The organism is Gluconobacter cerinus, from assembly GCF_025961355.1.
GTDB lineage: Bacteria > Pseudomonadota > Alphaproteobacteria > Acetobacterales > Acetobacteraceae > Gluconobacter > Gluconobacter cerinus.
The window spans coordinates 230,001-287,671 of the sequence record NZ_JAOQNM010000001.1; the positions used below are offsets into that span (position 1 = coordinate 230,001).

Sequence of the window (57,671 nt, forward strand, 5' to 3'; positions counted from 1 at the left end):
AACGGCATGGCGAACATCACCACCAGAAAGATCAGCCACCCAGTATGCCGTCTCATCAGGTGTGATAGTCGACCCCAGTCGAGTGGCTTCATCACGAGCACGACTGAAGTCGATAGAATAATGAGGCCCAACAACCAAATTGGCCTGCCGGTCCAGCACGCCTTCATCCCATAGGGCATGGAGATTCATATGCCCATTTGCGGTATCGCCAAAATATGAAAGGCGGATAGCATTCCCGCCTTTGTCATTATTCCGCTCCGCAGCATGCAACGGCTGATGCAAGTCACCAACCAGATGCACAACCCACTTCAACGCATAAAGCCGCCGCTCCGGAGAGGCCGTGTGATCAGCGAGGGTTTTTTCCAGCTCGGGCAATTTCTCAACAACGCAGTTTCCATCCGCACAGTCGCGGGCCTGGTCATATGCTGGCTGAGAAACATCTGTATCAACGTAATGCCAAAGCAGCGTCTCGGGCTCTCCCCCCTTCTTTTTGGGAACATGTCCGATCGTATCTGGCCATGATGCGACCTGATCCAGCGTTTGATGACCTTCCATTGCCAAAAGTGCAGTTGTTGCTTTCGCAGCCGCTGGCGTCAGGCGATCTTGAGCAATATCCGCGACAATCGCATGGCCATACGGTCCCCAGGCGAACGCCTGAGAAGTCGTTCCTATCGTAGCAGCACAGAGCAAAGGGACAGAAAGAAGCCAGGAGCGCATAAAAAAACCATCTCGGACGTTATGAAGTCTTATTGCTTTTCTCACCCTTCCCAAACACTCACAAGTGACTCTCTTGGTACACTGAACCGATTAAAATGACCGAACGGTTCGGCCTACCCCTTCCCTCATGGCTTCTGACCTCGTAGAGAGGATTAAGGACTAAAATGACTGAAATGGCGTGACGCAATTGCAAAAGCCACCTGCCCCGCTAGACCCATCCCAATCTCCGCAGTGGAGCCTTACGTCAGAAGGGAACAGCCCTCTTCTGACACTTCGGGGTGTGTGGCTGGCAAGAACAGGAAACATTCCTCAGTTTCCGAAAGACGGGCTGCGTGCAGCGCCTGCTGGAAGCACCATCACTTTTGATATGTCCCCCATCACCGACTGGGACACAGGGCTGATCGCGTTCCTTTGGGACATTAAACGCAGCGGGCACGACAGACATATTACTCTGGATGCTCAAAGCTTGCCGGCCCCTGTAAGACAGCTTCTCGAGCTCCTACCCGACGCCTCTGATGGCCCTCCCCCCGCGCCTGCCAAGCGTCTGCCCGTTCTCGAACGGATTGGGGGCCACACGATCAGTAGCCTCACTGAAATTGGTACGGTTACGAGTTTAGGTGGGATGACCCTTCGCGGAGGGCTCCAGGCCCTTACAGGGCGAAGCCGGATGCGTCTTTTAGATCTTCTAAGTGACACTGCAAATGCCGGCCCTCAGGCATTGCTAATTGTAGGCATCGTCAATTTTCTGATTGGTGCCATTCTTGCATTTGTTGGGGCGGTTGAGCTTCAGAAATTTGCTGCCGGTATTTACGTTGCAAGCCTTGTTGGCATCGCCATGGTTCGTGAAATGGCCGCCGTCATGACCGCCATAATCATGGCAGGACGAACCGGAGGCGCCTACGCAGCGCGCATTTCCACCATGCAGGGCAATGAAGAAATTGATGCCCTCAACGTCTTCGGCATCCCAACATCCACGTATCTGATACTTCCGGCAGTTCTATCGCTCGTTATCACGATGCCATTTCTCTACCTCTACGGCTGCCTGATCGGCATGCTGGGAGGGTTCGTGGTCGCGATTTCCATGCTGGATATTACGGCTGCTGGCTATTTCCATCAGACAATCACGTCCTTCGGTATCGGCCAGTTTATTTTCGCATTTGTTAAAAGCATTGTCTTCGGTGCGTTCATCGGGCTGACCAGTTGCCGGATTGGCCTGAAGGCTGGACGATCAGCCGCTGATGTTGGCATCGCTGCCACACGGGCTGTTGTGGTGGGAATTGTCGGCGTCATTGCGATTGACGCCATTTTCGCCGTTATCGCCGACGTGCTGGGAATCTGACGAATGACCGATACCCGAAAAACCGTTCTTTCAATGCAGGATGTCACTCTCGCATTTGGACCGAAGGTCATTCAGAAGAACATCTCTTTAGAAGTTAAGAAGGGCAGCATTTTTGCCGTCATGGGCGGTTCTGGCTGCGGCAAGAGTACACTTCTGAAAAGTATGATTGGCCTGCTTCGCCCCACGGCTGGCGAATATCAGGTCGATGGCGAAGATTACTGGTCTGGCACCGAAGCAGAACGAACAGAGCTCAACCACAGGTTCGGCGTTCTATTCCAGAGCGGCGCTTTATGGAGTTCCATGACTCTCGGGGAGAATGTCGCTCTTCCCCTTCAGATGTTCACGGACCTCAAGCCAGATGTCATTCGTCGGCTCGTAGAACTCAAACTGGGGTTTGTAGGTCTTCTGCCAGCCATCGACATGTCTCCGTCAGAAATCAGTGGTGGTATGCGCAAGCGTGCTGGTCTTGCGCGGGCCATCGCACTGGATCCGGATATCCTATTCTTTGACGAACCCTCTGCAGGTCTGGACCCAATCACTTCGGCCCGCCTGGATGACCTGATTCTCAATCTCCGAGATGGTCTCGGCGCGACCGTCGTTATCGTCAGCCATGAACTCTCCAGTCTGTTCCACATCGCCGATGACGGAATATTCCTGGACGCAAAAAGCAAAATCCCCATCGCACACGGCTCTCCAAGGGACCTGCGCGACCACTGCGACGAACCTCAGGTCCATGCTTTCATGCATCGGGAACGCAACGAAGAAGGACGCAATTGATGAACAAGCAGGCTCTCGTAGGCGCCTTTGTTGTAGGTGGGATCGGTCTTGGCGTGGCAGCTTTTGTGCTGTTCGGCAATTTCCATCCCTTCACCCGCATGGAAAAAGCTGTCCTTATTTTCCATGGCGCATCGTCCGGGCTGTCGGTGGGTGCACCCGTTACCTTCCGTGGGGTTCAGGTTGGCGCGGTCGATAAGGTCGTTATCGAATATAACCCGCAGACGCGAGACGCCTATATTCCGGTCTATGTCACGATGCGGCCAGACAATATTACCCTGACAAACAGTAGTGCCCACCATTTTCCAACAATCCGGGACCTCGTCTCTCAAGGCCTCCGTGGAGAAATGAATCTTAAGAGTTTTGTCACCGGCTCTTCAGAGATCGACCTCGATTTTGCGCCTGATACACCAGCTGTCATGCATCCTGACATCGCCACCCTCACGGAAATTCCAACAAAACAGTCTTCCATCCAGGCGATGACCCAAACTCTGCAGAACCTGCCGTTCAAGGAACTTGGCGACAACGCCAACGCGACCCTTGCCGCTGTAAGGGAGCTTTCTGACAAGCTGGACAGGGATATGCCGACCCTGATCGAAAGCATTCGTGCGACATCAGACCATAGTCGCGACATGATCGATGCGAGCAGAGACCTGGTTACGCACCTTCAACCGGAGCTTGAACATACCCTCAACAGCCTGAACCGACTGGCTGATGCCGGATCCGATCAGTTGACTGCACGTGGCAAAGAGCTCCAAGCCCTGCTGTTAAGCAGCAATCAGACGATCCAGAAGGCTGGTGAAAGTCTGAACAACATTCAGAGCATTACATCTCCGCGCTCAGCGGACAGGGCTAACCTCGAAGCCAGCCTGCGCGATATCGCAGCAGCAGCCTCTGCCCTACGCGGCTTTGCAAACGATGTTGAACGTAATCCGCAACTTCTTCTGACGGGACGCCACTGATGAGACTGCACCTCGCCTCGCTCACTCTTGCCGGCCTACTTCTCAGCGGCTGCTCCTCTCCACCCGTGCGGTTTTATACGCTCGGCGCGCCTGCCATCGGAAATGATCTGACGGCCAGCACCGCATCAGCAACCGTATTAGCTGTCGATCCTGTCATTGTTCCTGACTACCTCGATAGTCAGGATATCCTTGTCAGAAATGGCGATCTTCTAGATCGCAGCGCAAATGGCCGATGGGCAAGTCGTCTGTCCAGAGGCATTACAGATCTCGTGACAGCACAGCTCTCTCGCAGCTGGCCTTCTGTGTTCGTCACGACACATCCGACAGCAGGCTCTCCACAAACCCGGCTGGTGATCACTATCAACCGGCTGGATATCACGAAGTCTGGTCAAGGTACGCTAGAAGCAGACTGGTCCTTTGTCCCTGCTGACGAGCATCACCCGGTTGTACACCAGCGCGCCAGCTTCAGCACTCAGGGATCAACAGCCACAGATGACGGGATCACTGCAGTGACACGCGCGCTCGTGGATCAGCTTGCCGCTAAAATTGGAAATTCGTCCCCCGCAATGTGAGGGATTTTCAAATTTATAGAGGCCTTAAAAAAGGCCTCTTCTTTAATGTGTCTAGGCTTCTGGCTGCGCATTCATCAACGCAGCCACAGCATCCCATGCGGGAGCAGCATCAGCAGCGCCATGATGTGTCGTTGCGAGCGCCCCGCACGCTGACGCAACCCGGACAGCCTCGGAAAGTGGCTTTCCCTGCGCCAGAGCGAAGGCCAGCCCGGCATTGAAACAATCCCCGGCCGCCACAGTATCAATGGGCTCTATGTGAAACGGCGCACTGTGACCGCTGCGTGTTCCATCATGCCAGAAAACACCCCGGCTTCCCATTTTTACAAGGACCGATTTCACGCCCTTTGCCAGAAGCAAGTCCGCAGCCCTCGCCGCGTCTTCTACAGTTTCTGGCCGAATGCCTGTTAGCTGAAAAGTTTCACTTTCGTTCGGGGTTAGAATATCGATTTCCTGCCAGAGCGCATCCAGAAGCCCCTTTTTCGGCGCAGGTGCCGGATCGAGCACAACTATAGCGCCCTTGATCCGCGCTTTACGGGCGGCTGCCAGAACTGCCTGCTGAGGCACTTCAAGTTGCAATAGAAGCACTGCCGCGCGCTCAATCCAGTCCGAGGCTGCGTCAACATCGGTTTCATCGACGGCCATGTTCGCACCACCAACAACGGTGATGCAGTTTTCTCCGCTCCCATCTATCCCGATCAGCGCAATTCCCGTGGCATGAGAGGCGTCTTCTCGCAGCGGAGAGAGATCCACCCCAAAACGCTCCAGCTCCTGGCGCGCCTGCGCACCAAAACCGTCCTGCCCTATACGCCCTGCCAACGCGACCTGAACCTCGGAACCGGACGCCAGACGCCCAGCAGCGGCAGCCTGATTGCTGCCTTTACCACCGAGCATGACAGCATAGCTTTCACCATGCACGGTCTCGCCGGGAAGAGGCAGGCGAACGGCCCGAGCAGTTACATCAATATTGATGCTTCCGAAGGACAGAATCAGAGGCTTTGAGTTCGGCATCAGTTTGATCTCAGAGAATTCGAGGAATATTTCTTTAGCATTGGGGGGCCAGAGGCGTCAGCAGCAAAGGAACATCTTGTTTCCACGGGCTTTTTTTTTGCATTTTTGCCTCGACAGCTTCGACGTTGTTTTTTACTAAAAAGTCGTGAATTTTCGATATTAATGGTTTCATTACTAGGATAGGGTTTCGCAGGCCTTGGGGAAACAAGGGGGCCTTTTACCGGCGTTTCCACAGCAGAACCAAAAACATTTTAACTGACAGGGTAAGTCTAATTATGTCCTCTGCCAATCGACAGACATCCTCTCGAACTGCCACGAAAAAGGTAGCGTCCGCCTCTCGTAGCAAAAAAGCCACCCCTGTCGTTCTGGAGGCCGTTATCGAAGAGTCTCCTGTCGTGGTAGAGCCAGTTGAAATCACGGAAGAGCCTGCAAGCGGCCCATTTCTTCCTGACCTTGTCTGTGCTTTCGACAAGGCGTGGTACATGCGCGAATATCCGGATGTGGCAGCATCTGGCCTGGATCCGGCAACGCATTATCGGGAAGCCGGATATCGGGAAGGTAGAAAACCCAATCGCTTTTTTGACCCGGAAAAGTATCGTGCAGCCAATCCGGATTTAACGGAATATGAAGATGATCTTCTGATGCACTTCATCTTCTACGGTCTGAACGAAGGTCGCAGCATCAGCTAATCCCTCTTTAAGCTTATTACACAGCGGGGCGCAGACATCTGTCATTTCATTAACCCATGCGCCCTGCGGCTTGCCCTTCCCTCCTGAACAGAAGAGAGTTGTATCTCCGAACTCTGTCAGGAGTCCCTGTCTCGTGAAAAAATCTCGCCCCCGTCTCGCTATCGATATGGATGAAGTGATTGCTGACGCCTTCACCGCTCAGCGCCTGTGGTACAAAGACACGCACGGATATCACTGGACAGAAGACGAGTTGAAAGGCCACCATTTAGGGGATCTGGCAACTCCGGAACACGCTGCGGGAATGCAGGCACTTCTGCACGAGGGACACTTCTTTGCTGACCTTGAGGTCATGCCCGGCGCCAAGGATGCGCTAAAATTTCTAAGCCAGCATTTCGACATTTTTATTACGACAGCCGCGATGGAATACCCGGCGTCTTGCGCCCCAAAATTTCAATGGCTTCAGAAACACTTCCCCTTCATTCCCGCTCTGAACATCGTATTCTGCGGTCATAAAAGTATTCTTGCTGCCGATTTCCTTATTGATGACAACGTACGACATTTTCAGCATTTTCAGGGACAGGGCATTCTGTTCTCTGCCCCACACAACCTGAATGTGGAATGGTCTCCGCGGGTCGCCAACTGGAAGGATGCCGTTGCATATCTGATGCAGCCTCATCCACAAACAGAAGCTCCATAAAACGCGTCTTTGCAGCCTCAATCCCAGAAATTACAGCATTGTAAGCTAATAGGCTTTTTTGCTTTTGGATTTGTGGTTCTGTTTAAGATAGAGGTTTTCACCCTAATTTTTTCAGCTTCTGGTCAGTGAGCACATTCCGTTTATGTCCACCCCTTATCGCGCTGGTGCGTTTCGCCTCTCCCCTGAAGATTATCGCGCGCTAACGGATGCCGCCCAAGCAAATCCAGAAGCATACTGGCAGGATCAGGGAAAAAGGCTGGACTGGATTCAAGCGCCATCCAGCGCGCAGGACACCGGGACAGGATGGTTTTCAGATGGAACGCTGAACGCCAGTTTCAATTGCCTGGATCGGCACCTCAAGACCCGTGCAGATCAGACAGCTCTGATCTGGCAGGCAGAAGAAGCGGAGCACATCATCCGCCTCACATATCGTGACCTGCATGAACGCGTATGCCGTCTGGCGAATGTCCTGCGTGATCACGGTATTCGTCGGGGGGATCGCGTTGCAGTTCACCTGCCAACAGTGATCGAAGGCGTGGTGAGTATGCTGGCCTGTGCACGGCTGGGCGCAATCCATGTCGTGCTGTTCGGCGGCTTCTCGCCTGAGGCTATTGCAGACCGGTTGGCCGACAGTGGCGCCAGTTTGGTGATAACGGCCAATGTCGGGCGGCGTGGCGCGAAACGCATTCCTTTCAAGACGACAATGGACTCTGCTCTGAGCCTGCGTCCCGACAGCTTGTCGGTGAAGCACGTTCTGGTTGTTAGTGTCACAGACGAACCCGTCCCCGTGCAGGCAGGCCGTGATGACATGCTCAATCCACTGCTGGCATCGGCTTCGGCGTCATGCCCAGTTGAAACGATGGCCTCTACGGACCCGCTGTTTCTACTTTACACGTCTGGAAGCACAGGCAAACCAAAAGGCATTGTCCACGGAACAGGCGGATACCTGACCTGGGCCTCCTACACACACGAACTCGTCTTTGATCATCAGGCTGGGGATGTGTTCTGGTGCACGGCCGATATCGGCTGGATTACCGGTCATACCTACGTGGTTTATGGCCCGCTCTCGAACGGCGGCACCGTTCTCCTGTTCGAGGGCATGCCGTCTCATCCGAAGCCCGGTCGCTGGTGGGATGTTATTCAGGCCCATAAGGTCACCACATTCTATACCTCTCCCACTGCCATTCGTGCCCTGATGCGCGAAGGAAACGATGTTCCCCGCGAATACGACCTGACCTCTTTGCGCGTTCTGGGAACTGTCGGTGAGCCGATCAGTCAGGAGGCATGGTCCTGGTTCGATGATGTCATTGGTGGTGGACGTTGTGCCTTCGTAGATACCTGGTGGCAGACTGAAAGCGGTGGCATCCTGATTTCGCCCGTTCCAGGCGCTGTCAAAGAAAAGCCAGCGTCTGCAACACTCCCACTTCCGGGCGTAAATCCCATCCTGGTTGACGACAAGGGACATCCGCTGGAGGGGGCAACAGAAGGTGTGCTCTGCATTGACGGATCATGGCCAGGTCGCGCACTCACGATCTGGAACGACGATGCGCTCTTTGAAACAACCTATCTTCGCCCCTACCCCGGCCATTACTTTACGGGCGATGGGGCACGACGCGACGAAGACGGCTATTACTGGATCACCGGCCGGGTTGATGACGTCATCAATGTTTCTGGGCATCGCATCGGCTCTGCCGAGATTGAAGACGCTCTGGCTGCAGAACATGCGATTGTTGAAAGTGCCGCAATTGGTATTCCGCATGACCTGAAAGGTCAGGGCATCGTCGTGTATGCTGTGGCCCGTGATCCGTCCCATCCCGATTTGGAAATGCTTGCCGTTCGCGCCATAGCTACAAAAGTCGGGCGTTATGCGGTGCCAGAAAAAGTATATATCGTCCCTGATCTTCCAAAAACGCGATCTGGCAAAAATGTCAGACGCCTGATGCGCAAAATTGCCTGCGGCGAGACTGACGGCCTTGGAGACCTCTCGACTTTGGCTGATCCAGAAATTGTGGCAGTTCTGATCGCTATTGTTCAGGGCTAACCAACCGGCACGACCAGCTTTTTCAACAAAAGCTGGTCGTTGTCCTGCGAGGTTAATGTGATGAAGCTTCCCTGGCGCCGAAAGCTTCCCCCATCATGGCGAACCGATGTCCTGGCAGGGCTTTCGCTCGCTTTTACAAACATTCCGCAGGTTCTTGGTTATGCCCGCATTGCGGCCATGCCATCCGTCACCGGGCTTTATACAGTTCTTCTGCCTCTGGTGGGCTTTGCCGCCTTCGGCTCTTCCAGACATCTTCTTGTCGCGGCAGATTCCGCCACTGCGGCCATCCTCTCTGGCGCCATTACAGCCATGGCTGCACCAGGAAGCGCACACTACATGGCTTTGGTCAGCGCTACCGCGCTCCTTGCCGGGATGCTGCTTCTGGCCGCCAGATTATTTCGCCTCGGTTTTTTGGCAGACTTTCTTTCTCGAACAGTCCTTGTTGGCTTCATGACAGGGGTCGGCGTCCAGATCGCCATTTCCATGTTTCACGACATGCTCGGCATCCAGACGACATCGCATAACCCCGCGATGCAGGCAGTCGAAACTCTCACTCAGGCCGATCATCTCAACCTGACATCCACCTTTACCGCGGGCGCCACCGTAGGCGGCTTGCTCCTTCTAAACCGGTTTTTCCCACGATGCCCTGCCTCATTACTGGCCGTCGTTGGCGCTATTCTGGCAGACAGAACAGTCCCATTCCTGACGCGGAATCTCTTGACGCTTGGCCCTATCCAAAGCGGACTGCCGACCTTCCAAATACCCATTGTTAGCTGGAATGAACTGCTTGCGCTTTTTCCTGTGGCAGCCTCATGCGTCTTTGTCATCATCACCCAAAGCGCTGCGACATCCCGCGTGTACGCAACACAGTTCGACGAAGAACTGAACGAGAACAGAGATCTGACGGGATTGGCAGCTGCCAACATACTTGCAGCAGTCAGTGGTACCTTCACGGTTAACGGCAGCCCAACCCAGACAGCTATGGCGGTACGAGCAGGTGCCCGGAGTCAGGTGGCACAAGTTGTCTTTTCTCTTTCCACCCTGGTCGTGCTCCTCTTCCTCACCACGCCTTTGAAATACCTTCCACAATGCGTACTCGCCGCGATTGTCTTCACTGTCGCGCTAGGAATGATCGAAGTCCGCGCACTGCTCTCAATTCGTCAGGAAAGCCCGGGGGAGTTCTGGCTTGCACTTGTGACGGCTGCAGTCGTTGTGGGCACCGGAGTAGAACAGGGCGTACTCACCGCCATCGCCCTGTCGCTGTTTCGTCATGTGCGCCACAGTTACGATCCTCACACGGCTGTTCTCCAGCCCTTTACTCCTCAGGGAACTCTGGAAGCCGTTCCAGCCCGCGGGGGCCTGGAGAGCGAGCCTGGACTCATTATCTTCCGCTTTTGTGCGGACCTGTTCTACGCCAACTCTACTCGCTTCAACCGAGACATCCTGACGTTGCTTAGCGATGCCCCGCACTCCGTCCACTGCATTCTCATTGAATGCAGCCCCATCACGGATATTGATTATTCGGCAGCCAACGACCTGCGCCTGTTACTCGCGACACTTAAACAGAGGCAGGTGACGATGATTTTTGGACGTGTAAGCCAGGATCTCAGGGCAGATATGAACCGGCATCATTTGATAGCCGCAATCGGTCCAGAAAATATTTTTGAAGAACTTCACACTGCCCTTGCCGCCGCCAGGCGTTATACAGACGCGACAAACCATACCCCGGGCAGCATCGCTCCCACACACACGCCATCATGATGACCTTCTGGACGACACCAAGATGATATCCCCCGCTTACTGGAAGACCGTCGGACCATGATGGATGGCGAACAGGACAAGAAAAAAGATCTCGGCAGGCGGCAAAGCAAAAAGGATCGCACCGCGACGGCCCTAGCGTGGGAGGCACTGCGGCTGTTTTCTACTCAGGGATATGAAGAAACGTCTGTCGAGCAAATCGCCGAAGCTGCCAATGTCTCCCGCAGGACACTGTTCCGATACTTTTCTGGCAAAGGGGACATCATCCTGGCCTGGACCAGCGACATGACACAGGCATTTAATGATGCGATTGCGTCTGCCAGTCCGGATGCTTCATTGCAGGATATGGTCCTTCTGGCCCTTCTTCCGGTTGTTCGACGGATCACCGCCAACCGGGAATACGCCTACGCGCTCGTACAACTCCTTGAGCACGAGCCCGCACTTAGGAGTGTCAGTCTGCAAAAATATGAGGAATGGGAAGAGGCGCTTGCCAAAGCCCTCATGGACCGCCTCCCCCCCACAGATATGCCATCACTGGCGGCGCGCCTTATTGCAAGGACCGCGATTGCAACTTATCGCACAGCTGTGGACGAATGGATGAAGACCGAAGGCTGTACAGATCTGGAACATATCCTGCGCCGTGCCTTCACGTTCCATCCTCTTCTCTGGATGGAAGACAGCCCTCTCAGCCTCGGCTGAAAGGGCTTTATTGCCTCAAAGATCCAGTTCAATCGTGAAGTGATACGTCCGTGGCAGCCCAGCAACCGCAGAGTTTGTAGCGCTTCCACCACCGTTGATGCTCGACGGGTAAACAGAAGCCCAGTAGCTCTGGTTCGTAACGTTATCGACGCCGAAGCGGAACACGAGAGGCTGATGATAAACGTGCGTTGCATAGCGCGCGCCCAGATCCAGCGTCACATAAGACGGAGCAAACGTGGTGTTATATACATTGGCCGCCCGGCGCCCCATGTAATGCACGTTCGCATTGACAGCGCCGCCTTTAAGAAATGGCAGTCGATAATCAATCAACATGTTCGCCATCAGAGGCGGCACGCCAACAACCTGCTTGTAGGACGTCTTGGCCACACCCGTGTTCAGTAGTTGAGCATCCAGCCAGGTCATACCGCCCAGAATGCTCAGATCCTGCGTCAGATTTCCTGAGGCCTGGAATTCAACGCCGTAATTCCGCTGCACACCGTAATTGGAATAAACATACGTAACAGGGTCTGTATAAGCGAATGAGCGAGACATTCTAAAGCCGGCAATATTCAGCTGCAGCCTCTTGGCCACCAAAATCTTGTAACCAACTTCATACTCTTCTGAACGCAGAGGAGCTGTCACTTCGTTTTCATTCACAGCACCTGCTGGCGCCGAAGTACCAGCCTGCAAGGACCGCCCCCAAGTGAAATAAGCCGTCTGATTGGCTGCCGGCTTATAAAGCAGACTTGTCATCGGGCTAAAGGCAGCGGCACGGCTGTAGGACGACGTTTTCGTGCCACTCGTCGCATAGTTATTGGTGCTCAGCCAACTCCAGGCCAGCGTCCCCATGATGGACCAGTGCTTGCCCAGAGAAATCGTATCCCCGGCCAGCAGGGACTGCGTCATGGTATCGGCAGATTTATAACGTCCGGAATAATAAGGCTGTGCACTCGGAAATCTCTGTGGGTTACCAATTGTCGCCTGTCCCAGAGTCAAAGTGCCGGTCGATGACGTCGGGTTGTAGTTCCCCATGACGTAGCCGTTGGTTCCAATCTCGATCTGGTGCTTCAGTGGGCCCGTATGGAACGATCCATTCAAATAAGCCGTATTGCTGCCCGCCACGAAATCATTCGCCGTCGTCGCAGCTGAGATTGTCTGACGGTAAAGTCCCGCAGAGTTCAGCAGCTGATTACCCGTACTGAAAACATTTCTGGCAGCATTCTGCCACATCCCACCCAGCTTCAGGCTCCAGTCATCATTGAAGTGATGAATGATCTTCATCAGGGCAGTATCGGTTTCCATGTTGTAACCAGCTTGCTTCTGACCATATCCCTTCTGACTAAGATCAGGAGCATCAGGTAGCTGAATAGTCGTTGCATACGAAAAGCCACCCGGATAGCCGCGTTGGGCATATGTGTACTGGCTGGCATCAATCTGAATGACTGTCCTCGGTGAAAGATGAATGTCGAAATCACCGCTCACCAGGTTACGCCGCAGGTGAGAGTCTGCGACGTACCCCTCTCCGTTCTGGTTCAACAGGTTCAGGCGGTAGCCGAACCACTTGTTGTGGCCGACCCGACCTGAGACATCGAGACTTTCCATGGGCGCGCCAATGGAATCAACACCCACAACAAAACGCTCTGTCTGTCGGTCCGTCGGGCGCTTCAATGTGAAGTCAAATGTGCCCGCCGGATTTTGCGGACCATACACCGCACCAGCCAACCCATTCAGAACCTGAACACTATCAAACTGCTCCGCAGCATAAGGTGTGGTGATGACCATGTTGAGGCCATCCATACGCGTGTTAGCGATAACGTCGCCCTCAAACCCACGGGACTGAGGCCGACTGGTATTCGGATCACCGCGCATTTCAAGCTGGGCAGATGGCACGAATGCAATCAGATCATTGATGTTTCTGGTCTGCTGGTTAACCAGAACGTCGTGGGGCACCACCATGACAGACATCGGCGTGTCCAGAATGGATCGCGTACCAAGGGGGCCAAGAGAGGCTTCCTTCGTGCGATATTCTGCTGCCGTGCCACTTCCGTTACGACGATGAACAGTGATATTCTCAGGCTCAGACGCGCGTACAGACTTCTTCGCGGCTGCTTCCGGAGTAGCTTTTTCTTTGGTTTCTGCCGCATAAGAGGGAACATTGCCCATGACAGATCCAGCCAGAAGGTACAAAGCCAGCCGCGAGAGTTTCATGCCTGAATCCTGTTCGTTGTTCTAAATTCTCCGCACCTTCTACATTTTGGCACTCAGTGCCACAATTTGAGTTTACTCAAACTGCCTGATGTGGCGATCTTTTGAGGCGCACTGTCTCTTCAGAAACACAGTTCGTCATGGTCCGCATTCCAGAACGCCGTTCTCTTAACTGGGATGTGCTGCTGGAAACCGCCAGAAAGCGGCTTTCTTTAATGCCCGATGTATCGTCCAGGCCTATGGAACACCATGAGCACACTACTCATGGCAAAAGCGCTTACGGCTGACAGAACGGCCTTCTCCCACGGCAAAAAGAAAGTAGACAGCGTCAGAATGGCTGCATCAATCATGATCTGAACGCGGCCGGCGTTCAGGCCACGGCTTTTCTGAAGCCAGAGCGTGATAACGCCTGTCCCGCCTACACCCGCCTGATGACGAGCCAATGAGAGAATACCCATCCCAATCACTGTCCCGCCGAATATCGCCGCGAACAGAGGCTGGACATACGCAAGCTCCATAACGCTCGGAATCACACTCGCGAGGGCAGTAATACCAAAACTGGCAATCGTGGTCTTAAGCGCGAAACGGGCCCCCATGGCGCGAACGGCAAAAAGAAGAAACGGTATGTTGATGACCGTAAACAGATTTCCAGGCGTCATGGGCACGATGTAGGATAGCAGCAAGGCAATACCTGCCACGCCACCGGTCACAAGCCCGGCCTTGTGCAGACACATCAGCCCCATCACAATCAGAGAACAACCAATCAGGAACGCATAAACATCTTCTGCGTGGGAGTGACGCAGCCCTGGGCCATAAGGCGAAGTCATATCCGGAAATCCAGTCGCTCGACGGCTAAAAGCTTCGAAAATAGCCGCGTCATATCCATGAGAATTTTCGCCAGATAGTGTAGTCTTTGCCCCCTGCACAGCCCCTTTCATTCTAAGGGAATATTGTTTCAATCGGGCTTCCCTATTCTTGTTTGAAACTGCTGATAGCAACCCGTTTGCGTATGTTTGGAAACACGCTTTCCACAGCTGGCGATTCTTGGACCCGCGTCATTATGAACGCACTGAGATCACAGATTTCCTGCGATACCGGGTTCGATAGCCGGACATTCGCGATATGCTCGTGAGCAACCTCCCCTTGGCGAAGGCAAACCGAGAGAAATTTTCCGGAAATCTCGCAACAAAGTCCGAGGTTTTGTCTCTCTGTTACAATGGTGACCAATTTTCGCCACATCGGGAGACCTTTGATGGCGCATTACGAACGGAGTTTTTTATGTCCACCAAGACTAAACGATCTGTAGCTCTGCTGATGGGCTTGGCACTCGCTATCGCCCCTACAATAGCGAGTGCTCAGGGAGGTCCAGGAGGCGGCCGTGATGGCGGTGGCCCAGGTGGCGGCGGGGGACATCGCGACGGTGGTGGCCCGAATGGCGGTGGGGGACATCGTGACGGTGGCGGCCCAGGCGGTGGTGGAGGCGGCCAAGGGGGAAATGGTTATCGTGGAGGCCCCGGCGGGGGCGGCGGTGGTTTCCGTGGCGCAGGCCCTCATCGCGGCATGTGGCGCTCTGGTGATCGTTACAATGGCGGGGGCGTGTTTGTTGATAGCTGGCACAGATACCCAGGCCTTTATGCCCCACCCCCGGGATATCGCTGGATTGATTACGGTGGAAGCTTTCTCCTCGCCGCAATCACAACGGGCATCATTAGTAACGTCATTATGGGCAATGTGAACGGCCCAGCGGTGGTCGCTCCGACGCCGTATCCGAGCTACGGGCCGACCCCCGCTCCATACCCCGCACCTGGATACTAATTTCCAAGTTTGACAAAAGGCGCGTTGAAGACGACGCGCCTTTACGAGCATTTTCCATAATAAACATCACAGACGGCCATCAGATATCGGCGGCCATACACCGTCCTAGACGGACTGCCCTTGCCCAGCGGTGAGAACCAAAAGTCAATTGTTTGAACTAATTCAACGGCTGCGGAGGCTCTTCCAATGGAGGAGGCTCTGTTGGCAAAGGTGACGGTGGCATTTGGGGCGGAGGCGGTCGCGGGGTTGGTAGATCAACCACCCCTGCACTGACCGTCTTCAGACCAAACGGCGGATACGGTGAAGGCCCCGGCTCTTCTGGCAACTCCACATCTGGCCATTCGTCTGGCTCTGGCGTTTCTTCTTCCTCAGATGGGTCATCAACCATCGGATCACCATCTGGAAATAATGGATCCTTCGTACCCGGATAATCCATTCGTAAGACAGATTTGGAAAGTGCTGTGCTGATCAGGATCGACATGTTCGCCTCCTACAGGGTGAACACTAAATTCTTCACCACAGCAAAGGTTCAAATTATCTCAAAAGAAACCTGATAGGCGCCTGATATATGAGCGCGCCGGGAGAACGGAGAAGCAAAGCGACGGAGGTCACTTTCTTCTAATATACTGCATGCCTCCCCAGTGACGGACACGGCGGTATTGGAAACGGCATCCGCACACGTCAGTTTTCTTTGCGGCCCGGATTGTCCCGTAGTACACTTGTCCTTATGCGCTACCTTCCTCTTTTTGCCCTCATTTCTCTTTCCGCATGCTCGTCAGCCCCGTGGTTGACTGGCCAGACAGACAGCCATTGTGTGCGTGAGCAGATGCTTACCGGGACACAGGGCAATCCTCTTCCCTTTAGCCATGCCATGCAGGTGTGTGCGGTCGCAGCGCAGAAGAACAACGACGGCCATCCAAGACCTCTCGATCTCAGAGACGATGCGACACTGCAGGCGATGGCAGAAAACCCGGATTACAACACGACCTCTGCCTCATTTGTTCACCGAGAGGCAAAAACGAAGGTTCCAGGCGGTGTTCGAAGAGTGAATATCAACTAAAAACTCCCTACTCAGGGGAAGAGGTATGGACACGAAATTTTTCAGGATGCGAGAAATAAAGCAGCTTTAATAAGATTTTTATGCATAAAATTCATATAAGTAGCGGGCATTATCTTTTATAATCGCAACAAATAAATATACGCTTTGGATAGTATTTTACATTCTGAGTAACATTTTATTTTACTCCATTCAGATGTTTTCCCTTGCATCTCAAACGCAATACCCCCATTGTCTTTTTAGCGGGTGCTTTTACTGGGGTAACCGGCGCATGTTGCGCCATTCTTTCTCCGTAAAAGTTATGATTTCGTGTGTGTTTTGTGCACGACCGCTATTGTTAAAAAAGGAGCCTCGTTATGGCAACAGGCACCGTAAAATGGTTTAACTCCACCAAAGGCTTCGGCTTCATTCAGCCGGACAATGGTGGTCAGGACGCGTTCGTTCACATCTCTGAACTTGAGCGTGCCGGCATCCACACCCTCAACGAAGGTCAGCAGGTCTCTTACGAGCTCGAAGCTGGCCGTAACGGCAAGACGTCTGCAGTAAGCATTAAGGCTCTTTGAAGCTTTAATCAGCAGCTCGTCTGTGCGAAAAGCCGCTCTTCGGAGCGGCTTTTTTTATGCCTGAACGCCAAATCTTAATTTAGGCGTATATGCTCCTTAGCCACGTTAACGCCGCACTCCCTACAACTCGCCAGATTCAGATTTTTGGCGCCTCAAACAAATACAGAAAAAATATTTTACGTGTCATCAATGGTAGAAACAGATATGTGCAAATATAATTTTATTGCCGTGTATCTCTACTGATTTGAAGAAGGTTCTGTATGGCGCTATCCGCTCAAAAGAAAGAATGGATGGGTTTGTTCTTTGCAATCTTTCTTGTCACGACCTTAGCAATATTTGGGTGGATCGGATGGCAGAAAGTATCTGGGGATGATTCCATCACACATGTCACCATCGCAAAAATCGTCTCTGTAGACAAAATCAATGCGGATTTGGGTGCACCAACCTCATACAAAATAACGTATGACCTGCACGGAACAATGATCAGTAATTATTTTACGGATGATTGGTACCAGACACACAAAACAAGAAAGCATTTTCTTGTCACATACAGAATGTCGAACGGCTACCATATCGACAGCATTCGTTAATATCGAAATTTACAATCCACAGAGAGGGCTATTCATCGCCCCCTCCGCACAGTGCAGGATCAGGCCAAGCCTTCTTCCTGCAGCGCCCGCTTTGCAGACGGACGAGACATCACCCTCTCCCGCAATGTCCATGCTTTACGGTGATGAGAAATATCCAGTTTCTTGAAAACAGCCCACGTCATGATAACAGCTGCGTAAGCGTCGGCTTGCGTGAAGTCGTCTCCAAGCCAGTAAGCTTTGTCGTCAGACAGCATATCCTCGAACTGCGTCATCCGCCGATGGATTTGTGCATGAACAGACTTCTCAGCCTCATCCGTCAGGTTCGGGGCAAACAGGCCACCGAATGCGCTGTGCAGATCACCACAGAACCCGAGAGCTTCCTGCAGCCTCGCTCGTTCCAGGGAGCCGTAGGCTGGACGAAAAGCCAGAACGTCCGAATGATCTCCAATATACTGAAGAACTGCCGAATTCTGGGTTAAAACAACGCCCGGCTCAATCTCGATTGCCGGTACGGCTCCTCGTGGATTGATGGCAAGATAATCTGCGCCGGTCTCTGTTGTCTTCGTGGTCGTATCTACTTTTTCAAGCGTATACGGCTGACCGATTTCATTCAGAATAATATGCGCGGCAAGCGAACACGCACCAGGCTTATAGTAAAGCTTCATAATCACTTCTCCATTGCGCGAATACGCAGGGAATAGAATGATCTTATTCCTCATCCGAGAAAAGGCGGGAAATATCCCGCCTTCTTTATGCGAAAAAAACTCAGGGCTGCTTTTCAAAAGCTCCAGCAATGGTCAGGCTAACGTCATCGCCAACATAGGGAACATACTTTTTGACGCCGAAGTCACTGCGATGGATTGTTCCAGTAGCCTGGAAGCCAACCGTATAAGCCTTGTCCATCGGGTTCACACCAGCGCCAACGAAGTGCACATGCAGAACAACGGGCTTCGTCGTGCCATGAAGTGTCAGATTACCACTGACAACTGCATCTTCAGCACCTGCCGGGGAAACTTCCGTCGAGACGAAAGTCGCATCCGGATATTTCGCAGCATCAAACCACTCATTGTTTTTCAGCTCATCCGTCAACACCGAGCTGGATGTCGCCACGCTGGAAACTGGAATTGTCACGGAAAGCTTCGATTTCTCCGGATGGCTGGCATCCAGCTTCAGGCTGCCACTCACGTTGGAGAACTGTCCCGAATAGTAGGAAAAACCAAAGTGCAGGACTGAAAAATTGACCTGGGTATGGCCAGCTTCAACCTTGTATGAGCCACTCTTCACATCGGCCGGCGCAGCGGCAATGGCACTAGTGGATACAGCAGCGCAAGCAAGAGCTGCAAAAGCACCAGAGAGTATTTTCTTCATGGGAGGATCTTTCTTTTTTGAATTGAAACAGAAGCAAGTTCAACCGAAGCGGAAGCCGGACAACGCCTTCCCCATGACGGTATCACTATAATCTCGGACACCCGGGTCCGTTCCTGCCGCACCCGCTACAAACATCAATGGTAACAGATGCTCGGCCTTCGGATGGCAGTCTTGAGCAAACGGAGCTTCTACCCATCGCGCCAGCCGGGACGAACGCTGGTCAGGCTTTTCACTTACAGCCCCATAAAGCCAGTCATCGAAATGCCGAGACTGCTCGTCCGCCTCTGCGTCTGGACGCAGAAAACGTCGCAGATTGTGATACGTCATCCCAGCCCCCACCAGCAGCACGTTTTCATCTCGTAGCGGGGCCAAAGCTCTGCCGATTTCCATCACGTCCTCAGCCGTCGCATTCAACGGCAAGGAGATCTCGACGACAGGAATATCGGCTTTTTCGAACGCCAGCATGAGCGGAATGAACACTCCGTGGTCAAACCCACGATAGACATCTCCACCACTCGCAATTCCAGCCTTTGCAAGAAGCTTCTGGATGTATTCAGCAAGCTTCGGAGAGCCTGAGGCCGGATACTGGAGCTGATAAGTGTGGGCAGGAAAGCCGTAATAATCATAGATCAGTTGGGGATGGGTACCGGTTGTCACAGTAACCCGGTCAGTCTCCCAATGCCCTGACATGACGACCAAAGCAGCGGGACGCTGAGGCAACGTAGCAGCGACCCCACGCAAATGCTCCGCCATTCGATCCCAGACATCCGGCCAGTCCATGAAAAAGCAGGGACCACCCCCATGAGGAATAAAAATAGCAGGCTGGCGTTCTATCGGCCCTGTCTGCCTCGAATTATCCGTCATGAGAAACTCCGTCGCCAGTCGATCCGCCGCGAAGGTTGTCATCAAACTGCGACAACGATAATCCTGACTACAGGAAAGTCATCTGGCACCAGGAGTGTGAAGTGCTCGACCGGATTACCAGTATGCAAGCCTTCGTTCGGGTGGTGGGACAAGGAAGCTTTGCTGCTGCCGCACGGTCTCTGGGCCTATCCCAGACGATGGTGACAAAACACGTGTCAGCGCTCGAAGCCCATCTGGGCGTGGCACTTTTCCATCGCAGCACGCGCCGTCTCTCACTGACTGAATCTGGGCAACTCTATCTCGATCGGTGCCAGAAACTCCTGAGCAGCCTTGAAGACATGGAGCAGGAAGTCACCGCAGGCGCAGCCGAGCCCCGCGGGCTGCTGCGCATGAATACGCCCGTATCTTTCGCCATTCGCCATGTCGCACCTCTCCTGCCAGAGTTCAGCCAGAAATACCCTTTGGTGACAGTCGAACTGGGCGTGGATGATCGCCGCGTCGATCCTATTGCTGAAGGGTGGGATTTAACTCTCAGGATCGGCCATCTGTTGCCCAGCAGCCTCAAAGCCCGGCGTCTGGCCCATATCAATTTCACGCTTTGTGCCGCCCCCTCCTATCTGGCCAAACATGGCACTCCAGCCACGGTCAGTGACCTCGAACATCACACCTGCCTCGGCTACACCCTCAGCGACCCCGTGGGCACCACACGCTGGAGTTTCGGACGCCGGGGAGAACGGACCATTCCGGTCAAAAGCAGTTTGCGCTCCAATAATGGAGACGTTCTGCGCACGGCAGCATTGGCTGGCCAGGGCATTCTTTATCAGCCGACATTTATTGTCGCCGATGAGCTTCAGTCAGGCCTTCTCAAACCTCTCACGCTCGATACTCCCTTGCTTGAAGGGCCAGATCTGCATGCAGTGTATGTGCCCACAACGCACGTACCGCTCAAAGTCCGAGTGATGATCGATTTTCTGGCGGCACGATATGCGCCCGTTCCTCCATGGGAGCGAGCAGGTCATCAGTCCTGAAGGCGATATCTGGCTCTCACCAGCACATCCTGTTCAAACATTTGCAGCACGTCCCGCTGCTCCTGAACACTCACAAGAACGACCACTCCGCGAATTGTCGATCTCGCCCCCGTCACATGATCCTGAAAAACTTGCGCCAAGACCATCGACAGCCCCTCTCGCGAGCAGCAGGAACACCCGATGCCGTGTCTCTTGCGAAATGGAGAGGGTGCCGGCAAGGACACTACGTCTGACCAGCCCTCTTCCGGTACATCTGCTACAAGAACGACGTCTGCCCTGCGCGATGACGGCCAGTTAGAAAGATCCGTGACAACCGAGAGAAAGAGCTGAGACATCAGTTATTCAACCGACCGCTTGGCGCCGCAACAGGGTGGCGCCCCCATGTGTTGGTGACAATAACGCCAGCCATAACAATGGCACCGCCAACGAGGGTGCGGAACGTCGGAATCTCGTGGGTCAGAATATAGGCCAGAACCATCGTGACAGGCGGGAGCAGATACAGCAGCGCAGCGCCCCGCGTAGCTCCCAGATGCCCGATCACAAAAGCCCAGGCAGCATATCCGATTGCGGCGGGGAAAATGCCCAGTTCCAGCACGGATGCCCGTCCTGCCCATGATGCATGAGAAAAGCTGGTCAATCCTTCTGGAAGCCATGGCAGCAGGAACAGAGCACCACTGATCAAAATATAAGCGATCGTTGTGAGAGCACCGTACCGGCGGATCAGCCCTTTCTGAAGATTCGTGTAGAGCGCTCCGCAAACAGCAGCTCCGAACACGAATGTCGCACCTGAACCGAAGGACAATCCGCCAGACTGCCCTTGGGCGATCAGGACAACTCCGGCAAAACTCAGAATGGATCCCGCCCATCCCAGAAGAGACATGCGCTCACCAAGAAACGCCATGGCGATAAGCCCGGCCATAAGGGGCGCTGCACTAATCAGAAGGCTCGCGGCCCCCGCAGAGACTGTCACTTCGCCGCAGTTAAAAAAGATATTGTACAGCGTGATGCCCACCGCACCGCATCCCAGAACCTGCGGAATATCCGCTTTCTGCAGACGAGCTGGGCGTTTCCAGAGCAGCCAGCCACCCGCAGCAATGGCGGCGATGGCATATCGTACGGCCGCGAGCGGGATAGGTGCGAAGTCATGCAGGGCAATACGCACAACCGGATACGCACTGGCCCAGGACAGAATGGCGACTGCTATAAAGAGTGGAAGGAAACGACCAACTGAATTTGTCATTGCTGTTCCGCGAGAAGGGATTCCCAATTCAGGGAGATGCACCACATATGACAGGCCTGTTAAAAGAAGGACAGGACAGATCCGGTTTGCCAGCAGCTTCCCTCAACCGTTATACAGGCAGGCCTCCATGCTGGGCCCGACTGCCTAGCATAATATCCTGTCCTGATTTTATTCCTGAAGAGCGCCTCAATGTCCTCACGTCCCCATCTGCTTGATGCCCTGTCAGACCAGGTTCTGCTGTGTGACGGTGGTATGGGATCGCGCGTGCAGATGCTCGATCTGGAAGTTGAGAAAGACTACTGGGGGCAGGAAAACTGCACAGAAATCCTGAATCTTTCCCGCCCTGAGCTGGTTCGTGAAATTCATCGCGGCTATTTCGAAGCTGGCGCGGATATGGTCGAGACCAACACGTTTGGTGGCTCGATCGTCACGCTTGCTGAGTTCGACCTCCAGGACCGCAGCCGCGAAATCAACCGTGTTGCTGCCACGCTGGCCCGAGAGGCGGCAGAGACCTTCTGTGACGGCCGCCATCGTTACGTCATGGGCTCCATCGGCCCAGGCACAAAACTGCCAACGCTTGGCAACATCGATTATGACACGCTTGAAGCTGGGCTGATTGAACAATGCCGTGGCCTGATTGACGGCGGTGTCGATGGGTTCCTGATTGAGACGTGTCAGGACACGCTCCAGATCAAAGCTGCCGTCAACGCAGCCAAAGCCGCAAGGATCGAACTCGGGTCGGACGCTCCCATTTTCGTACAGGTAACGGTTGAAACCACCGGCACCCTCCTCGTTGGACCCGACATCGCTGCGGCAGCCACAACCGTCAACGCGCTGGACGTCCCGTCTTTGGGCCTGAACTGTGCGACCGGCCCTCAGGAAATGGCAGAGCACGTCCGCTGGTTGTCTGAAAACTGGCCGGGCCTGATTTCCATGCAGCCCAATGCCGGTCTCCCGGAACTGGTAGACGGTAAAACGGTCTATCCTCTCAGCCCGGACGAAATGGCTATGTGGATGGAGCGTTTCATCCGTGAAGACGGACTCAACCTGATTGGCGGGTGCTGTGGAACGTCCACTCCTCATATTCAGGCTCTGGACGGCATGCTGCGTCGCGTGGGTGGCGAAAAATACCGTCCGGCTCCGGTCAAGCGCAGCACGATCTGGATGCCGTCTGTATCCAGCCTCTACTCGCAGGTGCCGCTGAGGCAAGAAAACAGCTACTTCTCGATCGGCGAGCGCTGCAACGCCAACGGCTCCAAGAAATGGCGTGAACTTCAGGAAGCGGGCGACTGGGATGGCTGCGTCGCCGTCGGCCGGGAACAGGCTGCCGAAGGCTCCAACGCTCTGGACGTCTGCACGGCATTCGTTGGCCGAGACGAAGTTGCCGAGATGAACGAAGTCGTCACGCGCTTCACGTCATCCGTGAATGCGCCTCTGGTCATCGATTCAACCGAAACGCCAGTCATTGAGGCAGCTCTGAAGCTGCATGGTGGCAAGCCAATCATCAACTCAATCAACTTTGAGGATGGTGAAGATCAGGCGCATGCCCGCATGAAGCTGGCAAAGAAGTTCGGCGCCGCGATGATTGCCCTGACCATTGACGAAGTGGGCATGGCCAAGACGCCAGAAGACAAGCTGCGCATTGCAGAACGTCTGGTTGATTTCGCCTGCAATCAGTATGGGCTGCCCCAGTCCGACCTGATGATCGATCCGCTGACCTTCACCATCGCAACCGGCATGGAAGACGACCGTAAGCTCGGCGTCTGGACGCTTGAGGGTATTCGGATGATCCGGGATAAATTCCCTGACATCCAGATCGTGCTGGGTCTTTCGAACATTTCCTTTGGTCTGAACCCTGCGGCGCGTGCAGTTCTGAATTCAGTCTTTCTGGACCATGCCGTCAAAGCAGGCATGACCGGCGCGATCGTACATGTTTCAAAAATCCGTCCGCTGCACCTGATTGCACCGGAAGAAGTGAAAGTCGCGGAAGACCTGATCTTTGACCGTCGGACTGCCGATTATGATCCGCTCCAGAAGCTCCTAGAGCTTTTTGCTGGCCGAAAAGCTGCGGATGCCGTCAAGAAGCGCCGCGCTGAAACGCCCGCAGAACGCCTCAAAGACCGGATTGTAGACGGGGACCGTAAAGGCATCGAGGACGACCTGGATGCCGCCATGCAGGATATGGCTCCGCTCGACATCATAAATACCGTTCTGCTGGACGGCATGAAAGTCGTAGGCGAGCTCTTCGGGTCTGGCAAAATGCAGCTTCCGTTTGTGCTGCAATCTGCCGAGACCATGAAAACAGCCGTAGCCTGGCTTGAGCCGCACATGGAGCGCAAAGAAGGCCAGCATCGCGGCACGATGGTTCTTGCTACGGTGAAGGGTGACGTCCACGATATTGGCAAGAACCTTGTGGACATTATCCTGACCAATAACGGCTATCAGGTGATCAACCTCGGCATCAAAGTGCCCTTGGCTGACATGATGGCTGCGGCCAAGGAACATAATGCTGACGCTATCGGCATGTCAGGGCTTCTCGTAAAATCCACCGTCATCATGCGTGAGAACCTCGCGGAGATGAAACGGCAGGGCTTCGATGTTCCCGTTATTCTTGGTGGCGCGGCCCTGACCCGAAACTACGTCGAAGAAGAATGCGCCCTGTCTTACGGAGACGGCGAGCCAGGCCGCGTCGCATACGCCAGAGATGCATTTGATGGATTGTCCCTGATGGACAAGATCGCGCAAAAAGAGTTTGACGGCTATCTGGGGGCGATCCAGAGCCGCCGTGCGGGCAAGGCAAGCCGCAAGAATGCGCGTGCTCCGGAAAGTGCTGAAACTCGTGGCTTCGGCACAGTTGATCCTGCCGCTGCCCGGGAGCGTCGCAATCGGATCTCAGGCGAACTGCCTCCTCTCACGCCACCTTTCTGGGGCGCCCGGGTTGTGGAAGCTGCGCCTAATGCCGTGCTGCCATTCCTGAATGAACGCTCACTCTATCAGTTCCAGTGGGGCTTCCGGAAACAGGGACGCTCCCTTGAGGAGTTCATGGAGTATGCGAAGATGGAACTTCGCCCCGTCCTGAAGCGCATGCTGGCGCTCAGTGCGGAGCAGGAAATCCTTCGCCCGCAGGCCATCTATGGATACTGGAAAGCTGCTGGTGACGGAAACGATCTCATCCTGTTTGAAGAAGATGGCAAGACAGAAGCCGCACGCTTCACACTGCCCCGCCAGCCGAAGGACGACGGCGAGTGCATCGCGGACTTCGTGCGTGACATCAATGATGAGCACCGCGACGTTGTTGGGCTTCAGGTTGTCACTGTCGGGCAGAAAGCGTCAGACCTTGCCCGGGAATGGTTCGAGGCCAATCGCTATCAGGATTACCTCTATCTGCATGGCCTTTCGGTCGAGATGGCGGAAGCCATGGCTGAATACACCCACAAACGGATCCGTGCAGAGCTTGGTTTTGCGGCGGAAGATGATCGTGACATGGAGAAAATGCTCTCCCAGTCCTATCGTGGGTCACGCTATTCCTTCGGCTATCCTGCCTGCCCCCGCCTTGAGGATCAGGAACCGATCCTGCGCCTTCTGGATGCCGAGCGCGTCGGGATTTCCCTGTCTGACGGGTTCCAGCTTCATCCTGAGCAGTCAACGTCTGCTCTCGTGGTGCTGAATCCGCGCGCCAAATACTTCACTGTCTGACTCAACGGAGAACCACGGTCATGGCATCACAGCAAATCGGCGGGCTTCTTGCCCAGCTTCGACTCATCAACGGTGAACGTGGCTTCTTCGCCAATTTTTTTGGCCTCTTTTGCGTGGCCTGTCTTTTGGGATTGGCCAACATGTTCAGCCGCTCTGTCCTGCACGCAGATATGGGCTGGCTGCTCAAACCACTCATGGTGGTCATGGCCCTGTATTTCTTTCTTCCCTATCTCCTGTTGCTCATCATTGACCGACGCAGCACCAACTGACGTTCAGTCATCCTACACTTCCAAAAAGACGCCCCAATATGGGGCGTTTTTCATATCTGCACTCCGTGAGAGCGCTGCATATAGATTGTCTTTTCATCTGTCGGATTTATAATAATTTTACAAAATTGAAGATTTTTCATTTCGGATATTCCATGACAGTTCTTTCCCCCTCCGCAGAAGAACGCCTGCACACTGTTCTCTCCCGGCTTGAAACACGGCTGGGCAGCCGGATCAGCAGGGCCCCTTCTGTGCTGGAAGAACATAGTCACGGTGAAGCCATGGAAGCAGCTCGCCTGCCCGGAGCTGTCATCTTCGCTGAAAGCACGGACGATGTTTCAACCGTTCTGAAGGAATGTCATGCCTCCCGCGTTCCTTTAGTCGCGTTTGGTGCTGGCACTTCTGTTGAAGGGCATGTCACACCGCCAGAACACGCCATCAGCCTCGATCTCTCCCGTATGACCGGCATTGTGGAGATGAACCCGGAAGATCTGGACTGCCGTGTACAGGCTGGTCTCACCCGACAGGCTCTCAACACACAGATCCGCGATACCGGACTTTTCTTCCCCGTCGATCCAGGCGGTGAAGCCACTCTAGGCGGCATGTGCGCGACCCGCGCTTCCGGAACTGCAGCCGTGCGCTATGGCACGATGAAGGAAAACGTGCTGGGTCTGACTGTCGTGCTTGCAACAGGCGAAGTGATCCGAACCGGAGGGCGCGTCCGCAAATCTTCCACCGGTTATGATCTGACGTCCCTCTTCATCGGCTCTGAAGGCACGCTCGGGATTATTACGGAAATCCAGCTCAAACTGCATGGCCGCCCTGACACCCTCTCCGCTGCAGTTTGCCAATTTGAATCTTTGAACGATGCTGTTCAGACTGCAATGGAAATCATCCAATGCGGCATTCCGATTAACCGTGTGGAATTAATGGATAGTGTTCAGATGGATGCATCCATCCGATACTCCAAACTGACCGGCTATCGCCCCCTGACAACGCTATTTTTTGAATTTGCAGGCGCGCCTGCTGCCGTACAGGAACAGGTGACAGCGACCCAGGAGATTGCTCTCGCAAACAATGGGCTTGGTTTTGCCTGGGCCGAGAGCGCGGAAGACCGGGCACGTTTGTGGAAAGCGCGCCATGACGCCTACTGGGCCGCAAAAGCCATCGATCCAACCGCCCGGGTCATCTCAACAGACTGCATTGTTCCAATCTCACGACTGGGGGAGCTGATTGCCGGTGTCTCAAGCGACATTGCCGCATCCGGTCTTAAGGCCCCTCTTCTGGGCCACGTCGGAGACGGAAATTTCCATACGCTCATCATCACCGAACATTCCCCGGAAGGGTATGCTCAAGCGCTGGACCTAGACCGGAAAATTGTCGGTCGGGCGCTGGCTCTCGGGGGTTCCTGTAGTGGCGAGCACGGTGTTGGACTGGGGAAACTGGAGTTTTTGGCTCAGGAGCACGGTGAAGGCTCACTCGGCGTCATGCGTGCACTGAAGAATACGATGGACCCTCACCATATTCTCAATCCGGGAAAGCTGCTTCCCAACGGGCCCGTTTATCGGGGATAACACAACCCTTCTGAATTCTGCTTTTACGGACCCTGCCTGCAATGTCTTCAGCTTCTGCCGCGCTCCCGGATGTCGTTCTGATTGGAGGCGGCATCATGAGCGCAACGTTCGCCGCCCTCCTCAAAGAACTGTCCCCCGAACTCTCCATTACGCTGTTCGAAACGCTTGAACAGTGTGGGCAGGAAAGTTCAAAGGCCTGGAACAATGCCGGGACCGGACACGCAGGAAACTGTGAACTGAATTACACGCCGCAGCGTGCAGATGGCAGCGTGGATATTTCCAAGGCTCTCGCCGTCAACACTGAGTTCGATATTTCGCGCCAGCTCTGGGCGCACTGGGTACGGACCGGCCGCATTGCAGATCCGGGCACGTTCATTCACGCCTGCCCTCATGTCAGTCTTGTCTGGGGTGAAGCTGACGTTGCTTTCCTTAAAGCGCGCCACACCGCCATGGCGAACCATCACTGCTTTGACGGAATGGAATATAGCGAAGATCCTGCTGTCATTGCGAGTTGGGCCCCTCTTGCGATGGAAGGTCGGGATCTGTCTATTCCTGTGGCGGCCACCCGCATTAAAAGCGGAACGGATATCGATTTCGGGGCCCTGACCAGAAGCCTTCTCTCTGGCTTGCAGACCGCCCCCGGCTTCCACAGCTTTTATCGTCATCGCGTGACGGACCTGACCAAAACAACTGATGGTCGTTGGCGTGTCACTGCCGTCAATATGCAAACCGGGGCACACAGGTCTGTCCTGACGCGGTTTGTATTTATCGGCGCAGGCGGTGCAGCACTGCCGCTCCTTCAGAAATCCGGTATTCCTGAAGCACGCCGATACGCAGGCTTCCCAGTGAGCGGCTTGTGGCTGCAATGCAACAACCCTACCATCACAAAGCGCCATCATGCGAAGGTTTATGGAAAAGCGCCCGTCGGATCTCCGCCGATGTCTGTCCCACACCTGGATACGCGGGTGATCGACGGGAAATCCTGCCTTCTTTTTGGTCCGTATGCGGGGTTTTCCACCAAACTTCTCAAGAGCGGCTCCTGGATGGATTATTTCCACTCCTTGAACAGCAGCAACATCATTCCAGCCATGACCGCAGGCAAAGATAATCTGTCGCTCCTGAACTATCTGGTGCGCGAAGTAACACAGAGCGACCACAAGCGCTTCCAGTCGCTTCTGAACTTCTATCCGCAGGCTGATGAAAGCCAGTGGACGAAAATTGTGGCTGGGCAGCGTGTTCAGATCATCAAGCCGGACAAAGGCCTTCATGGTGTCCTGCGCTTCGGCACAGAGCTGGTCCGCAGTTCCGATCAATCGCTTGTTGCAATTCTCGGTGCATCGCCGGGCGCATCCATCGCAGCCTCAGTAGCTCTGCAAGTCGTGGAAAAATGCTTTCCTCAGAAGATTTCTTCAAATGAGTGGCTGCCACGTCTTAAAGTGATTTTTCCCGCCTATGGGGTGGATCTGAAACAGAACGCTACCCTTTGCCGCGAATTACGTACGAACACCGCTGCTACCTTGAATATTGATGCCTGAGTGCGTCTAAAATTGTAGAAAAGCATCTATCCGTTGTGTATACACAACATTAATGCATAACCGTATTGCTCTTTTCCGGGCTGAACGAGGTCTTTCGCGTAAAGACCTCGCTGAAGCCGTAAAGGTTAACCCCCAGACGATCGGCTATCTGGAACGCGGCGATTACAAACCCAGTCTGGAACTCGCGATGAAGATCTGTGCGGTTCTGGAAGCAGAGGTCGAAATGGTTTTCTCTCTGACGCCATTTGATTCACTTGTCGAACAGATGCGCGCGCGCATGGAGGCTGGAAAACAGTGACATTCTCTCCTCGCCCCACTGACAAATTTTTCAGCGTCATGGACAATGTAGCCAATATCATTGGCCGTCCTGTTTTCTGGCTTGGGGGACTGTTTCCAGACGGGACACCCGTGTCACCGACAAGCACAATTCCCCTCTGGAAACCTGTCACGATTGCAGTCTGCGCGACCATACTTTTTCTAAGCGCAATATTCCTGCTGAGCCCCGGCTGGATGATGTCAGTATTCTTCATCAGCGGAACGTTTCTTTTAAATATTTGCGCCCGGATAAAACTGCAGCATCCTTTATACAGACTGAGTGCTTGGGACAGGGATGAACGAGAGCAGCAAACCATCCTGATATGCCGAAACTCTGCCCTCATCGTGATGAGTGCAGGAGCTGTCATTATGCCTCTGTTACTGGCTTTTACGCTCATTCATGACCAGTTTCAGCTGAGCCAACTGAAAACAATCAGCCTCATTACTCAAACTTTCCTCTGCCTGAATTATCTTGTGATCCTCGCGTCGGCAGCACAAATTGGCACACTCGCCTGGCTGGAACGCGATCAGCCATCATCACCGGATGCCGCCTGAAATTCCAGTTTTTCCTGGCAAGCCCAAAACATAAAAAAGGCCGGCCTTCGTCCCCCGACGAATAGACCGGCCATATCAAGCAGACCTGAAGAGCGGTCAGGCTGCCTGAACTGTATCAACCTTTGGCTTGCTGGCGCGCACTGGGGCAGCACTCGCTGCATGCGGCGTCAGGGTGCGCTGAACTGCATTCTGCCAGCCGTCCAGCATGATGCGGCGCTGTGCAGGATCCATACGCGGCGAGAACAGACGCTCCTGCGCCCAGGTTGCCGCAACTTCTTCCAGGCTACCCCAGACACCAACATACAACCCGGCAAGGAAAGCAGCGCCAACGGCCGTGGTCTCAACGTTTACAGGGCGCTCCACATCGGCCTTGAGCATGCTGGCGAGGAACTGGGCGAACCAGTCGTTAGCGGCCATGCCACCGTCAATACGCAACGTCTTGGCCCGCATCGCACCGTCCTGACGCATGGCGTGAACGAGGTCATAGGTCTGGTACGCAACAGATTCCAGCATCGCACGGGCAATATGTGCCTGCGTCGAGCCCAGCGTGAGACCACAGATCATGCCGCGTGCTTCAGGATCCCAATGTGGCGCGCCAAGCCCAACAAAAGCTGGCACCATGTAAACGCCATGGCTGTCCGGAATACGGGTTGCCATATCATCGGTCTGTGACGCATGCGTGATCAGTTGCAGACCATCACGCAGCCACTTGATGCCGGCGCCTGCCACGAAGATGGATCCTTCGAGAGCATAGGTCGTCTTATTGCCAATCCGGTAACCAATGGTCGTCAGCAGACGGTTATTGGACTGAATTGGCTTCTCGCCTGTGTTCAGGAGCATGAAGCAGCCCGTACCATAGGTCGCTTTCGCCATGCCTTCTTCAAAACAGGCCTGCCCGATCAGAGCAGCATGCTGGTCACCCGCCATACCACCGATCACGATGGATTCACCAAACAGGTCAGGCTCTGTTTTGCCAAACAGGCCGCTGTTATCCTGGACTTCAGGCAGAAGCGCACGAGGCACATTGAACAGGTTCAGCAGTTCATCATCCCACTGAAGGGTGTGAATGTTGAACAGTGAGGTGCGGCAGGCATTCGTGATGTCGGTTGCATGGCGTTTGCCACCCGTCAGACGCCACAGAAGGAAGCTGTCGATCGTGCCTGCAGCCAGTTCCCCTGCTTCAGCGCGCTTGCGGGCACCTGCAACGTTATCAAGAAGCCAGGCAATCTTGCTTGCTGAGAAATACGGGTCCAGCAGAAGGCCAGTCTTATCACGCACAATTTCTTCGGCGCCCTGCTCACGCAGGCGATTGCATTCCTGAGCCGTCCGGCGATCCTGCCAGACAAGCGCATTATGAATGGGCTTGCCGGTCTTGCGGTCCCAGACCACGACTGTTTCGCGCTGATTGGTAATGCCAATCGCAGCAATCCGCCCAACACCACCAGCCGTGGAAATCGCTTCACGCGCCGTCTCGAGAACGTCTTCCCAGATATCTTCCACGTCATGCTCGACCCAACCCAGCTCAGGATAGTGCTGGGGGAATTCGCTACGTGAAATGGACACGGCGCGTGCATTGCTGTCGAAAACAATACTGCGGGTCGATGTCGTGCCCTGATCGATCGCGAGAATGTAGTCTTTCTTTGCCATGCTACTTACTCCGGAAACGGACAGATCAAGAGACCTTGTCGATGACGGGACCTGTCGAGGCAGGTACGGAAGGGTTCGAAACGACGAGCACAGGCTCGGCTAGGTTTAGCGCTTCAGATGATGGCGCAGATGCTACCACAGAAATCCGAGGCATGAAGGGGCGAAGACCATACTGGTAGATCGCGGCACCAATCGGACCACCGACCATTGGCGCTGCAATGGGCACCCACCAGTAGTTGGACGGAGCCGGAATGGCAGCCTGCCCCCACCCTGCAAAGAAGCAGAACAGGCGTGGACCAAAGTCACGAGCCGGATTGATGGCCCAGGCTTCCAGATACCCGGCAGACGCACCAATAATAGCAACGAGAAGACCAATGATCAGCGCACCGGAATTCGCCTGCGGAGCCTGCGTATTGTACTGGCAGGTCACGGCGAAAATACCGAACACCAGAATACCGGTCAGAACAGCCTCATCCCAAAACGCATGAGCGACACTGATGAAATCGCCCGGATGCGTGAAGAACACACCAGCAGAGCCGCCATCCAGTGCACGCGTTAGGCCATGGGCCGCATTGTAGTGGTCAATGACCGGCACATAGAGCGAGTACACGAGTGCCGCGCCCGCCAGACCACCCAGAACCTGAGCACCAATGTAGGGTACGACCTTCTTCCATGAGAACCCACGGAAGAGCGCAAGTGAGAGCGTCACAGCCGGGTTGGCGTGCGTGCCGCTGACTGCCCCGGTCGCGTAAATCGCAACCGTAACGGACAGTCCCCAGACGATACAGACGCCCCAGTACGCCGTCTTGTACGGGCTGGGATCGTAAAGCGAATACATGGCAGCGACGCCATCTCCGAAGAGAATGATGATGGCGACAGCAAAGAACTCAGCAAGGAGTTCACCAAGGTAGCGTTTATTCTCTGACATGACCGGATGTCCGACATGAGAATTGAAGGAAAGATCAGGCGACGTCCTGCCGCCATGTTCCGGAGGTCTCGGAGCCAGCCGAACGTTCTGTTCCGGCACGCTCCTCGATATAGGTCTGGAGTGCGGCTTTCTCGGCATCGGTCATGAACAGACCCAGCTTCGAGCGGCGCCACAGCACGTCCTGCGCAGACCGTGCCCATTCGTTGTCGATCAGATAATCGACTTCGCGCGCACTCAGTGTCTTGCCGAACCACTGCCCCATATCGGCTTCTGCCTGCGTAGCGATATCAAACGCCCGCAAACCGTAATTCCGCATGAGCCGCCACGCTGTGTAAGGGGCCAGATGAGGCGCATACGCCTGCAGCTTCGCCACCTGGCGGTCAAAATCAGCCGGTGCAAAATCACCACCAGGCAGTGGCGTCTCAGCAGTCCAGGATGGACCGCCCAGCACAGGAAGATGTGGAACCAGCTTCTCAAGTGCATGCTCGGCCAGCTTGCGGAACGTTGTGATCTTGCCGCCAAAAACAGACAGGATCGGTGCACCAGACGCATCAACATCCAGCACGTAGTCACGCGTTACAGCGGAGGCATTACCAGAGTTGTCGTCATAAAGCGGACGAACACCGGCATACGTCCAGACCACATCATCCGGGCTGACTGACTTTTGGAAATAGCGGCTGACGCTTTCGCAAAGATACTTGATTTCATCTGCCGAGATTTCAACCTTGCCAGGGTCCTGCTCCCAGGGAACGTCCGTCGTGCCGATGAGCGTGAAATCCTGCTCGTATGGGATCGCGAACACAATCCGCTTGTCCGGATTTTGCAGGATATAAGCCTGCTTGCTCTCGAACAGGCGCGGCACCACAATATGGCTTCCCTTGACGAGACGCACCTTGTTCCGGCTCTGCACGCCAACACGATCCTGAAGAAGCTCTGCGACCCATGGTCCAGCTGCATTCACAATGGTCTTGGCCTGAACTGTCCGCTCTTCACCACTGTCGCGGTCAAGAAGCGTTGCGGTCCAGAGCTGTGGCCCACGCTCAGCTTTTACAAGTTTGGTGCGCGTGTTGATGGAGGCCCCTAGACGGATGGCATCCATGGCATTGAGCACAACCAGACGACTGTCCTGGACCCAGCCATCGGAATATTCGAACCCACGCACGTATTCGCTCTTGAGCGGGCGCCCTGTCACGTCCGTACGGAGGTTCACCGCGCGCGTTTTCGGCAACGTCATGGTCGTGCAAAGGTGATCGTACAGGAACAGGCCTGTCCGTAGCAGCCAGGCAGGACGCAGCATCTTGGAGTGCGGCAGAACAAAACGCATCGGCCAGATGATGTGCGGCGCAATCTTTAACAGACGCTCACGCTCAATCAGAGCCTCACGCACCAGCCGGAACTCGTAATATTCCAGATACCGCAGACCACCGTGGATCAGCTTGGTGCTGGCAGAAGACGTATGGCTTGCAAGGTCATCCTGCTCGACAAGGATAACCTTCGCACCACGGCCTGCGGCATCTCGGGCAATGCCGCAGCCGTTGATGCCCCCACCGACCACAAGCACGTCATAAGGCGCGCTTTGCGGACTTGAAGGCGAAACTTCACGAATCGATGACATAACAATCTCCTGCCACCACGCTCCAAAACGAGCATCCGATGTTCGTTTTCGCGCATATTGAACGATAAAGTAAAGAGGGATCTTCGGTTTATAACAGATTAGTGTTCTTTTTTTCGCGCACTACTGTGATGTTTGAGCGATATGTAGCGTCACATTTGCCGCTTCCAGCAGCGCCTGAAATGCGTCCGAGACAGGGCGATCGGTAATCAGATCGTCAATATCTGCCAGTCCACCCACGCGCCCCATGGGCTGCCGACTGAATTTTGTATGATCTGCCAGCAGCAGAACACGGCGAGAATTTCGGATAATCGTACGGGCACACTGAATTTCATTCAGGTCAAAATCCAGCAGTGTCCCGTCATCTGCGATACCGCTGATACCGATGACGCCGAACTCTGTCCGAAAAGAATCCAGAGTCTCAATCGCAGCAGCACCCAGAATTGCCCCATCCTTGGGACGGAGCTCTCCCGCTGCAATCACGGTTCTAAAATCAGGTCTTCCGGAAATAAGAGACGCAACATGCAGGTTGTTAGTCACGACCCTTAGGTCACGATGTCCACCCAGAGACCGGGCAAAAGCCTCGGTTGTCGTACCAATATTAATAAATAGGGACGAACGGTCAGGAATAAGAGACGCCGCGCAATGGCCGATCGCATCCTTGGCCTTCAGGTTCAGAATCTGCCGTTCATTGTAGGCGATATTTTCAATGGTTGAGTTCGGTGTTGCTCCACCGTGATGTCGGGTCAGAAGCCCCTGCTCTGCCAGAAACCCAATATCCCGCCGAATGGTTTGAACCGCCACATCGAACTGCTGTGCCATGTCTTCGTTCGACACATAGCCCTGACTGCGAACCAGTCGGATGATCTGTTCCTGACGAGGGTTGATCCTGATGGTGGGGTTGCTCATGCACACTGACCTGAAATGATTTCCAGGACAGTGTGACAACACGAACAAAAACGCGCAATCACGAACTTTGTCAGCGACAGACCCCGTGGCGCTTTTTAATCACTCCACCATCAAAGACGTTTCAGATTTCAATATTCTGAAGAACCTTGAAGCCTTCAAAGACTGGCGGCCCCACGGTCAACACTTTGCCTTGTCCGGCGCCGGCATGAGCAGCGCGGAACTGCTCAGACTGTGTCCAACCAACAAAAGCCTCATAAGATTCCCAGACCGTATGAGACGCATAAAGAACGTGATCTTCTTTGGCTGGCCCCTGCAGGAATTGAAAACTGACAAATCCCGGGACTGTCTTCAGCAGGACTTCCCGCTCCAGCCAGCGCTGCCGAAAAGCATCTTCACTATCAGGCCGTACCTTGAAGCGATTCATTGCAATATACATGGTGTCTCTCTCTTGTTGATATCTTCCGGCATGACGAGATCATGCGGAACAATGAACGGACGCCCCGTGCTGCAATGTTGATGAATGCAGCCATCAGGAATCCCAAAAACGTCGTGGAGGAGTTCAGAAGTCAGGATGTCACCGGGGAGACCGTGTGACTGTATCCGCCCCTGATGCATAACGACGATACGATCGGCACAGGCCGCAGCCCAGTTCAGATCATGAAGAACCAGCAACACGCTTCCACCATGCGCCGCATGCATCTTTGCAATCTGAAGAATGAGGCGCTGCCGTGCCATATCCTGTGCGGACAAAGGTTCATCCAGCAACAGACAGCCGGGCGCACCGTTCCGGGCTGCGGCCTCAAGCTGTGCCAGCACTCGCGCAAGGTGAACGCGCTGCCTTTCTCCGCCGGATAGCGTCATAATGTCGCGTTCCATGAACGATGATAGCCCGACGCGATCTAGCGTGTCCTGTGCAATCGCAACACGCTCAGCCATCGGGCGGCCCTGCCCCGAAATAGCTGTTCCCATAAGAACCAGTTCCAGCGCCGTGAAGCGCGCGCGCATCGGACATTCCTGGGGCAAGAGCGCCCGGCGGCGAGAAAGTTCGCCCGCAGAAAGCGATCCAATTTTTGAGCCATCAAAGCGGATCTCACCGCCATGCAGCGGCATCAAGCCGCATGCAAGCTTCAGGAGCGTACTTTTGCCCGCGCCGTTAGGCCCTACAACAGCAACGATTTCTCCGGCCGCGAGCGCCAGATCAAGATTGTGAACAATCTCACGACCACCCGCTCTGGCTGAGGCGTTCTGAATTTCCAGTGTCATGATGGAATGTCCGCTCCATGAATGCGGCTCAAAAGCCAGACAAAGACCGGGGTTCCGAGTGCTGCGGTAATTATGCCAACAGGCAGTTCCGCAGGAGCCGCAACCAGTCTGGCAATCGTATCAGCCGCAGTGAGAAGAATAGCCCCAAGAAGAGCGCTCCCAGGCAGAACCAGACGGTGGTCTGGACCGGTGACCAACCTCACAAGGTGAGGAACCACAACGCCAACAAAACCAATAGCGCCCACAAACGCGACTACCGGCCCAACGGACGCAGCCACCCCCAGCATTGCCAGCCGTTTTGTCCGCTCGACAGGATACCCCATCAAAGCAGCATCCGCTTCACCAAGAAGCATGGCATTCAGAGGAACAGCGAGACGTGTCGCAATCACGCCTGCAAGGACAAGAAATGGCGAGAGCAGGCCAATACGTTCCCAATTTGCCCCTGAGAAACTTCCAAGAGTCCAGAACGTCAGATCTCGCAGCGCCGTGTCGTTGGCGCGAAAAATGAGAATGCCCGTCAATGCGCCAGAAAAAGCTCCGAACGCGACGCCAGCCAACAGAACAGTCGTGACAGAGGTGATGCCAGCGCGGGTCGCAAAGACGTAAAGAAGGAGTGTGACGAGAAAGCTGCCCAGCATTCCAGCCAAAGGCACGGCCCAACCGTTTAGAAACCCTGACTGAGCCATATCAACGTCCAGTACGATGACGCACGAAGCAGCCAGAGCGGCCCCGGAAGATACGCCAATCAACCCCGGATCAGCCAATGGATTCCGGAAAAGCCCCTGCATCGTTGCACCCGCGGCCCCCAGAGCTGCACCAGCCATGGCGGCAAGAACAACACGTGGTGCACGAATATGCGCGATCACCATCCAGGCCAGGTTTCTGGTTGCAACGTCAGGTGCATGCAGGAGCGTACCAATGCCTGCCCCGCTTGCACCAACCTCGACTGCGACCAGCATGACAAGAATTAGCAGCGGCAGAAGCGATAGTAAGATCCAGCCCGCATGCACGCGCATTGCCCTCACGCAGGATGCTCCGCTTTCGCCATCAGTCGTGCCAGATCCAGCGCAGCTTCGGGCGTTCTCGGACCAAATCCCAGAAGGCGCTCCCCTTCCATTTCCACAATGGCTTTTTTCTGCCCCGCTGGCGTCAAACTAAATCCGGGATCGCTCAAGAGAGCTTTGCGGATATCCTCGCCCCCCTGGTTCATTGTGAGAATGATATCGGGCTTAAGGGTTACAAGGGATTCTGTGTTCAAAAGCTTGTAGCCCTGCAGATCCGCCCCAACATTGACGCCTCCTGCAAGCCGGATAACGGCATCGGCAGCCGTGCCCCGCCCTGCCGCGAGCGGACGGTTATTCGTCATGCGCATAATAAACAGGACGCGCGGTGACGCAGCATGTGTGTCGCGCCAGTCTTTAAGAGCAGAAAACTTCTGCTGAATATCCTGAGCAAGCTGCGTGCCCGCCTGCTCACGGTTCACAACTTTTGCCAGAAACTGCGTCCGGCCAATAATAGCATCGGGCGAAGGCGTTGAATCTACGAACACAATGGGAATACCTGACGCCACCAACTGAGACATGGCATCGGCTGGGCCTGCTGCGTCCATCGCAAGAATGAGATCCGGCTTGACGGATAAAACCCCTTCCGAGGAGATGGCCCGCATATAGCCCAGAGATTTTTTTTCTTTCAGTGCAGCTTCCGGCCAAGTCGAAGTCGTATCAACGGCGACAATTTGATCGGCTGCACCAAGACGATAAAGCGTCTCGGTAATCGTTCCCCCGATGCAGGCAATTCTGGAAGCGGCTCCCAGAACAACCTGACGACCGCGATTGTCCGCCACCGTCCGGGTTGCTGCATGCAGGCAGGATGGCGTCAAAGCACTGGCACAAACCAATGCAAGAAAATTGCGGCGTTCCAATCCTGATTTATTCATCGCCCCTGCCCTTCTCGTATCAGCAGACATTCGCCACCAAAAAAATACGATATCATGCAATCAAAAGTCATTCTCATTTAAAGACTAACTCTTTCATTCTGACTGGTGGAGAAAATCTCCTCCGAGTTCAGAGCGGCCATCTGATCCAGACAACTGGAGAAGCGGGCGAAAGCCTCCTCAGCTGCCGAAACACAAATCGCCCGATCCAGATCAGCACTATCGATCGCCGCCTTAAACGTTTTCCACGACGGGCCCCGACCTTCCGGTGCAGGAGCCAGATGCCGCGCCCCGAAACTTTCTGTCAGCCCAAGAGACATTGCCATCTTGGACAGGATATTTGCGCCCAGCTTCGATCCTTCAGCAACGTATAGCCAACCTACGGCAACCGAAGGGTTGAACGGAATCACGTTCCCACGATGCGCCATTGGGGCTGCCAAACCCAGATCACGCATGTCAGCTTCCACCCAGGGAAACCGGTTGCGTGTCTCAAGATCGGGAAGAAGATTTCGTAACATTTCGTTTTCGTAAATATTTGTCATATCTCTCAGGAAGACATACTGAGACAGAAGAAAGATCCGATACCCGTCCAGACTGGAAAAAATTCCCATGGACATGATCTTATGATCGGTCCGGTCATGAATGGATTTTGTCTTTTCCCGTAGCGCCAGGGAAAGCGTATTGTCGGTGAAAAACGCGCTCATATCCGCCATTTCTCCTTTTAATCTCAGCTTAAATGAATGCCTGAACCGTTGGCTCCCTTCCCCACAGGAAAGAGTCGACGCGGGCTCTGTGTGGCATATTCATCCACCCGCTTCAATGAAAATGAGAATCACTATCATTTAGATTGACGCCATGAAATTCCATCGCCATTAGATGCGAACAATTCTCATTTAAGGGTGTAAGTTTCCATGAGCAGACAAAGCGCTCGTCCAACACGTTTTCTGCGACAGTCCATGCTGGCAACGTCTGCGCTCGTCTGCATTTTTGCAGCTTTATCATCTGCTCAAGCCCAGACGAGCAAAGACTCTGAGAAAGTCACTGATGCAAAAACAGACAGCATCCCAGCACATACCGGCGCAGCCCCTACAGTTCAGCTCAAGCCCCTCCACGTTCGAGGGCAGGCTGCTGCAGACATCATTGATTCCATGAAGGTTGATCCGGATGCGGACTATAGTGCCGTCGGAAAGCCGCGTGTCATGACTACAACGACCACGCTCAAAACCCTTCAGTCCCGCATGATTGACAGCATTTCGGACTATGCTCGTCGTGTGGACGCGGGAGTGAATTACAACAATAACAATCTCAGCATTAATATGCGTGGGCTGGATCAGAACCGCATTCTCACCACCATAGACGGCATTCGAACAATCTGGGCGAATGACGGCGCACGTGGTGTCAGTGGTGGTGTTTCATCCTATGATTTTAATTCTCTTGGCTCGATCGACATTGTCAAAAACGCGAACTCTGGCTTTTTCGGGACAGGTGCGCTCGGCGGCGTTGTTTCACTCAAGACACTTGACCCGGAAGACCTTCTGACAGGCAACAAAGCCTACGGCGGACTGACCAAACTGACATATGACGGGTCCAGCGAGAGTGGATATCTCAATCAGGCCCTTGCCGGACGTTATCATAACACAATGATTTTGGTTCAGGGCGGCTATCAAACCGGCAGCCAAACCGGAAATATGGGCGGCACAGGCGGCGTTGGGTCCACACGATCGGACAAAGATCCCGCTTCCTACACGCAAGGCAACTTCCTGGGTAAAATTCACCAATACGTGGAAGGCGGTCATCGCTTCGGCTTAACCGGTGAAGTATTTGATCGAAATTATAACGAAAACACCCTGAGCAGTATTAGCTCAACATACAGCCGCTATCACACACTGGAAGAAAGCAAGCGTACGCGCGTTTCCGGAAGCTACGATTATAAATCTGAGAAGCCAACAGCCTTTATCAGCGAAGCGCATCTCATTGCTTACTGGCAGAAGGTCAATTCAATCACAGATACAGCCGCCAATCGTCTGACATCGCCCATTGGCGAATATGATCGGGACAGTAATCTCGCTGTTCAGTCCTATGGAACGACGGGCTCAATCACGTCCAATGTTTTCACAGGCCCATTTCATCATGTAATTACCCTTGGCGGAGAAGCTTACATCACGGATACAAGCCAGTATGCTGCTGGTCTCGATAATTGCACGGCACAGGTTTATGCGTGCAGCTTCCTGCATGTAAACCAGTCTGATATGCCCGACGTTCATGGAACTGACCTCGGGGCAATTGTTCAGGATCGTATTGGTTTCGGGAAAATGGAATGGCTGCACGTCACACCAGGCTTCCGCTTCGATCATTATAGACGTAGCCCGCAGGATACGCCCAGCTACACCAAAAATGCAGCGTATGAAGGCACACCAAACGGAGCCAGTGGCTCGCATTATTCCCCGAAGGTTCTGGTCGAAGCTCGGGTCCTGAAAAACCTCACGCTTTATGGGCAATACTCCCAGGCTTTCCGTGCTCCGTCTGCGACAGAAATGTATCTGACCTACGGCGGCACAGGCAGCTACGTCTCAATCGGAAACCAGAACCTCAAACCCGAAACCAGTCGTGGCTGGGAAGTTGGCGCGCGATATGGAGATTCCAAACGCGGCGCCACAGTTTCGTTCTTCGATAATTACTATCACAATTTCATCGATACGATCACAACAACGGCGGCAGCAGCTGGCATCGGCGGATATTACCCGTTTGGTGTTTTCGAATACGTTAATCGCCAGCATGTCCGTATCTACGGTGTAGAAGCACGCGCTAACTGGACTTTCGCCAATTACTGGCAGGTATGGACATCCCTTGCCTATTCTGATGGCCAGGATACCGATGAACATGTGCACCTGAACTCCGTTGCACCATTCCGCGGAATTGTGGGCGTTGCCTATAACCGAGAGCACTGGGGGGCGAATTTCTCCACAACATTCGCGGCGGCGCGCAACAAGGTGCAGAACATGGCGTCTAATGTGAATAAGACACCGGGTTATGCACTCTTCGATTTAACGGGTTGGTACTCACCGAAATTCTTCCCGAACCTCCGTGTTCAGGCGGGAATGTATAATATGTTCAACAAGCGTTATTATAATGCACTGGATGTGCCTGACAGCATCAGTGTTCCCAAGTCCTATTACACACAGCCTGGCCGTAGCTTCAAAGTCACGACGCTTATCAATTTCTAAACGTCAGTAACCAGTTCTGAAGCACCGTGACCCACGCCAGAACACGTCACGGTGTTTCAAAAAAAACCCAGGGTCTCGCACCCGACCCCGGCTTTCACTGTTCGCAGTACCTTACGACTGGAAAGCTGGATTTCAGTTAACGTCCCATCATCTTCATTTGCCACAAGCACAGTTGTTCCATCTGGACGGAAAGCAGCGTCCATTGGCTTCTGCCCAACCGGAACGGGGTACTGGTCCCACTGTGGCAGACTGATCAATGTCACAATCGGCTCGAAATCTCCGATAACCAGAAGCCATTTCCCATCGGGACTAACGCGCACAACCTGCGCACTCTTACGGTGATGCTTCAGTTCAACTTCCTGACGCAGCTCTCCCGCATCCACATCCATAAGAAATAAAGTTGGTTTAAGCGCATTACTGACCACCAGGAATTTTTCATCCGGCAGATGATCGATGCCAGCAGAGGGCGCAGGCAGAACGATCGTGCGCCTGACGCTGTCATCACCAATACGAAGAACAGTCAGCGTCGCATCTTCTTCGTTTTCGGTGACAATCAGCTTACGCTGCGGCAGAACAGTAAGCCTGTGTGCATTCCGAGAAAATGCTTGCAGGATATGGGTAACTCTTTTCGTCTCGGGATCAATCACCGCCACAGCAGAACTGTTCTCACAGCAAACATAAAGCAACCCGTCTGGCCCAAACCGCAATGTATGCGGTGACTCAAGGGGTGTCAGATCAATGTCTGAAATTCTGGTTCTGGCATACAGATCTATAACGGAAACAAAATGGTTTGGTATGGGATTGTTGCCGTGAAAACCATTCCCATATGCTGGAACAAATGCAAGCCCTCGCGTCTCATCTATAGCCAGCTCATGCGGGAGACTTGGCATCCCCCCAATATGATCCAGCACTTCAAGCGTTGTTGGATGAAGGAAAAGAAGCTGTGCCCCCTTCTTGTCCACAACAATTAGCCCGCTGCAATGACTAAGGGTCATAGGACTGTCCTTGCTCTTATTTGTGTCAGGTTACTCCCGATATAAAACAATATAAAAGGTATTTAGTTTTGAATGGTCTGGTCAGGATGCTGTCACAAAAATGCCAGCCCTAATAAAGCCCAGACCAAGTGTTTTGTAAAAAACGCGTCAGAAAGAACTCACAGCCGATAATTCTTCTGAACTCAGAAAAAAGTCTTATGCCATCATTGCCATGGGGATTTCAGCAGACGGAATGTCTGCGATATGCAATTTGACACCTGCCCCCATCATTCTGTCAGCGGTCTCTCCAGAGAGGCCTGAATCCGTAATAACGGCATCAAAATCCGTCAGGTTTGCCAGATGATTTAGCGCGCTAATTCCAAATTTACGGCTATCCACCATTAAAACGCGGCGATCAGCCATGTTCATGAGTGCACTCTTGGCTTTGATCAGATCTTCGTCCTGATGATAGGCAGAAAGACCGTGAACAGCCGAGGTAGACATGAATAATGTGTTGATCCGAAGCGACGTAACGCTGCGTTCACATAAAACCCCGAGAAATGCATCGAATGTTGGATTGTAACGCCCACCCAGTGCAATCAGGCTGATGTCACGAGACCGTCCGATCTTCGTACTAATCCCAAGACTGTTCGTCACGACTGTAAGTTGACCGATTGCTGTCAGGCGTTCGGATAGAAAGCGCGATGTGGTGGAGTCATCCAAGGCAATCGTATCGCCTTCTTCGATCAAGCCAGCAGCAATAGCTGTAATACCAAGCTTTTCCTGCACAGCCTGTCGAGCACGAAGCATGATGCTGCTTGCTGCCACAGCATTCGAAAGCGTCGTAACGCTTTCACCAACTTTACGGATCAGGCCCTGTGTCGCAAGCGCGTGTAGGTCACGGTTCATGGCTGCACGGGTCATGGTGAACTGAACAAGCAGATCCTGGATCAGAACACAGCCATGCGCCGTAACGTAATCCAGAACGGCTTGACGCCGTGCGGACAAAGCACGGCTTCCATGAAGGATATCGGGCATCATGCAGGTGCTCTTTCCTCGATCACACGATCAATCAGCTTTTCGAAGTCAGGAACTGACCAGCCAGCGCGTCCCACAAATACGCCATCTACATTTGGCTGGCTCACGTAGCTACGGGCATTATCCTGCGTAACACTTCCGCCGTAGAGCAGCGGTACGCGATCGCCGATATCCTTGCCGGCAATTTCACACAGAACAGCACGCAATCCGGCATGGACTTTTGCAACACAGTCAGTGTCGGCGGCGCGCCCGCCCGCACCGATGGCCCAGACCGGTTCGTAAGCAATCAGAATATTTGGAAGGTCTGCATGCACCACGTCATGCAGCGCAATTTTGAGCTGACGGGAGAGTGTCTCTGCCGTAACGCCAAAATCATACTCTTCGAGGCTCTCGCCAATGCAAAGCAAAGGACGCAAGCCATGACGAAGGGCCGCGGACATCTTGCGACTGACAGTCCAGTCTGTTTCCGCAAAATGCTGCCGCCGTTCCGAATGGCCGATCAGTACGATATCCGCACCGCACTCTTTCACCATGCCGGGGGAAATTTCACCCGTCCAAGAGCCGCTTTCTTCCCAGTGCATGTTCTGTGCGCCGACAAGCACGTCCGCGTCTTTCAGAACGCTCGCAACAGCCTGCAAGGACGTAAATGGTGTGATGATGAACGGCTTCACGCCCTCCGGCGCTCGATACGCCTTAAGCGCTTCTGCAGCAGCCAAGGCCTCGGCAGGTCCCTTGTTCATCTTCCAGTTCGTACCGATCCAGACCGTTTTGCGAGTCACCATTCATCTCCCGACAAGAAGGCAGCGACCATCGAATCTTGATCGCTAAACCCAAGTCATGTTTAGCGTTAAATCATAACACTCCAAAGACATGAAGTTCCGAAGGGAGTGATATTTTCAATTCAACTCTCCGTACCTGCTCTCCAGCAAAGATCTGAAGGCAGGTACGAAGACGCTGAAAACAGGAACTTTATTGCCTCTGCGAGTTTTTTTAAGCTGCCCGCTCCAGCAGAACGCTTTCCGTCACCTGACTATCGGCATCCGCTGGGCGCAGGGTGGCAATGCCCTTCCGGGCAAGACCATCATGATAGAAATGCGTAGCTTCGTTAGGGGAGAGGTCTCCATCCGTGACGCGACGCATCGCTTCAATCAGCAAGAGCGGGTCCGCTGCATCCACAATCTTGCGGCCAAACAGTGCAGCTCTGGCACCACTGTTCTGGGCTTGATGAATCAGTTCCAGACAGTCACGCGTCGTGCCGCTTCCACCGCCCATAATTCCTACGATAACGCTTGGGTCGTACTCGCACAGTTCCGCAAATGCCTCGCTGCCATTAAACGGCACCTTCAGGAAGACAGGCTTCTCTTCCTTGCGAAGGCCAGCAAGCGCACGGGTAACCATATCATTCAGGAACACTCCGAAATCTTCAGGCGCGATATGCCCTTCATTTGGGTTGAAGACTTCGAGGAAATAAGAAAACCCGTTGATCTTGGCCTCTTCGCGGAACCGAGCGAACTCTTCCAGAGCCAGCGTATCCTGGTCAACATCGCCGTTAAACGTCATCGAATAGAGGCCAAGGTTTGTCTGCGCCCGCTCCAGTGACGCGGAGCGAAACGGAACAGACTTCTGGGAGCGATAATGCCCACCCCGTCCACGCCACAGGTCTGTCGTGTCGTTTGCACGAATTGCCGTCTGAACTTTGGTCCCGTCAAACGCATCACGCTCCAGCAGATCTTCCAAAATGGAGACCGAGGTCAGCATGATGTCCACAATATCCTGACGGATAATAGACTGGATCTCTGACAGATATTGCGGCCGCGTCCGGAACAGAGACTGTCCGGCCCGAGGATTGCGGCGATTACCCATCGCACTGATCCCAGCTGCCATATCTGAGTCCTTGGCGTCAGCAAGGATGAAATCATAACGCGTGTCTTTGCCAGCGCGCATGCATGCAATTTTTTCTTCGTAACGGTTCATGGCTCAAGCTTTCAGAATTTCCGGGGTTTCAGCCGATAGAGGGAACTCACCCTGAAGGTTGTGGCGCTGCTGCCCCTCCCTCCAGGCGTCCTGAGCCTGACGTGCGGCTTCCCGCTCATCCCAGCCCAGCGTTCCTCCAATGATATTTGCAACTTCCAGCACGACTGCCGGCGTCATGGCGCCACTGAGTGCAATGGTTGTACGGCGGTAAAGAACGTCCGACAGACGGCGAACCAGCTCATTTTCAGCAATGAACATCAGTTCACGACGTGTGTAGGAGGGGAGCGTCCGAAGAGGAGCATCTGCTGCCTCCTGACAAAATCCCGCGATCTTTCTGGCCAGCGTTCCGTACCGATCCAGCAGTACGGAAGCACGCGGGCGCGGTAACCCAAAAGAACTCGCAAACCTGTCCAGATAGGCTGTGTGCTGATCTGCATCCGGGAAGCCACGGCCGCCGCCGATGGCCAATTCCTGGGTTGATGTGCTTCGTGGGTACCCCAGCAGCGCCAATACACGATCCGCGACTTCTTCGCCTAACCCACGGAAAGTCGTCCATTTCCCACCCACGAGAGACAGAACAGGCGTTGCACCCAGCCTGTCTTCATGAACGATGTGATCACGACTGATCGCAGAAGGATCGGCAGCATTGGTGGCTGGTAGCGGACGAACGCCGCTATAACGGTAGGTGACCTGCTCGCTTCCGATATGGAAACCGGGGAACAGATCAGCCAGCATCCGCAGCATGTAATCCTGCTCCTCGTCCGTACAGACAGCCTTGTCCGGATCGTCGATCCGGATATCGGTAGAGCCAACCAAGACATGACCAAAAAACGGATATGCAAGACAGATCCGTCCATCCGGCGTCCCGAAATAGACCATCCGGCCCTTCAGTTCCCGGAACAGGTCATCATGCTTCAACAGCAGATGAGACCCTTTTGTCCCGCCAATATATTTTGTCGGGTTACCCAGGATCGTATTGATCTGATCAATCCACGCGCCGCCCGCATTAACCAGAACACGCGCCTTTACCGTTTTTACTTCATCGGTGAGCACGTCTCGCAGGACGAGTTGTCCGCTTTGGAAAGTCTCTGGGACAACATAGGTTACTGCCTCACAGTTCGGAGCCGTTTCCAGTGCATCCTGCACGCATTCATATCCGAGGCGTTCAGGCTGCGTGATCGCAGCATCGTAATACTGTGCTGTTGCCACAACATCCTTCGCCATATGAGGCCATTCACGGCGCGTTTTCTGGCTGAGGGAAAGGGAATGTCGTGGCATGACGCGAGCGCGGCGCCCAAGGAAATCGTAAATCTGAAGCCCGACTTCCAGAACCAGCGCGCCACGATCCGTCATTTTGCCGCCAAGGTTCAGGAAGCGACGAAATGATGTGACGATCCCTCCAAGCCATGTGCGGATTGGCAGAACAGTCGGCAATGGCCGAACGAAATGCGGGGCATTCCGCAGGAGCAGATTTCGCTCCAACGTCGACTGCGCCACAAGCTTGAACTCGCCCGTTTCCAGATACTTGATACCACCATGGATCAAGCGGGATGGTGCGCAGGATGCCCCTGTACAAATGTCGCTTCGATCCAGAATAAGGGTTTTCACGCCCTGAAGGGCCAGTTCACGAAACAGACCAGCGCCATTAATGCCAGCCCCGATAATGACGACATCAAATTCGGCATTATCCGGCACGGCTGAAAGTGTCTTCACGAATGCATTTCCTTCGCGATTTCGGCTGAGAGCGCATAATTCATGACGGGGCCCACTGGGGTTTCCGGGGCGCTACTGACTTCGCTACCGGCCTCATACAGACCGGACCAAAAAGGTTTCATCGCCAGCGTCAATGCGACGTATCGGCGATAAATGCCCTCATAGATCCGTGCGCGTGCGGGGTCCGGCTGATAGATATTCATAGGAATTTCCTGAGCAGCCACAGCTTCCTCAAGATCTCCAAAAAGCCCAACAGCAACACTTGCCGTCAGAGCCGCGCCCAGGGCTCCAGCCTCCCGAACGCTGGAGATTTCGACGGGCATATTGAGAATATCCGCAAACATCTGCGCAATAGATGCCTGACTGCTACCGCCGCCCGAGACACCGAGGCGATGCACATCCCCTGTTTGACGCAGGGTCTCAACATGCTCGCGATGGTTGAATATTGTTCCCTCAATCATCGCCTGAAACAGATCCGCTCGATCATGCCAAGACTGCACCCCGAAAAGGGAGGCACTTGCTGGCGCTTCGTAAGGCGATCCAAAAAGAAACGGGTGATACAGCGGTATCGGTCGTTCGCCGCGAGAACGCCCCAGCTTCGCCTCGACTTCCTTCGTGAGAACTTGAGCTGCCTCTTTTTCCTCTGGCAGAAGCATGCGCGCGAGCCATTCCAGATTGCTGGACGACGCGGGCGAAATAGCCATGCAGTTCCACAACCCGCGACGATAGCCTGCGCGGCAGGACCAGCCATCACCTATAACAGGGCGACTGCGGAAAATTTCATTAATAGAAAAGGTACCTGCCGTAATCGAAAGATCACCCGGTCGCGTATAGCCTGACCCTACAGCGGCTGCCGTCACATCATGCAGTCCGACAGCCACTGGCGTTCCTTCGCGTAGGCCGGTCGCACGAGCAGCTTCTGCCGTGATCGTTCCACCCTGGTCGCAGGACAGTAGCATTTTAGGAAGCGCACCGCGGATTTCACGCAGGTCCAACACCTCAAGGATGCTGTCGCTGTAGTCCTGCGTGTAGAGATCTGTGAAAGATGTGCTGGCCTCTGTCAGATCTGTCGCAATGTCTCCGGTTAGACAAAGCCGGATCCAGTCTTTGGCAAAAAAGACGGTACCAATGGCCTGATAACGATCAGGTTGATGGCGCTTCATCCATGCTAACAGGGTTGTGGCGGAGTAAGGATATGGACGCTGCCCCGCGAGAGTGACGATCTTTTCCAGCCGCCCTTCCCGTTTCCATTCATCATGGATTTCTGTGGCCCGACTGTCGAGCGACATAATCCCACGGCCCAATGGTTGACTTGAGCGGTCAAGAACGAAAAGTCCATCACCGTGCGCAGTGACCCCAACGCCAGCAATATCCTCACCGCTCAGTCCAGAAACGTCCAAAGCTTCCCGGACTGCCTCTACAACAGCCTGCCAAGCTTCATGCATATCCCGCTCAACGTGGCGGGGTTCATCCGTATGCTGGGGAACACGACGACGGCCAGTCCCCACAATTCCACCTGTCTTCGAGAAGATGACAGCCTTCGTCGTAGTAGAACCGCAATCGATCCCGATCGTGAAATCCTGGCGCATTTCGCCCTCCGGACATTCTCGCCATCAGCTTTAGCAAATCGCCCAACTGATAACACCATAAATGTTATTATTAGGTGATATAAGTGTTATCATGTCTTCGTCAATGTGATAAATATCACTTTCGTAGCGTCAAGAATCTTTGTGTGATTAATCCCGTGAAAAGCACACCGCAGAGCCGATCAGAACATTACAAATTTGGTCAGCGCTGGTATGTAGATGTCGCGATGCCATAATTGGCCTTACCCGGTGACAAGGATCTTTTTGACAGATGACTGATGGTTCGGGCGTTCCAGCTACCTCTCCCGCCGTCCTTCTCAGCAAACGCCGGGATAACAGTGCCCGTCAGCAACAGATCCTCGACGTCCTTCTGGAAACAGGAAGTGCCACAATTGAGAATCTGTCTGAGCGTTTTGACGTCAGCAGGATGACAATTCACCGTGATGCTCACGCACTGGCAGCGCAGGGGCTGATCGACAAACTGCACGGAAGCATTGTTCTCAAGAATCGTGTCGTCACTCAAAAAACAGTCAATTTCCGAAAATCACGCGCGCCCGACCTGAAGGAATCAATTATTCAGCGGGCCATTTCGATGATTACACCCGAGCAAATTCTTGTTCTGGACGACTCTACAACGGTCGCAGCGATGCTGCCGCTCCTTCCGGCTCTCGCGCCCCTGACCATCATTACGAATGCCGTAGGCGTCATCCAGGCGCTTGCTCCCTATCCCAACCTGAAACTGATTTGCCTCGGGGGCGACTATAACCAGCCTCGAAACGCCTTTTTTGGTCTGGTCTGTGAGCAGGCTGCAAAATCGCTTCGCGCCAATACGATGTTTCTTTCCACGTCGATCATTCACAACGAAACAGCGTTTCAGAACGATCAGGACGTTGTGAAGGTCAAACAGGCACTCATGCAAATTGCGGATCAGACCGTACTACTGGTCGACAGCACAAAATTTCGAAAAGGCGGCCTCCACCGCCTCGCCTCACTCAGCGATTTCGACGTTGTTCTGACAGACTCCCAATTGAAGCCCGCTATTCGCAAAGCACTTATTCAGGACGGAATTCACGTCGAAACATGTGGCTAGGAATATAACGGCGACAGTACACAACCCAGAATAGCAAGGCAGCTGCGCAGACAAAATTCCGGCAAAGATGCCGTAGCGCAGTTAGATCCTGAAACGACGGCAGTGCATTATGCTCTTCTCGCACTGCCTCAGGCCCATTAGCGGTCCGCTAGTCTTCTAATAAGACACTGCACCCTGACGCTATCGCCCACACCGGCACCCCTGACAGCTTGTGACAGTGTCGTCCCGGTTGAGCACCGCATATGCTCAGAAATCAACGAGAATCGGAGTGAGTATTGCATCGCCTCTACCTCCATTCAGAAAATGGAAGTTCTCTGGCGCCGACTTAATCTTCACAAATCCGCGAACATAAATTCAAGCCAGAAATATAAAGTTTCCACTGCACCTGACGGTCACGCACCCCGGATGCAGGCACTATCTGACAGAAACCCTCAACACAGCTTACCACCCATGGGTATCTGGGATGGAATGGCGCTTTACCGCCAATTAGAACCATTTCTGGCACAATGTTTCAAAAAATAACACATTCTGAAAAAACGAGATTAACGATATATTGACGAAAAAAGCAGGCTTCGCGTATCACGGCGTGAGAGCTTCTTTGAGACACAGGAGATGCTGAAATGTGCGGCATTACGTTAAACGATTTCCTGAGTGTCACGAGATGGACACCTGCAGATCTGGCCATCCAGATTGATCGCCCTGAAAGCGATGTCGAATGGTGGCTCGATAATCATGACCACGTCCCTGAGCGACTAAAGCTCTGGATGAGTAAGATCGTGGACACTTTCCAGAATAATCCCCCTCCCAAAGGCTATGCCATGGAACGGTCCAAAGGATGTCTGTTTAACGATGATCCCTCTGCGACTGTGGTTTGCTCCATTTGTCGCTTCAAAGGAAAATGTCATCTCACGTAATGTCGGCCTCAGCGTAATTTTGCATCGACAGTATTTGTCGACGAAAACTGCGCTAGCCCTTTTTTAAGCGCAGTTTCGAAAGCGGCGAGAGTTTCCGGGCCAACGTAATGTTCAATGCCCTCCGCATCGATCCGGGCATTTTCTTCGCTAATTCCCAACGCCAACAGAAACGCCTCCACAATTCCGTGCCGATGACGGGCCTTGTGCGCCATCTGCTGGCCAGCATCCGTCAGGAAAACGCCCCGGTACGGCTTTTGTGTCACCAGCCCTTCCGTTGACAGGCGAGCCAGCATCTTAGCCACCGTTGGCTGAGACACACCAAGACGACCGGCAATATCGACTTGGCGCGCCTCCTGCCCCTCAGCCAAAAGATCAGAAATCAGCTCGACATAATCTTCTACCAGCACCTTCTGCCTGGCAGCTCGATTGGCCCTGAACCCTTCTGAGTGAAGTTGCATGTCCACGAGGGATTTCTGCTTTTTCTTCTTCTGTTCCATTCTCAAGAAAACCGCTCAATCAATTATTCCCGACCGAATAAAACATTCTTCCTGTTAATTCCAGAGGCCTCTGAGCGATCTTCTTCAGAAGAAAAATAAGACAATGTTCATGAATATAGCATATTGCATATTTTACGGTTCCAAGCTTGAATGACATTCTGATGTCCGACCAACGCTCCGATGCCCCCACCCATAAGTCCGCCCCCAGCAAAGCCTGGCGCTTTTCGCGTCATGACGATGCGGAACGACCAAGCCTGCCTGAGGTGTTTTCAAGCGTTCGGGTTCCTGAAGGGTCAACAACGTGGCTGAAGCGCTTCCTCGCTTTCGTTGGGCCCGGATACATGGTCTCGGTTGGATATATGGACCCAGGAAACTGGGCGACGGACCTGCAAGGAGGCGCTCAGTACGGCTACACGCTGCTCTGCGTCATCATGCTTTCCAACCTGATGGCGATCCTTCTCCAAGCTCTCTCTGCACGCCTTGGCATCGCCACCGGTCGGGATCTGGCGCAAGCCTGCCGTGACCATTTTCCGCCTGCGCTGAACGTAGTGCTTTGGCTGGCATGCGAGTTAGCGATTATCGCGTGTGATCTGGCTGAAGTGATTGGAACGGCCGTTGCGTTGCAACTGCTCTTCGGCCTCCCTCTTCTGGGTGGCGCGCTCCTCTCCATTCTGGACGCCTTCATAGTTCTTCTGCTGATGGGCCGCGGCTTCCGGTATCTGGAAGCTTTTGTCATCGGCCTTCTCTCGATCATTGCGCTTTGCTTTGGGGTACAACTCGTTGCAGCCACACCGCCCGTTACAGCAATTCTGAAGGGCCTTATTCCGACGCCGGAAATCGTGACCACGCCAGGAATGCTCTACATTGCGATTGGCATTATCGGTGCCACGGTCATGCCGCATAACCTTTATCTGCATTCGTCTATTGTACAGACGCGGGCCTATGAGCGAACGCCCGTTGGACGTCGTGATGCCATTCGGTGGGCAACATGGGACAGCACAATTGCCCTCATGCTCGCGCTATTCATCAACGCGGCGATCCTCATTGTGGCAGCCGCAGCTTTTCATGAGACAGGCCACCAGAATGTAGCCGAGATCGAAGATGCCTATCATCTTCTCTCCCCCATTCTTGGGCTCGGGATAGCCTCTACGCTTTTCGCACTGGCACTGCTGGCGGCGGGCACAAACTCAACCGTCACCGGAACACTGGCCGGCCAGATTATTATGGAAGGCTTCCTGCGCCTCCATATCCCGCATTGGGCAAGACGACTGCTGACCCGCGGCCTGGCGATTATTCCCGTCGCAGTGGTAACTGTGCTCTACGGAAGTCATGGCGTAGGCGCTCTGCTGATGGCTAGTCAGGTCATTCTGTCCCTTCAGCTTCCTTTCGCAGTTATTCCCCTTGTGATGTTTGTGTCTGACCGTCGCAAGATGGGCGAATTCACAATCAACCGCTTCATGACCGCACTGTCATGGATCGTCGCGGGTCTTATTCTCATCCTGAACTTTAAACTTCTGTACGACACTCTGGTCGGCTGAACGACCCCCTAGAAAAATTGAGAACCAGCTATGGCAACAGCATTTTTGCGCTCAAAATTCGCCTCTCGATATAGCAAATGCTATATTAAACAGCACACCGCAAATTCAATAGTTTCAACTGTCCCCTTTCGGATAGCAATTGCAGGAACCACGCTCCTCACAGGGCTACTGGCAACTGATGTATTTGCTGCCGATAATGCGCCATCCAGCGAGCCCCAAAAGAAGATTTCTCAAAAATCTGAAAAGAGAGCTATTCAAACCAAAGACAAACCCGCTGAGCACGTCACTGTCATGGGGCACCTTGATCAGGCGCGTGGACGTATTTTCCCCAGCCTGGGCGCAGTCTCCTATGGTATCGATCAACGACAGATCCAGGCTACGCCTCAGGGGCAGAATGCTTCTTTCAGCCAGATCATGCTCAGAATGCCTGGCGTCGTGCAGGACAGCTACGGAGAAGTGCATGTCCGAGGCGAACATGGCGGCCTGACTTACCGGGTCAACGGTGTCCTACTTCCGGAGGGCTTGAATGGTTTTGGTCAGGAACTGGATACACGCATTATCCAATCGGTTGACCTTCTGACGGGAACCCTCCCCGCTCAATTCGGGTTCCGTACGGCCGGCATTGTGGACGTGCATACAAAAAGCGGATCCACCCTGAAAAATAACCAGCTTTCACTCTATGGCGGCAGCTACAACACTTTTGCACCGTCCTTACAATTGGGCGGTTCAAAAGGGCGCTTTGAATATTTTACGACGCTGTCCATGAACCGAAATAATATTGGTATCGAGAACCCGACCGCGTCCTTCCGCGCAACGCATGACACAACCCAGCAGGAAAAGGCGTTTGGTTATTTTTCATGGAAGCTGAACGACACCGACCGTATCTCCCTCCTGACAAGTGCATCTTACGCAGATTTTGAACTTCCCAACACGACAGGCCTGCAACCGGTTTATCAACTTTCTGGAACAGACTGGTCACACCCCTCTGTACAATCACGCTTTCTGGATGACAGCCAGACAGAGCAAAACTATTACGCCGTCGTTTCATACCAGCACAGCGCTGACAAACTGAACCTTCAGTTCTCACCGTATTTTCGTTACGGGCGCATCGATTATACGCCAGACCCGGCTCGGGACCTTATTTTTCAAGGTGTGGCTGAACACGAGGTCAATGACTTTACAACTGGCGGCGCACAATTCGATTTGTCTTATGATATCGCTCCGCACCATACCCTTCGGGCCGGTCTACTTGGTCAATATACCTCCGAGCGCCTCGATACCGACTCTCTCGCATTCCCAGTAGGTGACGATAGCAAACAAACTTCGTCTACCCCTCTTCGGCTGATAGACAACACGGGCAACTGGTCCGTTGAAGCTGGTGCTTACCTTCAGGATGAGTATCGCATCACCCGCAAGCTCACGTTCAATTATGGTATTCGCTACGACCGGTTTGCATCGTCTTTTGGAGACGAAGGACAACTCAGCCCGCGCGCCAACCTGGTGTGGAAGCCGTTCCGAAGCACGACCTTGCACATCGGCTACTCCAGGTTCTTCGCACCGCCTTCTCCGCAGTACGTTTATCCCTCAACACTGGCGCGTTTTGCAGGGACCACAAATGCAGCAGCCAATTTGACCGATACGCCCACGAAAGTTGAAACCTCCAATTACGTGGACGCTGGCATTCTCCAGCATATTACTCCCGAATTACAGATTACAATCGACGCCTACAGTAAGTGGGCACACAACCTTACGGATCTTGGACAATTTGGTCGTGCGGTCATCCTCGCGCCATTCAGCTATCGCCGAGGTCATGTGTATGGTGCAGAGTTTGGAAGTTCCTGGAGGCGCGGCCCCTGGTCTCTATTTGGCAATTTCTCGTTTGTGAAAACGGCAGCTCGGGAAATAAATTCCGCCGAATACCAGTTCGATCCGGAAGAATTGAGCTACATTCGCGCACATGCCATCCAGTTAGACCATCAGGGACAGTATACCGCCAGCGCTGGCGCATCCTATTCCAGCAAGCATCACCTGGCTTATATAGATTTCCTATATGGATACGGCCTGCGGAGTGGCTTTGCCAATCTTGAGAAACAGCCCCAGTACGACATTTTTAACGTCGGATACCAGTACACTTTCACCCGTGTCCCGCTGGGGCATGATCTGAAAGTTCGCGCTGACATCGTAAATCTGTTCGACAAACGCTACCAACTTCGAGACGGTAGCGGCGTCGGCATTTATCAGGCGCAATATGGACAAAGACGAGGCACTTATTTCTCACTCGTGTCCGATTTCTGAAAACAACCTAACCTCAGGCCCGCTCAGGGTCTGAGGGAAATCCTTTACGACGCAGTACAGGTTGACCGGCCTCGGGACGCACCGCCCAGAGCATCAAAAAGGCCCCATAAAGAATTGCAAATGCATCTACTGCCAAAGCTGAATCCTGCATGCGTGATAATGGTGTAACCACAAGTGCGGAAATCGGCATCATCCATGTCAGAATTGCAGAAAATATCAGTAACATGCGAATAGCTTCCCGCTCCTTAAGCCACAACGCCACCCCATTGCACAGCAAAAAAAACCCGAAATAAACAAGCTGCACAGTGACCGTTTGACTGCTCGCGGGCAGCAGAGGCGCCGCGCACAACACAGCTGATATCCCGGCCACACACCCCAGCGAACATCCGATCGTCAATGCACAGAGTATTCGTGTTGATTTTGTATCCTCTACACGTCCCGTTCCGCGCTCACGACGCCTGCGCGACACCACCCAGAGCTGATTGCCCGCATAGAACATAAATGCGCCACCGAGCCCGAGAAGCACATATCCCCACCGCACACTCTCTCCACCAAAACTGCCAAAATGCAGAACGAAGAATGATGTCAGCACGGATTGCGACCAGCTCTGATGACCGGGCATATACTCGGTAGACACGAGCCTGCCGCTATATGGATCGACGCCTGCAAATCCTCCCCCCGCACCACGCGCGCCATAACGTGGGTCTCGTCCCGTTATTCTGAGAGCCAAATGGCCACCATGAGCGCTGCTATAAGCCAGAGTATCGGGAATGAACCCCGGCGCTTGTGTCGCAACAGTTTTAATAATCTGATCTGGGTCGAGAGGCTTCCGTAGCTCTGTGGCTGCTGCATGAGGGTGTGGCCCATGCCCAGAACCTGCTGCACCATGCTGAGCCTGAGGGTGTTGTATCAGAAGCGCCTGCTCCGCCATGTAGATCTCATCATGAAATGCAAACACCACTGAAGTGAGCGCCATGATGATATGAAAAGGCAGGGAAAACAGGCCCAGCATACTATGCATGTCGAGCCACATTCTTTTGACGTTTTGACCCAGTCGAATTGCAAACAGGTTTTTCACAAGCCCGGGGATAACAATAAGCGTCCCTGAAATCAGGGCCACCGCATAAAGCAACGCGACCACGCCCATAAGGAGCCGCCCGGCTTCATGAGGCATGGAAAGCCCTACCTGCTGATGAAGCATATTGATGAAATGTGCGGCCTGAGAAGGCTCCTGACGCACCGTCACCAAAGAGCCATCCGGTGCCAACGCCGAAAAATTGGCGAAAGACGGGCCGTGCATCCGCTCTGGCATTCCCCAAATCAAGGACGCGGGCTGAGAAGGCGTTGGATGTAAAACAATCGTATAATTACGTTGCGCTTCCGGATGCTCAGAAAATGTCTTTTCCAGTAATGCTGGCATTTTCTCCAGTGATACTGGCGGCGGCAACGCGACTGGTGCCGAAGCCCAATCCTGCAGAGGCCGCTCGAACATCGTTACCGATCCGGCATAAAATGCCACAAACAGGAAGAGGCCACAGACAATCCCGACCCAGCTATGGATTTCCCGATACATCCGGACAATGTCAGCGCGGATTTTCACGACATCATACTCCGCACACCCATATAAATAACCCAGAGGACAGCATTCGCTCCTCCAAGCATTGCCCACGCACGCCAGCCTGATCGAAACAGAAAGCAGCTCCCGAGAATTCCCGTCCAGACCGGAACTACGAGCCACATCAGGAACTGTGAACCAACTGCCCTAGGCTGCCCGTCAACACGCACGAGCAGACCCAAAATGCCCATCAGGGCAAAGGAAAGCGTAAGTCCAAGGACAAGACCGGCGCTCGCTTTGGGAAACCAGTTCCGACTGCTTAGCATCACGGGATTTGATGTCATGACATCCTCCTTCGCCAAACCGCGGCAGCCAGAGGAACCAAAGACCAGACAATCATGATAAGCGTCAGAAACTCGGAAACTGCGGTGCCGCTACCTTCGCTTGCGAGCAGCATGAGCAAGGATGCACAGAGGAGCGTGCTTCCGGAAATCATACAGAGCCGAAATGCTGGACGCTTCTTACACAATTGTTGAGCAGGCGACGCCATATAGAGCATAAGCGCACCACCTGCCCCCAGAACCGCCGCAACCCATATCGTTATCATAACGTTTTACTCGAATTACCAACGATATTCCAAACGAGCAGTCAGATTACGACCCTGCCCATAATAGCAGGCGGACACGGCTGTGCAGGTCGCGACAAAACGCTTGTTGGCGATGTTTCGGGCATTAAAGGAAAAGGACAATCCTTTGTAGCGCGGATGAGCCGTCGCGAAATCATACCGAAGGAACAGATCGAACAGCGTATAATCCGGAATATGCAGAGTGTTTGCCGTATCCCCGTAGCTTGTGCCTGTATAACGGACACCACCGCCGAGACCGACACCCGCAAAAGTGCCGTGCTGGATGCGCTGGTCTACGAAGAGAGACGCCATCCACTTTGGGGCCTGCCCAAGATAATTACCAACCTGAGATGCCGTATTGGAACGAGTAATCTTCGCTTCGCTGCGGGTACCGGTAAAGATCACCGACATGTCCCACGGCAGGTTTGC

The 57,671-nt window shown here is 53.9% G+C and carries 54 protein-coding genes (2 of these 54 cut by a window edge); 25 read left to right on the top strand and 29 right to left on the bottom strand.

Annotation, left to right across the window (positions count from 1 at the left end; genetic code table 11):
* Nucleotides 1–717, bottom strand: the 5' portion of a protein-coding gene (locus M2305_RS01060) for a S1/P1 nuclease (protein WP_264648326.1). 186 nt of this gene lie to the left of the window's left edge; only the first 717 of its 903 coding nucleotides appear in the window; its start codon is at nt 715–717; the stop codon falls past the left edge of the window.
* Nucleotides 718–895: 178 nt separating this feature from the next.
* Between M2305_RS01060 and M2305_RS01065 the strand changes: the two genes are divergently transcribed.
* The 4 genes from M2305_RS01065 to M2305_RS01080 are packed head-to-tail and all read left to right on the top strand — an operon-like array spanning nt 896 to nt 4,364.
* Complete coding sequence (locus M2305_RS01065) at nt 896–2,056, top strand: ABC transporter permease (protein ID WP_408871454.1); 1,161 nt, start codon at nt 896–898, stop codon at nt 2,054–2,056.
* Nucleotides 2,057–2,059: 3 nt separating this feature from the next.
* Nucleotides 2,060–2,833: an ABC transporter ATP-binding protein gene (locus M2305_RS01070; protein ID WP_046899474.1), complete on the top strand. Its 774-nt coding sequence runs from the start codon at nt 2,060–2,062 to the stop codon at nt 2,831–2,833.
* Nucleotides 2,833–3,792 carry an MlaD family protein gene (locus M2305_RS01075; RefSeq protein WP_086633908.1) on the top strand — a complete coding sequence of 320 codons (960 nt, stop codon included), beginning with the start codon at nt 2,833–2,835 and terminating at the stop codon, nt 3,790–3,792. The genes M2305_RS01070 and M2305_RS01075 overlap by 1 nt, the downstream gene beginning before the upstream one ends.
* Nucleotides 3,792–4,364, top strand: a complete 573-nt coding sequence (locus tag M2305_RS01080; protein ID WP_264648327.1) for a PqiC family protein — start codon at nt 3,792–3,794, stop codon at nt 4,362–4,364. Before M2305_RS01075 ends, M2305_RS01080 begins: the two co-directional genes overlap by 1 nt.
* A 51-nt stretch (nt 4,365–4,415) precedes the next feature.
* Here the strand turns inward: M2305_RS01080 and M2305_RS01085 are convergent, their stop codons facing one another.
* Nucleotides 4,416–5,372, bottom strand: coding sequence for a ribokinase (locus M2305_RS01085; protein ID WP_264648328.1), 957 nt, complete (start codon nt 5,370–5,372; stop codon nt 4,416–4,418).
* A gap of 275 nt (nt 5,373–5,647) precedes the next feature.
* On the opposite strand from M2305_RS01085, the gene M2305_RS01090 reads away from it, so the two are divergent.
* From M2305_RS01090 to M2305_RS01110, 5 genes are all read left to right on the top strand, one after another.
* A complete protein-coding gene (locus M2305_RS01090; protein WP_099210100.1) occupies nt 5,648–6,061 on the top strand; it encodes a hypothetical protein in 414 nt (137 codons plus the stop codon).
* 133 nt (nt 6,062–6,194) lie between these two features.
* Nucleotides 6,195–6,758 (top strand): 5' nucleotidase, NT5C type, encoded by a 564-nt coding sequence (locus M2305_RS01095; protein WP_264648329.1) that lies wholly within the window; start codon nt 6,195–6,197, stop codon nt 6,756–6,758.
* Nucleotides 6,759–6,900: 142 nt separating this feature from the next.
* Nucleotides 6,901–8,799 (top strand): acetate--CoA ligase, encoded by a 1,899-nt coding sequence (acs, locus tag M2305_RS01100; RefSeq protein ID WP_264648330.1) that lies wholly within the window; start codon nt 6,901–6,903, stop codon nt 8,797–8,799.
* 60 nt (nt 8,800–8,859) lie between these two features.
* Nucleotides 8,860–10,560 (top strand): SulP family inorganic anion transporter, encoded by a 1,701-nt coding sequence (locus M2305_RS01105; protein ID WP_264648331.1) that lies wholly within the window; start codon nt 8,860–8,862, stop codon nt 10,558–10,560.
* A gap of 57 nt (nt 10,561–10,617) precedes the next feature.
* Nucleotides 10,618–11,256: a TetR family transcriptional regulator gene (locus tag M2305_RS01110; RefSeq protein WP_211496389.1), complete on the top strand. Its 639-nt coding sequence runs from the start codon at nt 10,618–10,620 to the stop codon at nt 11,254–11,256.
* A 15-nt stretch (nt 11,257–11,271) separates the two neighbouring features.
* On the opposite strand, the gene M2305_RS01115 is transcribed toward M2305_RS01110, so the two are convergent.
* Nucleotides 11,272–13,464: a TonB-dependent receptor gene (locus M2305_RS01115; RefSeq protein WP_264648332.1), complete on the bottom strand. Its 2,193-nt coding sequence runs from the start codon at nt 13,462–13,464 to the stop codon at nt 11,272–11,274.
* Between the two features lie 209 nt (nt 13,465–13,673).
* Nucleotides 13,674–14,288 carry a YitT family protein gene (locus M2305_RS01120; protein ID WP_264648333.1) on the bottom strand — a complete coding sequence of 205 codons (615 nt, stop codon included), beginning with the start codon at nt 14,286–14,288 and terminating at the stop codon, nt 13,674–13,676.
* 451 nt (nt 14,289–14,739) lie between these two features.
* On the opposite strand from M2305_RS01120, the gene M2305_RS01125 reads away from it, so the two are divergent.
* Nucleotides 14,740–15,276, top strand: coding sequence for an RcnB family protein (locus M2305_RS01125; protein WP_264648334.1), 537 nt, complete (start codon nt 14,740–14,742; stop codon nt 15,274–15,276).
* Between the two features lie 157 nt (nt 15,277–15,433).
* Here the strand turns inward: M2305_RS01125 and M2305_RS01130 are convergent, their stop codons facing one another.
* The gene (locus M2305_RS01130; protein WP_264648335.1) at nt 15,434–15,757 is read right to left on the bottom strand and encodes a hypothetical protein; all 324 of its coding nucleotides are present in this window, start codon (nt 15,755–15,757) and stop codon (nt 15,434–15,436) included.
* Between the two features lie 222 nt (nt 15,758–15,979).
* Between M2305_RS01130 and M2305_RS01135 the strand changes: the two genes are divergently transcribed.
* The 3 genes from M2305_RS01135 (at nt 15,980) to M2305_RS01145 (ending at nt 17,486) form a co-directional block, all read left to right on the top strand.
* A complete protein-coding gene (locus M2305_RS01135) occupies nt 15,980–16,336 on the top strand; it encodes a hypothetical protein (RefSeq protein ID WP_264648336.1) in 357 nt (118 codons plus the stop codon).
* A 353-nt stretch (nt 16,337–16,689) separates the two neighbouring features.
* Complete coding sequence (locus tag M2305_RS01140; RefSeq protein ID WP_046899487.1) at nt 16,690–16,896, top strand: cold-shock protein; 207 nt, start codon at nt 16,690–16,692, stop codon at nt 16,894–16,896.
* A gap of 260 nt (nt 16,897–17,156) precedes the next feature.
* A complete protein-coding gene (locus M2305_RS01145; protein WP_264648337.1) occupies nt 17,157–17,486 on the top strand; it encodes a hypothetical protein in 330 nt (109 codons plus the stop codon).
* 59 nt (nt 17,487–17,545) lie between these two features.
* Here the strand turns inward: M2305_RS01145 and M2305_RS01150 are convergent, their stop codons facing one another.
* From M2305_RS01150 to M2305_RS01160, 3 genes are all read right to left on the bottom strand, one after another.
* The gene (locus M2305_RS01150; RefSeq protein ID WP_264648338.1) at nt 17,546–18,151 is read right to left on the bottom strand and encodes a glutathione S-transferase N-terminal domain-containing protein; all 606 of its coding nucleotides are present in this window, start codon (nt 18,149–18,151) and stop codon (nt 17,546–17,548) included.
* Between the two features lie 100 nt (nt 18,152–18,251).
* Complete coding sequence (locus M2305_RS01155; protein ID WP_264648339.1) at nt 18,252–18,854, bottom strand: YceI family protein; 603 nt, start codon at nt 18,852–18,854, stop codon at nt 18,252–18,254.
* A 39-nt stretch (nt 18,855–18,893) separates the two neighbouring features.
* A complete protein-coding gene (locus tag M2305_RS01160) occupies nt 18,894–19,718 on the bottom strand; it encodes a DODA-type extradiol aromatic ring-opening family dioxygenase (protein ID WP_264648340.1) in 825 nt (274 codons plus the stop codon).
* Between the two features lie 101 nt (nt 19,719–19,819).
* Between M2305_RS01160 and M2305_RS01165 the strand changes: the two genes are divergently transcribed.
* Entirely contained in the window at nt 19,820–20,746 is a 927-nt protein-coding gene (locus M2305_RS01165; RefSeq protein ID WP_264648341.1) for a LysR family transcriptional regulator, read from the top strand.
* On the opposite strand, the gene M2305_RS01170 is transcribed toward M2305_RS01165, so the two are convergent.
* Entirely contained in the window at nt 20,737–21,081 is a 345-nt protein-coding gene (locus M2305_RS01170) for a hypothetical protein (RefSeq protein ID WP_264648342.1), read from the bottom strand. The two genes, M2305_RS01165 and M2305_RS01170, sit on opposite strands and share 10 nt — an antisense overlap.
* Nucleotides 21,081–21,986, bottom strand: a complete 906-nt coding sequence (locus M2305_RS01175; protein WP_264648343.1) for a DMT family transporter — start codon at nt 21,984–21,986, stop codon at nt 21,081–21,083. The genes M2305_RS01170 and M2305_RS01175 overlap by 1 nt, the downstream gene beginning before the upstream one ends.
* A gap of 189 nt (nt 21,987–22,175) precedes the next feature.
* Between M2305_RS01175 and metH the strand changes: the two genes are divergently transcribed.
* From metH to M2305_RS01205, 6 genes are all read left to right on the top strand, one after another.
* Nucleotides 22,176–25,682 carry a methionine synthase gene (gene metH, locus M2305_RS01180; protein ID WP_264648344.1) on the top strand — a complete coding sequence of 1,169 codons (3,507 nt, stop codon included), beginning with the start codon at nt 22,176–22,178 and terminating at the stop codon, nt 25,680–25,682.
* A 20-nt stretch (nt 25,683–25,702) separates the two neighbouring features.
* Nucleotides 25,703–25,951, top strand: coding sequence for a hypothetical protein (locus M2305_RS01185; RefSeq protein ID WP_099210124.1), 249 nt, complete (start codon nt 25,703–25,705; stop codon nt 25,949–25,951).
* 152 nt (nt 25,952–26,103) lie between these two features.
* On the top strand, nt 26,104–27,522 hold the full coding sequence (locus M2305_RS01190; RefSeq protein WP_264648345.1) for an FAD-binding oxidoreductase: 1,419 nt from the start codon (nt 26,104–26,106) through the stop codon (nt 27,520–27,522).
* Between the two features lie 41 nt (nt 27,523–27,563).
* Nucleotides 27,564–29,057 carry a malate dehydrogenase (quinone) gene (gene mqo, locus M2305_RS01195; protein WP_264648346.1) on the top strand — a complete coding sequence of 498 codons (1,494 nt, stop codon included), beginning with the start codon at nt 27,564–27,566 and terminating at the stop codon, nt 29,055–29,057.
* Between the two features lie 52 nt (nt 29,058–29,109).
* The gene (locus tag M2305_RS01200) at nt 29,110–29,355 is read left to right on the top strand and encodes a helix-turn-helix transcriptional regulator (protein WP_086633925.1); all 246 of its coding nucleotides are present in this window, start codon (nt 29,110–29,112) and stop codon (nt 29,353–29,355) included.
* A gap of 110 nt (nt 29,356–29,465) precedes the next feature.
* The gene (locus tag M2305_RS01205; protein WP_264648347.1) at nt 29,466–29,927 is read left to right on the top strand and encodes a hypothetical protein; all 462 of its coding nucleotides are present in this window, start codon (nt 29,466–29,468) and stop codon (nt 29,925–29,927) included.
* Between the two features lie 96 nt (nt 29,928–30,023).
* Here M2305_RS01205 and glpK read toward each other — a convergent pair whose 3' ends face one another.
* From glpK to M2305_RS01250, 9 genes are all read right to left on the bottom strand, one after another.
* Nucleotides 30,024–31,574 (bottom strand): glycerol kinase GlpK, encoded by a 1,551-nt coding sequence (gene glpK / locus M2305_RS01210; protein ID WP_202206729.1) that lies wholly within the window; start codon nt 31,572–31,574, stop codon nt 30,024–30,026.
* A gap of 25 nt (nt 31,575–31,599) precedes the next feature.
* Nucleotides 31,600–32,502: an MIP/aquaporin family protein gene (locus M2305_RS01215; RefSeq protein WP_046899839.1), complete on the bottom strand. Its 903-nt coding sequence runs from the start codon at nt 32,500–32,502 to the stop codon at nt 31,600–31,602.
* A gap of 34 nt (nt 32,503–32,536) precedes the next feature.
* The gene (gene glpD / locus M2305_RS01220; protein ID WP_086633929.1) at nt 32,537–34,117 is read right to left on the bottom strand and encodes a glycerol-3-phosphate dehydrogenase; all 1,581 of its coding nucleotides are present in this window, start codon (nt 34,115–34,117) and stop codon (nt 32,537–32,539) included.
* A 120-nt stretch (nt 34,118–34,237) separates the two neighbouring features.
* On the bottom strand, nt 34,238–35,023 hold the full coding sequence (locus M2305_RS01225; protein ID WP_086633930.1) for a DeoR/GlpR family DNA-binding transcription regulator: 786 nt from the start codon (nt 35,021–35,023) through the stop codon (nt 34,238–34,240).
* Nucleotides 35,024–35,144: 121 nt separating this feature from the next.
* Nucleotides 35,145–35,459, bottom strand: coding sequence for an antibiotic biosynthesis monooxygenase family protein (locus M2305_RS01230; RefSeq protein WP_046899501.1), 315 nt, complete (start codon nt 35,457–35,459; stop codon nt 35,145–35,147).
* Complete coding sequence (locus tag M2305_RS01235; RefSeq protein WP_264648348.1) at nt 35,444–36,286, bottom strand: heme ABC transporter ATP-binding protein; 843 nt, start codon at nt 36,284–36,286, stop codon at nt 35,444–35,446. The genes M2305_RS01230 and M2305_RS01235 overlap by 16 nt, the downstream gene beginning before the upstream one ends.
* On the bottom strand, nt 36,283–37,302 hold the full coding sequence (locus M2305_RS01240) for a FecCD family ABC transporter permease (RefSeq protein ID WP_264649914.1): 1,020 nt from the start codon (nt 37,300–37,302) through the stop codon (nt 36,283–36,285). The genes M2305_RS01235 and M2305_RS01240 overlap by 4 nt, the downstream gene beginning before the upstream one ends.
* 5 nt (nt 37,303–37,307) lie before the next feature.
* Complete coding sequence (locus M2305_RS01245; RefSeq protein WP_264648349.1) at nt 37,308–38,222, bottom strand: heme/hemin ABC transporter substrate-binding protein; 915 nt, start codon at nt 38,220–38,222, stop codon at nt 37,308–37,310.
* A gap of 77 nt (nt 38,223–38,299) precedes the next feature.
* Nucleotides 38,300–38,923 (bottom strand): biliverdin-producing heme oxygenase, encoded by a 624-nt coding sequence (locus M2305_RS01250; RefSeq protein WP_264648350.1) that lies wholly within the window; start codon nt 38,921–38,923, stop codon nt 38,300–38,302.
* 252 nt (nt 38,924–39,175) lie between these two features.
* Here M2305_RS01250 and M2305_RS01255 point away from each other — a divergent pair, with 252 nt between their 5' ends.
* The gene (locus M2305_RS01255; RefSeq protein ID WP_338085675.1) at nt 39,176–41,443 is read left to right on the top strand and encodes a TonB-dependent hemoglobin/transferrin/lactoferrin family receptor; all 2,268 of its coding nucleotides are present in this window, start codon (nt 39,176–39,178) and stop codon (nt 41,441–41,443) included.
* A 56-nt stretch (nt 41,444–41,499) separates the two neighbouring features.
* Here the strand turns inward: M2305_RS01255 and M2305_RS01260 are convergent, their stop codons facing one another.
* From M2305_RS01260 to M2305_RS01285, 6 genes are all read right to left on the bottom strand, one after another.
* Nucleotides 41,500–42,438 (bottom strand): beta-propeller fold lactonase family protein, encoded by a 939-nt coding sequence (locus M2305_RS01260; RefSeq protein ID WP_264648352.1) that lies wholly within the window; start codon nt 42,436–42,438, stop codon nt 41,500–41,502.
* 195 nt (nt 42,439–42,633) lie between these two features.
* Nucleotides 42,634–43,458: a DeoR/GlpR family DNA-binding transcription regulator gene (locus tag M2305_RS01265; RefSeq protein WP_211507558.1), complete on the bottom strand. Its 825-nt coding sequence runs from the start codon at nt 43,456–43,458 to the stop codon at nt 42,634–42,636.
* Nucleotides 43,455–44,237 carry a triose-phosphate isomerase gene (locus M2305_RS01270; RefSeq protein ID WP_264648353.1) on the bottom strand — a complete coding sequence of 261 codons (783 nt, stop codon included), beginning with the start codon at nt 44,235–44,237 and terminating at the stop codon, nt 43,455–43,457. The genes M2305_RS01265 and M2305_RS01270 overlap by 4 nt, the downstream gene beginning before the upstream one ends.
* Nucleotides 44,238–44,445: 208 nt before the next feature.
* Complete coding sequence (locus M2305_RS01275; protein WP_264648354.1) at nt 44,446–45,429, bottom strand: beta/alpha barrel domain-containing protein; 984 nt, start codon at nt 45,427–45,429, stop codon at nt 44,446–44,448.
* Between the two features lie 3 nt (nt 45,430–45,432).
* Complete coding sequence (locus tag M2305_RS16270; RefSeq protein WP_264648355.1) at nt 45,433–47,142, bottom strand: glycerol-3-phosphate dehydrogenase/oxidase; 1,710 nt, start codon at nt 47,140–47,142, stop codon at nt 45,433–45,435.
* Nucleotides 47,139–48,731, bottom strand: a complete 1,593-nt coding sequence (locus M2305_RS01285; protein ID WP_264648356.1) for an FGGY-family carbohydrate kinase — start codon at nt 48,729–48,731, stop codon at nt 47,139–47,141. The genes M2305_RS16270 and M2305_RS01285 overlap by 4 nt, the downstream gene beginning before the upstream one ends.
* Before the next feature lie 268 nt (nt 48,732–48,999).
* Between M2305_RS01285 and M2305_RS01290 the strand changes: the two genes are divergently transcribed.
* Nucleotides 49,000–49,818 carry a DeoR/GlpR family DNA-binding transcription regulator gene (locus tag M2305_RS01290; RefSeq protein WP_211502172.1) on the top strand — a complete coding sequence of 273 codons (819 nt, stop codon included), beginning with the start codon at nt 49,000–49,002 and terminating at the stop codon, nt 49,816–49,818.
* 620 nt (nt 49,819–50,438) lie between these two features.
* Entirely contained in the window at nt 50,439–50,732 is a 294-nt protein-coding gene (locus M2305_RS01295) for a hypothetical protein (RefSeq protein ID WP_046899513.1), read from the top strand.
* An 8-nt stretch (nt 50,733–50,740) separates the two neighbouring features.
* Here M2305_RS01295 and mntR read toward each other — a convergent pair whose 3' ends face one another.
* Complete coding sequence (mntR, locus tag M2305_RS01300; protein WP_086633942.1) at nt 50,741–51,229, bottom strand: manganese-binding transcriptional regulator MntR; 489 nt, start codon at nt 51,227–51,229, stop codon at nt 50,741–50,743.
* Nucleotides 51,230–51,390: 161 nt separating this feature from the next.
* On the opposite strand from mntR, the gene M2305_RS01305 reads away from it, so the two are divergent.
* Both M2305_RS01305 and M2305_RS01310 read left to right on the top strand, forming a co-directional pair.
* On the top strand, nt 51,391–52,767 hold the full coding sequence (locus M2305_RS01305; protein ID WP_264648357.1) for an Nramp family divalent metal transporter: 1,377 nt from the start codon (nt 51,391–51,393) through the stop codon (nt 52,765–52,767).
* A 291-nt stretch (nt 52,768–53,058) separates the two neighbouring features.
* Nucleotides 53,059–55,062: a TonB-dependent receptor gene (locus M2305_RS01310; RefSeq protein ID WP_264648358.1), complete on the top strand. Its 2,004-nt coding sequence runs from the start codon at nt 53,059–53,061 to the stop codon at nt 55,060–55,062.
* 13 nt (nt 55,063–55,075) lie between these two features.
* On the opposite strand, the gene M2305_RS01315 is transcribed toward M2305_RS01310, so the two are convergent.
* From M2305_RS01315 to M2305_RS01325, 3 genes are all read right to left on the bottom strand, one after another.
* Nucleotides 55,076–56,662, bottom strand: coding sequence for a PepSY-associated TM helix domain-containing protein (locus tag M2305_RS01315; RefSeq protein ID WP_264648359.1), 1,587 nt, complete (start codon nt 56,660–56,662; stop codon nt 55,076–55,078).
* Nucleotides 56,659–56,961, bottom strand: a complete 303-nt coding sequence (locus tag M2305_RS01320; RefSeq protein WP_264648360.1) for a hypothetical protein — start codon at nt 56,959–56,961, stop codon at nt 56,659–56,661. The genes M2305_RS01315 and M2305_RS01320 overlap by 4 nt, the downstream gene beginning before the upstream one ends.
* Nucleotides 56,962–57,239: 278 nt before the next feature.
* Nucleotides 57,240–57,671: the final stretch of a TonB-dependent siderophore receptor gene (locus M2305_RS01325; protein WP_264648361.1), read on the bottom strand. It continues 1,854 nt past the right edge of the window; 432 of the gene's 2,286 nt are visible here — the last part of the coding sequence; its start codon lies beyond the right edge, outside the window; it ends in the stop codon at nt 57,240–57,242.

Excerpts from the sequence above, each read along its gene's own strand:
- M2305_RS01130 (WP_264648335.1), bottom strand. The coding sequence starts at position 15,757 with ATGTCGATCCTGATCAGCACAGCACTTTCCAAATCTGTCTTACGAATG.
- glpK (WP_202206729.1), bottom strand. The coding sequence starts at position 31,574 with ATGGCAAAGAAAGACTACATTCTCGCGATCGATCAGGGCACGACATCG.
- M2305_RS01115 (WP_264648332.1), bottom strand. The coding sequence starts at position 13,464 with ATGAAACTCTCGCGGCTGGCTTTGTACCTTCTGGCTGGATCTGTCATG.
- M2305_RS01200 (WP_086633925.1), top strand. The coding sequence starts at position 29,110 with ATGCATAACCGTATTGCTCTTTTCCGGGCTGAACGAGGTCTTTCGCGT.
- M2305_RS01070 (WP_046899474.1), top strand. The coding sequence starts at position 2,060 with ATGACCGATACCCGAAAAACCGTTCTTTCAATGCAGGATGTCACTCTC.
- M2305_RS01320 (WP_264648360.1), bottom strand. The coding sequence starts at position 56,961 with ATGACATCAAATCCCGTGATGCTAAGCAGTCGGAACTGGTTTCCCAAA.
- M2305_RS01255 (WP_338085675.1), top strand. The coding sequence starts at position 39,176 with ATGCTGGCAACGTCTGCGCTCGTCTGCATTTTTGCAGCTTTATCATCT.
- M2305_RS01275 (WP_264648354.1), bottom strand. The coding sequence starts at position 45,429 with ATGAACCGTTACGAAGAAAAAATTGCATGCATGCGCGCTGGCAAAGAC.
- M2305_RS01155 (WP_264648339.1), bottom strand. The coding sequence starts at position 18,854 with ATGAAGAAAATACTCTCTGGTGCTTTTGCAGCTCTTGCTTGCGCTGCT.
- M2305_RS01265 (WP_211507558.1), bottom strand. The coding sequence starts at position 43,458 with ATGATGCCCGATATCCTTCATGGAAGCCGTGCTTTGTCCGCACGGCGT.
- M2305_RS01260 (WP_264648352.1), bottom strand. The coding sequence starts at position 42,438 with ATGACCCTTAGTCATTGCAGCGGGCTAATTGTTGTGGACAAGAAGGGG.
- M2305_RS01185 (WP_099210124.1), top strand. The coding sequence starts at position 25,703 with ATGGCATCACAGCAAATCGGCGGGCTTCTTGCCCAGCTTCGACTCATC.
- acs (WP_264648330.1), top strand. The coding sequence starts at position 6,901 with ATGTCCACCCCTTATCGCGCTGGTGCGTTTCGCCTCTCCCCTGAAGAT.
- M2305_RS01080 (WP_264648327.1), top strand. The coding sequence starts at position 3,792 with ATGAGACTGCACCTCGCCTCGCTCACTCTTGCCGGCCTACTTCTCAGC.
- M2305_RS01075 (WP_086633908.1), top strand. The coding sequence starts at position 2,833 with ATGAACAAGCAGGCTCTCGTAGGCGCCTTTGTTGTAGGTGGGATCGGT.
- M2305_RS01285 (WP_264648356.1), bottom strand. The coding sequence starts at position 48,731 with ATGCGCCAGGATTTCACGATCGGGATCGATTGCGGTTCTACTACGACG.
- M2305_RS01245 (WP_264648349.1), bottom strand. The coding sequence starts at position 38,222 with ATGAATAAATCAGGATTGGAACGCCGCAATTTTCTTGCATTGGTTTGT.
- M2305_RS01160 (WP_264648340.1), bottom strand. The coding sequence starts at position 19,718 with ATGACGGATAATTCGAGGCAGACAGGGCCGATAGAACGCCAGCCTGCT.
- M2305_RS01170 (WP_264648342.1), bottom strand. The coding sequence starts at position 21,081 with ATGTCTCAGCTCTTTCTCTCGGTTGTCACGGATCTTTCTAACTGGCCG.
- M2305_RS01310 (WP_264648358.1), top strand. The coding sequence starts at position 53,059 with ATGGGGCACCTTGATCAGGCGCGTGGACGTATTTTCCCCAGCCTGGGC.
- glpD (WP_086633929.1), bottom strand. The coding sequence starts at position 34,117 with ATGTCATCGATTCGTGAAGTTTCGCCTTCAAGTCCGCAAAGCGCGCCT.
- M2305_RS01175 (WP_264648343.1), bottom strand. The coding sequence starts at position 21,986 with ATGACAAATTCAGTTGGTCGTTTCCTTCCACTCTTTATAGCAGTCGCC.
- M2305_RS01110 (WP_211496389.1), top strand. The coding sequence starts at position 10,618 with ATGATGGATGGCGAACAGGACAAGAAAAAAGATCTCGGCAGGCGGCAA.
- M2305_RS01085 (WP_264648328.1), bottom strand. The coding sequence starts at position 5,372 with ATGCCGAACTCAAAGCCTCTGATTCTGTCCTTCGGAAGCATCAATATT.
- M2305_RS01215 (WP_046899839.1), bottom strand. The coding sequence starts at position 32,502 with ATGTCAGAGAATAAACGCTACCTTGGTGAACTCCTTGCTGAGTTCTTT.
- M2305_RS01230 (WP_046899501.1), bottom strand. The coding sequence starts at position 35,459 with ATGTATATTGCAATGAATCGCTTCAAGGTACGGCCTGATAGTGAAGAT.
- mntR (WP_086633942.1), bottom strand. The coding sequence starts at position 51,229 with ATGGAACAGAAGAAGAAAAAGCAGAAATCCCTCGTGGACATGCAACTT.
- M2305_RS01090 (WP_099210100.1), top strand. The coding sequence starts at position 5,648 with ATGTCCTCTGCCAATCGACAGACATCCTCTCGAACTGCCACGAAAAAG.
- M2305_RS01125 (WP_264648334.1), top strand. The coding sequence starts at position 14,740 with ATGTCCACCAAGACTAAACGATCTGTAGCTCTGCTGATGGGCTTGGCA.
- M2305_RS01270 (WP_264648353.1), bottom strand. The coding sequence starts at position 44,237 with ATGGTGACTCGCAAAACGGTCTGGATCGGTACGAACTGGAAGATGAAC.
- M2305_RS01295 (WP_046899513.1), top strand. The coding sequence starts at position 50,439 with ATGTGCGGCATTACGTTAAACGATTTCCTGAGTGTCACGAGATGGACA.
- M2305_RS01240 (WP_264649914.1), bottom strand. The coding sequence starts at position 37,302 with ATGCGCGTGCATGCGGGCTGGATCTTACTATCGCTTCTGCCGCTGCTA.
- M2305_RS01120 (WP_264648333.1), bottom strand. The coding sequence starts at position 14,288 with ATGACTTCGCCTTATGGCCCAGGGCTGCGTCACTCCCACGCAGAAGAT.
- mqo (WP_264648346.1), top strand. The coding sequence starts at position 27,564 with ATGTCTTCAGCTTCTGCCGCGCTCCCGGATGTCGTTCTGATTGGAGGC.
- M2305_RS01145 (WP_264648337.1), top strand. The coding sequence starts at position 17,157 with ATGGCGCTATCCGCTCAAAAGAAAGAATGGATGGGTTTGTTCTTTGCA.
- M2305_RS01225 (WP_086633930.1), bottom strand. The coding sequence starts at position 35,023 with ATGAGCAACCCCACCATCAGGATCAACCCTCGTCAGGAACAGATCATC.
- M2305_RS01250 (WP_264648350.1), bottom strand. The coding sequence starts at position 38,923 with ATGAGCGCGTTTTTCACCGACAATACGCTTTCCCTGGCGCTACGGGAA.
- M2305_RS01190 (WP_264648345.1), top strand. The coding sequence starts at position 26,104 with ATGACAGTTCTTTCCCCCTCCGCAGAAGAACGCCTGCACACTGTTCTC.
- M2305_RS01290 (WP_211502172.1), top strand. The coding sequence starts at position 49,000 with ATGACTGATGGTTCGGGCGTTCCAGCTACCTCTCCCGCCGTCCTTCTC.
- M2305_RS01150 (WP_264648338.1), bottom strand. The coding sequence starts at position 18,151 with ATGAAGCTTTACTATAAGCCTGGTGCGTGTTCGCTTGCCGCGCATATT.
- metH (WP_264648344.1), top strand. The coding sequence starts at position 22,176 with ATGTCCTCACGTCCCCATCTGCTTGATGCCCTGTCAGACCAGGTTCTG.
- M2305_RS01235 (WP_264648348.1), bottom strand. The coding sequence starts at position 36,286 with ATGACACTGGAAATTCAGAACGCCTCAGCCAGAGCGGGTGGTCGTGAG.
- M2305_RS01105 (WP_264648331.1), top strand. The coding sequence starts at position 8,860 with ATGAAGCTTCCCTGGCGCCGAAAGCTTCCCCCATCATGGCGAACCGAT.
- M2305_RS01140 (WP_046899487.1), top strand. The coding sequence starts at position 16,690 with ATGGCAACAGGCACCGTAAAATGGTTTAACTCCACCAAAGGCTTCGGC.
- M2305_RS01305 (WP_264648357.1), top strand. The coding sequence starts at position 51,391 with ATGTCCGACCAACGCTCCGATGCCCCCACCCATAAGTCCGCCCCCAGC.